This window comes from Kitasatospora brasiliensis (assembly GCF_032654805.1).
In the GTDB taxonomy this organism is placed as follows: Bacteria; Actinomycetota; Actinomycetes; order Streptomycetales; family Streptomycetaceae; genus Kitasatospora; species Kitasatospora brasiliensis.
In genome coordinates this window covers 339,794-395,000 of sequence record NZ_JAUOOW010000004.1, presented here as the reverse complement: position 1 = coordinate 395,000, position 55,207 = coordinate 339,794, and the positions used below count along the sequence as shown (strand labels likewise).

Annotated in this window: 47 protein-coding genes and 1 rRNA gene (2 of these 48 cut by a window edge); 16 read left to right on the top strand and 32 right to left on the bottom strand. The window is 74.4% G+C overall.

Features of this window, described 5'->3' with window-relative positions; all coding sequences use genetic code 11:
• A 16S ribosomal RNA gene (locus QWJ13_RS17895) occupies positions 1 to 204 on the bottom strand; it reaches 1,320 nt to the left of the window's first position.
• A gap of 1,122 nt (positions 205 to 1,326) precedes the next feature.
• Here QWJ13_RS17895 and QWJ13_RS17890 point away from each other — a divergent pair.
• Positions 1,327 to 3,408 (top strand): trehalose-6-phosphate synthase, encoded by a 2,082-nt coding sequence (locus QWJ13_RS17890; protein ID WP_316525584.1) that lies wholly within the window; start codon positions 1,327 to 1,329, stop codon positions 3,406 to 3,408.
• A gap of 191 nt (positions 3,409 to 3,599) precedes the next feature.
• Here the strand turns inward: QWJ13_RS17890 and QWJ13_RS17885 are convergent, their stop codons facing one another.
• Positions 3,600 to 3,743 carry a hypothetical protein gene (locus QWJ13_RS17885; RefSeq protein WP_316525582.1) on the bottom strand — a complete coding sequence of 48 codons (144 nt, stop codon included), beginning with the start codon at positions 3,741 to 3,743 and terminating at the stop codon, positions 3,600 to 3,602.
• An 88-nt stretch (positions 3,744 to 3,831) separates the two neighbouring features.
• Here QWJ13_RS17885 and QWJ13_RS17880 point away from each other — a divergent pair, with 88 nt between their 5' ends.
• The gene (locus QWJ13_RS17880) at positions 3,832 to 5,796 is read left to right on the top strand and encodes an NACHT domain-containing protein (protein WP_316525579.1); all 1,965 of its coding nucleotides are present in this window, start codon (positions 3,832 to 3,834) and stop codon (positions 5,794 to 5,796) included.
• 17 nt (positions 5,797 to 5,813) lie between these two features.
• The gene (locus QWJ13_RS17875; protein ID WP_316525577.1) at positions 5,814 to 6,041 is read left to right on the top strand and encodes a hypothetical protein; all 228 of its coding nucleotides are present in this window, start codon (positions 5,814 to 5,816) and stop codon (positions 6,039 to 6,041) included.
• Between the two features lie 4 nt (positions 6,042 to 6,045).
• Here QWJ13_RS17875 and QWJ13_RS17870 read toward each other — a convergent pair whose 3' ends face one another.
• From QWJ13_RS17870 to QWJ13_RS17850, 5 genes are all read right to left on the bottom strand, one after another.
• Positions 6,046 to 6,612 (bottom strand): hypothetical protein, encoded by a 567-nt coding sequence (locus QWJ13_RS17870; protein ID WP_316525576.1) that lies wholly within the window; start codon positions 6,610 to 6,612, stop codon positions 6,046 to 6,048.
• Positions 6,609 to 8,006, bottom strand: a complete 1,398-nt coding sequence (locus QWJ13_RS17865) for a hypothetical protein (RefSeq protein WP_316525574.1) — start codon at positions 8,004 to 8,006, stop codon at positions 6,609 to 6,611. The genes QWJ13_RS17870 and QWJ13_RS17865 overlap by 4 nt, the downstream gene beginning before the upstream one ends.
• Positions 8,003 to 8,812 (bottom strand): ABC transporter ATP-binding protein, encoded by an 810-nt coding sequence (locus QWJ13_RS17860; protein ID WP_316525573.1) that lies wholly within the window; start codon positions 8,810 to 8,812, stop codon positions 8,003 to 8,005. Before QWJ13_RS17860 ends, QWJ13_RS17865 begins: the two co-directional genes overlap by 4 nt.
• Positions 8,813 to 8,889: 77 nt before the next feature.
• Entirely contained in the window at positions 8,890 to 9,732 is an 843-nt protein-coding gene (locus QWJ13_RS17855) for a zf-HC2 domain-containing protein (protein WP_316525572.1), read from the bottom strand.
• Positions 9,729 to 10,289, bottom strand: a complete 561-nt coding sequence (locus QWJ13_RS17850; RefSeq protein WP_316525571.1) for an RNA polymerase sigma factor — start codon at positions 10,287 to 10,289, stop codon at positions 9,729 to 9,731. The genes QWJ13_RS17855 and QWJ13_RS17850 overlap by 4 nt, the downstream gene beginning before the upstream one ends.
• A 191-nt stretch (positions 10,290 to 10,480) precedes the next feature.
• Here QWJ13_RS17850 and QWJ13_RS17845 point away from each other — a divergent pair, with 191 nt between their 5' ends.
• Positions 10,481 to 11,830, top strand: a complete 1,350-nt coding sequence (locus tag QWJ13_RS17845; RefSeq protein WP_316525570.1) for a cytochrome P450 — start codon at positions 10,481 to 10,483, stop codon at positions 11,828 to 11,830.
• Here the strand turns inward: QWJ13_RS17845 and QWJ13_RS17840 are convergent.
• The gene (locus QWJ13_RS17840; RefSeq protein ID WP_316525569.1) at positions 11,827 to 13,107 is read right to left on the bottom strand and encodes an amidohydrolase; all 1,281 of its coding nucleotides are present in this window, start codon (positions 13,105 to 13,107) and stop codon (positions 11,827 to 11,829) included. The two genes, QWJ13_RS17845 and QWJ13_RS17840, sit on opposite strands and share 4 nt — an antisense overlap.
• A 190-nt stretch (positions 13,108 to 13,297) precedes the next feature.
• Between QWJ13_RS17840 and QWJ13_RS17835 the strand changes: the two genes are divergently transcribed.
• On the top strand, positions 13,298 to 13,471 hold the full coding sequence (locus QWJ13_RS17835) for a thiazolylpeptide-type bacteriocin (RefSeq protein ID WP_035858840.1): 174 nt from the start codon (positions 13,298 to 13,300) through the stop codon (positions 13,469 to 13,471).
• 69 nt (positions 13,472 to 13,540) lie between these two features.
• On the opposite strand, the gene QWJ13_RS17830 is transcribed toward QWJ13_RS17835, so the two are convergent.
• The 10 genes from QWJ13_RS17830 to QWJ13_RS17785 form a co-directional block, all read right to left on the bottom strand.
• Complete coding sequence (locus tag QWJ13_RS17830; protein WP_316525568.1) at positions 13,541 to 15,457, bottom strand: TOMM precursor leader peptide-binding protein; 1,917 nt, start codon at positions 15,455 to 15,457, stop codon at positions 13,541 to 13,543.
• Between the two features lie 94 nt (positions 15,458 to 15,551).
• The gene (locus tag QWJ13_RS17825) at positions 15,552 to 16,301 is read right to left on the bottom strand and encodes an ABC transporter permease (RefSeq protein ID WP_316525566.1); all 750 of its coding nucleotides are present in this window, start codon (positions 16,299 to 16,301) and stop codon (positions 15,552 to 15,554) included.
• Positions 16,298 to 17,221 (bottom strand): ABC transporter ATP-binding protein, encoded by a 924-nt coding sequence (locus QWJ13_RS17820; protein ID WP_316525565.1) that lies wholly within the window; start codon positions 17,219 to 17,221, stop codon positions 16,298 to 16,300. Before QWJ13_RS17820 ends, QWJ13_RS17825 begins: the two co-directional genes overlap by 4 nt.
• Positions 17,208 to 18,470, bottom strand: coding sequence for a zinc metalloprotease (locus QWJ13_RS17815; protein ID WP_316525563.1), 1,263 nt, complete (start codon positions 18,468 to 18,470; stop codon positions 17,208 to 17,210). Before QWJ13_RS17815 ends, QWJ13_RS17820 begins: the two co-directional genes overlap by 14 nt.
• Positions 18,467 to 19,513 (bottom strand): lantibiotic dehydratase C-terminal domain-containing protein, encoded by a 1,047-nt coding sequence (locus tag QWJ13_RS17810; protein ID WP_316525562.1) that lies wholly within the window; start codon positions 19,511 to 19,513, stop codon positions 18,467 to 18,469. Before QWJ13_RS17810 ends, QWJ13_RS17815 begins: the two co-directional genes overlap by 4 nt.
• Positions 19,506 to 22,271 (bottom strand): lantibiotic dehydratase, encoded by a 2,766-nt coding sequence (locus tag QWJ13_RS17805; protein WP_316525561.1) that lies wholly within the window; start codon positions 22,269 to 22,271, stop codon positions 19,506 to 19,508. Before QWJ13_RS17805 ends, QWJ13_RS17810 begins: the two co-directional genes overlap by 8 nt.
• A 15-nt stretch (positions 22,272 to 22,286) precedes the next feature.
• Positions 22,287 to 23,900, bottom strand: a complete 1,614-nt coding sequence (locus tag QWJ13_RS17800) for a nitroreductase family protein (RefSeq protein ID WP_316525560.1) — start codon at positions 23,898 to 23,900, stop codon at positions 22,287 to 22,289.
• 71 nt (positions 23,901 to 23,971) lie between these two features.
• Positions 23,972 to 25,933, bottom strand: coding sequence for a TOMM precursor leader peptide-binding protein (locus QWJ13_RS17795; RefSeq protein WP_432277545.1), 1,962 nt, complete (start codon positions 25,931 to 25,933; stop codon positions 23,972 to 23,974).
• Positions 25,926 to 28,133: a TOMM precursor leader peptide-binding protein gene (locus tag QWJ13_RS17790; protein ID WP_316525558.1), complete on the bottom strand. Its 2,208-nt coding sequence runs from the start codon at positions 28,131 to 28,133 to the stop codon at positions 25,926 to 25,928. The genes QWJ13_RS17795 and QWJ13_RS17790 overlap by 8 nt, the downstream gene beginning before the upstream one ends.
• 64 nt (positions 28,134 to 28,197) lie before the next feature.
• The gene (locus QWJ13_RS17785; protein WP_432277544.1) at positions 28,198 to 29,232 is read right to left on the bottom strand and encodes an AfsR/SARP family transcriptional regulator; all 1,035 of its coding nucleotides are present in this window, start codon (positions 29,230 to 29,232) and stop codon (positions 28,198 to 28,200) included.
• Between the two features lie 630 nt (positions 29,233 to 29,862).
• Between QWJ13_RS17785 and QWJ13_RS17780 the strand changes: the two genes are divergently transcribed.
• On the top strand, positions 29,863 to 30,990 hold the full coding sequence (locus tag QWJ13_RS17780) for an NADH:flavin oxidoreductase (RefSeq protein WP_316525557.1): 1,128 nt from the start codon (positions 29,863 to 29,865) through the stop codon (positions 30,988 to 30,990).
• Positions 30,991 to 31,035: 45 nt separating this feature from the next.
• Here QWJ13_RS17780 and QWJ13_RS17775 read toward each other — a convergent pair whose 3' ends face one another.
• Entirely contained in the window at positions 31,036 to 32,379 is a 1,344-nt protein-coding gene (locus tag QWJ13_RS17775) for a GH1 family beta-glucosidase (protein WP_316525556.1), read from the bottom strand.
• Between the two features lie 175 nt (positions 32,380 to 32,554).
• Between QWJ13_RS17775 and QWJ13_RS17770 the strand changes: the two genes are divergently transcribed.
• Both QWJ13_RS17770 and QWJ13_RS17765 read left to right on the top strand, forming a co-directional pair.
• Positions 32,555 to 33,076, top strand: a complete 522-nt coding sequence (locus QWJ13_RS17770) for a SigE family RNA polymerase sigma factor (RefSeq protein ID WP_316525555.1) — start codon at positions 32,555 to 32,557, stop codon at positions 33,074 to 33,076.
• Positions 33,066 to 34,109 carry a hypothetical protein gene (locus tag QWJ13_RS17765; RefSeq protein ID WP_316525554.1) on the top strand — a complete coding sequence of 348 codons (1,044 nt, stop codon included), beginning with the start codon at positions 33,066 to 33,068 and terminating at the stop codon, positions 34,107 to 34,109. The genes QWJ13_RS17770 and QWJ13_RS17765 overlap by 11 nt, the downstream gene beginning before the upstream one ends.
• Before the next feature lie 86 nt (positions 34,110 to 34,195).
• On the opposite strand, the gene QWJ13_RS17760 is transcribed toward QWJ13_RS17765, so the two are convergent.
• Complete coding sequence (locus QWJ13_RS17760; protein ID WP_316525553.1) at positions 34,196 to 35,461, bottom strand: MFS transporter; 1,266 nt, start codon at positions 35,459 to 35,461, stop codon at positions 34,196 to 34,198.
• Between the two features lie 105 nt (positions 35,462 to 35,566).
• Between QWJ13_RS17760 and QWJ13_RS17755 the strand changes: the two genes are divergently transcribed.
• Complete coding sequence (locus QWJ13_RS17755; protein WP_316525552.1) at positions 35,567 to 36,451, top strand: winged helix-turn-helix transcriptional regulator; 885 nt, start codon at positions 35,567 to 35,569, stop codon at positions 36,449 to 36,451.
• Positions 36,452 to 36,636: 185 nt separating this feature from the next.
• Positions 36,637 to 37,239, top strand: coding sequence for a hypothetical protein (locus QWJ13_RS17750; RefSeq protein WP_316525551.1), 603 nt, complete (start codon positions 36,637 to 36,639; stop codon positions 37,237 to 37,239).
• Positions 37,240 to 37,253: 14 nt separating this feature from the next.
• Here the strand turns inward: QWJ13_RS17750 and QWJ13_RS17745 are convergent, their stop codons facing one another.
• Both QWJ13_RS17745 and QWJ13_RS17740 read right to left on the bottom strand, forming a co-directional pair.
• Positions 37,254 to 38,126, bottom strand: coding sequence for an NAD-dependent protein deacetylase (locus tag QWJ13_RS17745; RefSeq protein ID WP_316525550.1), 873 nt, complete (start codon positions 38,124 to 38,126; stop codon positions 37,254 to 37,256).
• Positions 38,127 to 38,265: 139 nt separating this feature from the next.
• Positions 38,266 to 39,069, bottom strand: a complete 804-nt coding sequence (locus QWJ13_RS17740) for a methyltransferase domain-containing protein (RefSeq protein ID WP_316525549.1) — start codon at positions 39,067 to 39,069, stop codon at positions 38,266 to 38,268.
• A gap of 230 nt (positions 39,070 to 39,299) precedes the next feature.
• Here QWJ13_RS17740 and QWJ13_RS17735 point away from each other — a divergent pair, with 230 nt between their 5' ends.
• The gene (locus QWJ13_RS17735) at positions 39,300 to 39,989 is read left to right on the top strand and encodes a Tat pathway signal sequence domain protein (RefSeq protein WP_316525547.1); all 690 of its coding nucleotides are present in this window, start codon (positions 39,300 to 39,302) and stop codon (positions 39,987 to 39,989) included.
• 219 nt (positions 39,990 to 40,208) lie between these two features.
• Here the strand turns inward: QWJ13_RS17735 and QWJ13_RS17730 are convergent, their stop codons facing one another.
• The 8 genes from QWJ13_RS17730 to QWJ13_RS17695 form a co-directional block, all read right to left on the bottom strand.
• Complete coding sequence (locus QWJ13_RS17730; RefSeq protein WP_316525546.1) at positions 40,209 to 40,988, bottom strand: DUF8832 domain-containing protein; 780 nt, start codon at positions 40,986 to 40,988, stop codon at positions 40,209 to 40,211.
• A gap of 90 nt (positions 40,989 to 41,078) precedes the next feature.
• Positions 41,079 to 41,825, bottom strand: a complete 747-nt coding sequence (locus tag QWJ13_RS17725) for a methyltransferase domain-containing protein (protein WP_316525545.1) — start codon at positions 41,823 to 41,825, stop codon at positions 41,079 to 41,081.
• Positions 41,826 to 41,828: 3 nt separating this feature from the next.
• Positions 41,829 to 42,605: an SDR family oxidoreductase gene (locus tag QWJ13_RS17720; protein ID WP_316525544.1), complete on the bottom strand. Its 777-nt coding sequence runs from the start codon at positions 42,603 to 42,605 to the stop codon at positions 41,829 to 41,831.
• On the bottom strand, positions 42,602 to 43,465 hold the full coding sequence (locus QWJ13_RS17715) for a TauD/TfdA family dioxygenase (RefSeq protein WP_316525543.1): 864 nt from the start codon (positions 43,463 to 43,465) through the stop codon (positions 42,602 to 42,604). Before QWJ13_RS17715 ends, QWJ13_RS17720 begins: the two co-directional genes overlap by 4 nt.
• A 12-nt stretch (positions 43,466 to 43,477) precedes the next feature.
• Positions 43,478 to 44,734, bottom strand: coding sequence for an aspartate aminotransferase family protein (locus tag QWJ13_RS17710; protein WP_316526010.1), 1,257 nt, complete (start codon positions 44,732 to 44,734; stop codon positions 43,478 to 43,480).
• An 11-nt stretch (positions 44,735 to 44,745) separates the two neighbouring features.
• Positions 44,746 to 48,942 (bottom strand): SDR family oxidoreductase, encoded by a 4,197-nt coding sequence (locus QWJ13_RS17705; RefSeq protein ID WP_316525542.1) that lies wholly within the window; start codon positions 48,940 to 48,942, stop codon positions 44,746 to 44,748.
• Positions 48,939 to 49,508, bottom strand: a complete 570-nt coding sequence (locus tag QWJ13_RS17700) for a DUF6309 family protein (protein ID WP_316525541.1) — start codon at positions 49,506 to 49,508, stop codon at positions 48,939 to 48,941. The genes QWJ13_RS17705 and QWJ13_RS17700 overlap by 4 nt, the downstream gene beginning before the upstream one ends.
• An 11-nt stretch (positions 49,509 to 49,519) precedes the next feature.
• Entirely contained in the window at positions 49,520 to 50,365 is an 846-nt protein-coding gene (locus QWJ13_RS17695) for a phytanoyl-CoA dioxygenase family protein (protein WP_316525539.1), read from the bottom strand.
• A gap of 375 nt (positions 50,366 to 50,740) precedes the next feature.
• On the opposite strand from QWJ13_RS17695, the gene QWJ13_RS17690 reads away from it, so the two are divergent.
• The 3 genes from QWJ13_RS17690 (at position 50,741) to QWJ13_RS17680 (ending at position 52,445) form a co-directional block, all read left to right on the top strand.
• Positions 50,741 to 51,412 (top strand): TetR/AcrR family transcriptional regulator, encoded by a 672-nt coding sequence (locus QWJ13_RS17690; RefSeq protein WP_316525538.1) that lies wholly within the window; start codon positions 50,741 to 50,743, stop codon positions 51,410 to 51,412.
• Positions 51,413 to 51,538: 126 nt separating this feature from the next.
• Complete coding sequence (locus QWJ13_RS17685; RefSeq protein ID WP_316525537.1) at positions 51,539 to 51,733, top strand: DUF1918 domain-containing protein; 195 nt, start codon at positions 51,539 to 51,541, stop codon at positions 51,731 to 51,733.
• A gap of 49 nt (positions 51,734 to 51,782) precedes the next feature.
• Positions 51,783 to 52,445 (top strand): DedA family protein, encoded by a 663-nt coding sequence (locus QWJ13_RS17680; RefSeq protein ID WP_316525536.1) that lies wholly within the window; start codon positions 51,783 to 51,785, stop codon positions 52,443 to 52,445.
• Positions 52,446 to 52,473: 28 nt separating this feature from the next.
• Here the strand turns inward: QWJ13_RS17680 and QWJ13_RS17675 are convergent, their stop codons facing one another.
• Complete coding sequence (locus QWJ13_RS17675) at positions 52,474 to 53,214, bottom strand: PIG-L deacetylase family protein (protein ID WP_316525535.1); 741 nt, start codon at positions 53,212 to 53,214, stop codon at positions 52,474 to 52,476.
• Between the two features lie 205 nt (positions 53,215 to 53,419).
• On the opposite strand from QWJ13_RS17675, the gene QWJ13_RS17670 reads away from it, so the two are divergent.
• Both QWJ13_RS17670 and QWJ13_RS17665 read left to right on the top strand, forming a co-directional pair.
• Positions 53,420 to 54,439, top strand: coding sequence for an MDR family NADP-dependent oxidoreductase (locus QWJ13_RS17670; protein WP_316525534.1), 1,020 nt, complete (start codon positions 53,420 to 53,422; stop codon positions 54,437 to 54,439).
• A 16-nt stretch (positions 54,440 to 54,455) separates the two neighbouring features.
• Positions 54,456 to 54,842 carry a MerR family transcriptional regulator gene (locus QWJ13_RS17665; RefSeq protein ID WP_316525532.1) on the top strand — a complete coding sequence of 129 codons (387 nt, stop codon included), beginning with the start codon at positions 54,456 to 54,458 and terminating at the stop codon, positions 54,840 to 54,842.
• Positions 54,843 to 55,041: 199 nt separating this feature from the next.
• On the opposite strand, the gene QWJ13_RS17660 is transcribed toward QWJ13_RS17665, so the two are convergent.
• Positions 55,042 to 55,207, bottom strand: partial view of an MFS transporter gene (locus tag QWJ13_RS17660; protein ID WP_316525531.1) — the 3' end only. The gene runs 1,043 nt beyond the window's last position; 166 of the gene's 1,209 nt are visible here — the last part of the coding sequence; its start codon lies beyond the right edge, outside the window — the gene reads right to left on this strand; the stop codon is at positions 55,042 to 55,044.

The following is a 55,207-nucleotide window of genomic DNA, read 5'->3' as shown; positions in this document are numbered from 1 at the left end:
CTTTACACCAACCCCCATGCGGAGGAAGGTCATATCCGGTATTAGACCCCGTTTCCAGGGCTTGTCCCAGAGTGCAGGGCAGATTGCCCACGTGTTACTCACCCGTTCGCCACTGATCCACCCCGAAGGGCTTCACCGTTCGACTTGCATGTGTTAAGCACGCCGCCAGCGTTCGTCCTGAGCCAGGATCAAACTCTCCGTGAATGTTTACCGGTAATCCGGTCGACACCCGCGTTGAGCGGCACGGCAACCACCGGAATAGGGCGGCCCCGCGCACTGCGTCCTCGCTAGTGTTTTACTTCAAAAGGAATCTCCAACCCCAGGAAACCTGAGGCCGGGGATGTCAACATATCTGGCGTTGACTTTTGGCACGCTGTTGAGTTCTCAAGGAACGGACGCTTCCTTCGGACTGCCTTCCAGCAGGCCCTCCGGGCTTCGTTCTTTCGTGTTCCCAGCTTATCAGATGTTTTCCGCTCCGTTTTCCGGGGCTTTCACTTCCGACTTGCCGGTGTCTTTCAGCGCTTGGCGCCCTGTCCGACGTTTCAAACTCTAGCCGGTCATCGCTTCGAAAGGCGAATCCGGCCGCAATCCGATAAAACGACCATCGAGTCGTGGTGTTTCTGGTGGATTGGCCGCCCCGGGACCGTCCGCGCCATCACGTGTCCGGTGCTCCCAGTCGAGCGACTGGGAGACAGTACTCCTCCGCCGCGCCCGACACAAATGCCCAGCGTGACCCGGCCGCGCCCGGGAGCCGCTCACGGCTTCCCGTGGCCCTGGGCCGCCCTCCCCTACGTGAACAGCCGGTCGCCGCTGGTGGCCATGCGGTGGGTGGTGCTGCGCTTGGCCGAGCTTGCCCTCCAGGCTCTATCCCGGCCACTGTCAGCCGCTGCGCTTTGTCGCGCAGCCCGGCGACGCTACAGGTGCGGTTGGGCTCCTCGCCGCAGTACTTGGGGTCCTTGATGTCCAGGGTGTCGACCCGGTGCGCGATGGCGTAGATCGGATGACGCTGGTCGGCGGCCACCGCCGGGGTCGCGCCGAGTGCGGTGCTGCCGACGATCCCGCACAGCACCGCCGCCAGCGCCGGCAGCATCCGCGCGCCTGCGCCGTGCCTGAGGTGAGTGGTCAAGGGGAATCCCCCTTTCTTGTCGATGTACTGACAGTGCGATCCCGACCCATGGGCGACATCCGGGGGGAATCCCGGCACAGTGCGACTCGCCACCCGAGCCGTCACACCCCAGGAGGCTTTGCACGGAGAAGAGTTGATGAACCGTCACAGACTTCGGCGAACCCTTCACCACGGCGCGCCAGGGTGTTAGCGTCCCTCGGATGTCGAGGATTCTGGTCACCGATCTGGACGGCACCCTGCTCGGCGGCACCCGGGAGGAACGGCGGCGGTTGCGGAACGCCCTGGCCCGCCACCCCGACGTGACAACGGTCTTCGCCACCGGACGCGGGCTGGCCTCCGTCCGGGAGATCCTCCGCGATCCGATCGTCCCGCGGCCCCGGTGGATCATCGCCGATGTCGGCGCCACCGTCGTCGACGGCGCCGACTTCACCCCCGTGGACCCGGTGCAGGAGCAGCTGCGGACCGGCTGGCCGGGGCCGGACCGGGTGCGCGCCGCGCTGCGCCGCTTCCCAATGCTCGCCTACCAGCACGGCATCGCCCAGGACGGCCGCTGCTCCTACCACCTCGCCCCCGACGGGCTCACCGAGGAACTCACCGCCGCCGTCGAGGCCCTCGGCTGCACCTGGGTGTACTCGGCGGACCGCTACTTCGACGTCCTGCCGCCGGACGCCTCCAAGGGCAACGCCCTTCGCGCCCTGGCCGGGAAGCTGGGGTGGCAGCCCGACGAGATCCTGGTCGCCGGCGACTCCCTCAACGACCTTTCGCTGTTCCGGACCGGCGCGCACGCGGTGGTCGTCGCCGGAGCCGAGCCCGCGCTGCTCACCGCCCTCGCCGAGGACCCGCTCGTCCACCGCCCCGGCCGGGCGGGTGCGGCCGGCATCCACGCGGCGCTGCGGAACCTCGGCTGGCTGGCCCCCGGGCCTGACGGCGGCCCTGACCGCCGGTACTCCCTGGTGGTGGCCTACCACCGCCCACCGCTGCACTGGAACGGCGACAGCTGGCAGCCGCCCAGCAGCCCCAACGGCATTCTGCCCACCCTGACCAGCGCCTTCGCCGACGGTCTGCCGGGCATCTGGGTCGCCGCCCTGGTCGGCGGCGACCAGGCGGGCCCTCCTCCGCGCCCCGGTTCGCCGCCGCTGTCCCCCGTACCGCTGGACGCCGCCACCTGGCACGGCTACTTCCACCGCGCCTGCAAGGAGACCCTCTGGCCCGTCCTGATGTCCGACCCGGGCCGGTCGGTCTTCGACGGACGGGCCTGGGCCGACTACCGCACGGTCAACGCGCGCTTCGCCCACCACATCGGCGCCCAGGCCGCGCCCGGCGCCACCGTCTGGCTCCACGACTACAACCTCTGGCTGGTCCCCGGCCTGCTGCGCCGCATCAGGCCCGACCTCAGGACCGGACTGTTCCACCACACCCCCTTCCCGGCCCCGGAGGTCTTCGCCACCCTCCCGGTCGCCGCCGAACTGCGCGACTCGCTGGCACAGCTCGACTGGGCGGGCTTCCACATCGAGGAGTTCGCCGAGCACTTCCGCCGGGCCCTGGCAGGCCTGACCGATCCGCCGCGCACCGGGGTCCACCCGCTCGGGATCGACCGACCGGCGATCGAGGAACTCGCCCGCCGGCACGCACCGCGGCGCGTTCCGGGCGCCGGCCGGGTGGTGCTCTCGGTCGAGCGCCTCGACTACGCCAAAGCCCCGATCCAGAAGGTCGAGGCCGTCGACCTCCTGCTCGCCCGCCGCCCCGAGCTGCGCGGCCGGCTCACCTTCCGGCTGGTCTGCCCGCCGCCGGAGCCCGGCATCACCGCCTACGACACCACCCGCCGACGGCTCGAACGGCGCGTCGCCGAGGTCAACTCCCGGTGGGGGCGCGAATCTTGGCAGCCGGTCGACTACCTCCCCGGCAGCCTGTCCACCGCCGAGGTGGTCGACGCCTACCTGGCGGCGGAGGTCCTCTGGGTGACCTCCCTTCAGGACGGGATGAACCTCACCGCCAAGGAGTTCATCGCCGCCCGGGCCGCTCTCCCGCACCGCGACGCCGACCCGGGCGTCCTGGTGCTCTCCCGCCACGCCGGCGCCGCCGCCGAACTCGGCGAGGCCGCCCTGCTCACCGACCCGCACTCCCCCGAGGACCTCGCCGCCGTCCTGGCCCGCGCCCTCGATCTCTCTCCCGCCGAGCGCCAGGCCCGCATGGAGCGGCTCTCCGACCTGCTCGGCCGCGAACGGCCCGCCGACTGGGCCGCCCGGATCATCGACACCATCCGCGGCCGCCCGGTCGGCTGAGAGTGATCGACCGAACTATCGAGCCGCTGCCGCCCCCACTGGCAGCAGCGGCTCGATCCGCCCGGCAGGTCACCCAACCCACCATGACGGCCTCTCCCACACGGTCTGTCAACGAGCCGGCACGCGAAGGGACACGGCCTGAATTTCACGGAGTGGGCGACCGGGCCGAGTCGGGTCCGGATCGCCCGCCATCACCGGCGCGCGACCGCTTCCAGCAGCATCCGGAGCACCGTCCGCGCGGCCGTGCGACGGACCGGCCGGCGCGACCAGACGGCCGGCAGCACCACGCCGAGCACAAGGAGGATGAGCAGGGTGGCGACGAACAGCGGGAGCATGGGGCCCTCCGATAGCCGGGATTTCACGAACGGGGCCAATCTCACGGATCGCGCGTTCGCCGACGTTCGGATGAACAATGATGAACGCATGAGTGAGCCGCAGCCGCCCTCGGAGGAGGCCGTCGCACGCAGGGTCCTGACCTCGATGCTGCGCCAGGGGATGACACAAAAGCGGCTGACCGTCGAGCAGTTGGTGCGGCGCTCGGGCCTCGGCCGGACCACGGTCAGCCAGGCGCTGAACGACAACGCCAGCATCCCGACGGACCGCACGCTCCGCGAGCTGGCCCGGGTGCTGCACCTGGACGCGGAGCAACTCGTCGACGTCCGGCGGGCGTTCGTCCCAGGTCCGGCGCACAAGTCCGACCCCGATGCCGAGTTCACGGATCGCTATCGCACCTACCTGGCAAGGCGGCACAGCCGACTGGAGATCATCGGCCTGGACCTCAGCCACGACCGCTCCCGCTGGCCCCTGGACACCGCCTACCTCAGCCTCGAACTGGCCGGCGCCCCGGGGGCCTCCGGCCCCCAGGAGCAGGCCGACAGCGCGCCCACCGTCCGCGTCCAGCGAGCCGAGGACTCCCTCGCAGGCCTGGACCGGGTGCTGATCCGGGGGCTCGCCGGGAGCGGCAAGACCACCCTGCTGCAATGGCTCACGGTGAAGACGGCGAAGGGTCAATTACCAGTACAGTTACGCCAGTTGAGAAGGCATGTGCCGTTCCTGCTGCCCCTGCGGACCCTCGTCCGCCGACGGTCCCTGCCGACCCCGGCGGAGTTCCTCGACCACCTCGACTGCCCGTTGACCGCAGCCCAACCCGACGGCTGGGCCGACCGGTTGCTGTCCTCCGGACGCGGGATGGTGCTGCTCGACGGAGTGGACGAGGTGCCGCAGGACGATCGGAAGCGCACCTACCAGTGGCTCGACGAGCTGCTCGCCGTCTACCCGGACTCGTTCTTCGCCATGACCACGCGGCCGACCGCCATCCGGGAAGGGCGGTTCGCCCGTGACGGCTTCGCGGAGCTGACCGTCCGGCCGATGAGCAACCGCGATGTCGCCGTGTTCATCGACCGCTGGCACGAAGCCGCGCGGGACCAGGACGCCACCCCCGAGGAGGCCGCGCAGCTGGCCGGCCTGGCGGAGCGGCTCAAGGACACCGTACGCGCCCAGTCCAACCTCTCCCAGCTGGCCACCACTCCCCTGCTCTGCGCGCTCATCTGCGCGCTCCACCGCACCCGTCGGGGCCATCTGCCGCGCGGCCGCAAGGCCCTGTACGACGCCGCGCTGTCCATGCTGCTGATCCGCCGCGACGACGAGCGCGATGTCGTGGCGCCCGAGGGCATCACCCTGGACGACCAGCAGAGCGTCCACCTGCTCCAGCGCCTCGCGTACTGGATGATCCGCAACGGCCAGGCGGAGGCCGACCGGGCCGACGCCGAGCACGTGATCGCGGCTGCGTTCCCGGCGATGCCGGCGGTCGCCGAACAGGGGGGCGCAGCGGCGGTCCTGGACCACCTGATCGCCCGCACCGGTCTGCTCCGGCAGCCCACGGCGGAGACGATCGACTTCATCCACCGCACCTTCCAGGACTACCTGGGTGCGAAGGCCGCCGTGGAGGCAAACGACTTCGGGCTGCTGAGGCGCCACGCGGAGGACGACCAGTGGGAGGACGTGCTGCGGATGGCCGTGGCCCACGCCCGGCCGGACGAGGCCAGGCGGATCATCAACGACCTGGTCGAGCATGGTGACCAGACACCCCGACAGGAGGTCCGGCTCCATCTCCTCGCTGCCACCTGCCTGGAGCACGCCGTCCAGCTCGATCCGACGGTCAGGGCGGAGGTGGTGAAGCGGGTGGGCCGGCTCGTACCACCGCAGTCGTGGAAGCAGGCCACCCAGCTGGTGGACTGCGGTGCCATGGTCTTCGACCTGCTGCCCGGCCCGGAAGGGCTCAACGACGACGAACGGGCGTTCGTCGTCGGCACGGCGCTGGTCATCGGCGGTGAGCCGGCCATTCCGTTCCTGAAGCGCTCTCGTTCACGCCACCTCGCACGCCACTGAGTGGCTCGCTCCCCCGGGTGACGTCGGTCGCCCTGTACAGAGCCACCGCGGACATCGACCTCGCCTGTCTGCGGCGCACGTTTCCGGCCCTCAGGTGCCTGCACATCAGTTTCACCGGTCTGTTCGGCATCGTCGACCTCACTCCGCTGCGCGGAATGCCTGAGCTGACCATCGAGGTCCGGGGCGACTGTCACCTCGTCGGCACCGAGCACTTCCAGCCCGGCAGCGTCGAGCACCACCCGTGACCCGCTACCGCCGTGGTCCCGCCACGGCGTACGCCACCGTGCCGGTCGCCAACAGGGCCCAGGCGGTCACGGCAGCCGCCGTCGTCCCCGGAGGGAAGGCCATCCAGCCGACCACCTCCCCCAGGACGCCACTCGGAGTCGGGACCAGGAGGGTGACCGCGAGCCAGCCGGTCGGCAGGGTCCAGGCGAGCTGCGCTCCGCACAGGACCGCCCCGAGCGCGGCCAGGCCGGCCAGACCCGCGCTGTCCCGGACGACCACCTCGGTGGCGGCGAGCTCCACTCCCGCCGCCTGGACCGTCAGCAGCGCCGCACCGGCGAAGGCCCCGATCAACAGCACGTGCGCGGCCCGGCGCGGCGCCCACCGGATCGCGGCCGTCCGCTCCAGCGCTACATCCCAGCCGCCGAGCCCGACGGAGCCGGCCGCCACGTTCGCGGTGAGGACCAGGACCGCCATCCCCAGCTCCACCGGGCCCGGACCGTTGAGGGCCCAGAGCGTCAGCGCGACCAGCACCACCACGGCGGCCGAGGTGGGCACCTGCCGGGAACGGCTGTGCAGGATCAGCCACCTCATCGCGACGCCTCCCCGGTCAGTACCCGAAGCCGGACGTATCCGTCGCAGGAGAGGGCGGCGGCGCGCAGGTCGGCGATCCGCGCGTGCTGCTCGGCCGGCGGCAGCGCCGTCAGCTGCTCCCAGGCGGCATCGGCGTCCGCCCAGGTCTTGAGCGAGTAGGCGTCGCTGCCCTTCTCCTCCAGCGGTTGGAGCCGGGGGTCACCCAGGGCCCAGCTCACGGCGACGCTCTGGAGGGCTGTGTCGTCGCTCCCCCCGCCCTCCCGGTCGCTGTGCCCGTGGCAGTTCGGCGCCAGTCCCTGGGCGATCAGCGCGCGGGTCAGCGCCTCACCCGTTGCATGGTCGAACAGTCGCTCGTCGAAGTCGACCAGCAGCACGTCACCGGAGAGTCCGCGAGGGTCTCCGAGCGCGCGCAGCGTGGTGTCCTCCCGGACCGACCTCGGCGCCCGGTCGCCCAGGACCTCGTGCAGTACCCGCAGCGCCTCCTTGCTGCGCGACGCCAGCTCGGGCAGGCGTGCGGCGTTCGCCCGGGTCACGCACACCGGCCCGTCACAGGCCTGGGCGGTGGCCGCCCGGTCGACGACGTAGGTGTCGCGCGCGGCGGCGGGCAGGACCGGCAGGGCCAGGGCCGCGCCGGCCAGGACGGGGACCAGCGCCAGCAGCCGGGCCCGCCGGGTCACGGCCGCCATCAGCGCGAAGCCGGTGCCGAGCAGGCCGAGGAACCAGAGCGTCTGGCCGAGGTGTACGGAGCCGGAGAGGGTCAGCAGCATCTCCCGTGGCTCCGAAGTCGCCGGGGACAGCTGGGCGAGCCGGTTCGGCGCGCGGCTCGACGGCACTGCCCCGTCGCTGCTCATCCGCAGCAGGCTGGTCAGCATCAGGACGGTCACCACCAGGGCCGGCGGGGTGAACACGGACGGCAGGGTCCGCGCGACGCCCATCCCGAACACGGCGCCCGCGACGAGGGCCAGCGCCGCCACCAGCGAGATCGGCAGCCAGCCGAGCGGTGTGTAGGTGGTCCGGCCGAGGGCCACCAGGGCCGCGCCCACCAAGACGAGGAGGCCGAAGCCGGACGCCAGCGCGAGCGCCAGCGCGCCGGTGGGCAGCGCCGCGCGGCGCCAGGCCGGCAGCGGCGTGGTCGCCAGCAGCTCGGCCATCCGCGAGCGGGACTCGCGCAGCCCGTACACCGCTCCCAGGCCCACCACCAGCGGCCACCAGAAGGCCAGCAGGTAGCGGGTCCACAGGGCCATCGAGGTCCACTGGGCCGTCCACCCGGCGGTGCCCTTCCACCAGATCCCGTCGATCAGGCAGAAGACCGCCAGGCTGCCGACCAGCACGACGAGGCCGGCCCACGGGGCGACGGAGCGCCTCAGTTCGATGCGCAGGAGGCGTCCGGTCACCAGTTGCCTCCCCGCTGCCCGGAGTTGTGGAGCAGCGCCGAGTAGCCGCGCTCCAGCGGGCTGTCGCCGGGGTGCTCGGGGCCGCCCGCGGCGGCCAGGTCGTCCGGGGTGCCCTGGAAGACGAGGCGGCCGTCGGCGAAGAGCACCACGTCGGAGCAGGCGGCCGCGACGTCCTCGACCAGGTGGGTGGAGACGACCACGCAGGTGTCACGGCCCAGTTCCTGGAGCAGCTCGCGGAAGCGCAGCCGCTGGGCCGGGTCCAGGCCGGCCGTCGGCTCGTCCAGCAGCAGCACGGCCGGGTCGTTGACGATGGCCTGGGCGATGCCGGCCCGCCGCACCATGCCGCCGGACAGGGTCCGCATCCGGTGGTCGGCGCGGTCCGCGAGGCCCACCCGTTCCACCGCCCGCTGGACGGCCGCGGGGATGTCCGCCTTCGGGACCTCCTTCAACCAGGCCATGTACTCGACGAACTCGCGCACCGTGAACCGCTTGTAGTAGCCGAAGTCCTGCGGCAGGTAGCCGATCCGGCGGCGCAGGGCCCGGTGGTCGCCCATCCGGCCGACGGGGGCGCCGAGCAGTTCCAGTTCGCCCTCGGCGGGGCGCAGCACGGTCGCCAGTGCCCGGATCAGGGTGGTCTTCCCCGCGCCGTTGGGCCCCAGGAGGCCGTGGGCGCCGATGCCCAGGGAGAGGTCGAGTCCGTCGACGGCCATCTTCTTCCGTCCGACGCGCACTCTCAGGCCGGCGGCCCGGATCTCCCAGGCGTAGGTCTTGGGCGCGGTGTCGACCGCGCTCGTGGTGGGTGTCATGCGGTGGTCCCTTTCGAGGGTCGGTGGTGGTTCCACGGCGTCAGTGCCGCGTCCACGCGGGCGGTCCCGGCGCCGTGTCACAGCGTCGAGTACGCGTTCCTGCGGACGATCACGGCGCCGCTCGCGAGCACAAGGAGCAGCCCCCAGACGGGCAGCCGGTCCGGTTGGAGGGCGAACCGCAGGACGACGGGGACGTGGCCGGTGGCCCAGGCGGGCAGCACGACGGCGGCGACCCAGGCGGCCACCAGGGCGGCGGCGGCGCGGGTCACGCCGACCACGCTGCCCAGCGCGAGGGCGGTGGAGGTGAAGGCCAGGGAGGGCAGCAGCCACTGCGCGGCCGTCGTGGTCCCGGCCAGCCAGCCGCCCACCAGGAGCCCGGGCAGGACCACCAGGAGGGCCGCCGTGGTGCGTCTGAGGAGCAGCGGCAGGCCGGCCCGGGCGGTGGAGGCGGTCAGTTCGTGCGCCGGGTCCAGTCCTCGCGACCAGGACGCGGCGACGCCGCACAGCGGCAGCACGGGCGCGATGGCGGACGCCGGAGAGGCGTCGCCGGGGGAGCCCGGCGAGGCGACCGCGTCCAGCAGCAGCGCCAGCAGGGTGACGGCGAAGGTCATCGCCAGCCAGGGGGCCATGGCCGGCGTCAGCCAGGCCGCCGCCCACCTCGGGCGGTGTCGCCGCGCGGGCGCCCTGACGGCCGCGTCCAACCGCGGTTCCAGGTCGGCCCGGACGGTGTCGAGCAGCGCGGCGACGCCGGGTGCCTCGGTGGCCACGGCGGCCGCCAGCCGGCTCCGGCAGGGCGCGCACGTCTCCAGGTGGGCCTCCAGCGCCCACACCGTGTCCGCGGCCATCGCCGCGTCACCGCGCGCGTACTCGTCGATCAGCCGCGTCGACGCGTGTTCCCCGCTGATGGCTCGCTCCTTCATGCCAGCGCCTCCCGCATCGCGATCCGGGCCCGGCGGGCGCGGGTCTTGACCGTGCCTTCGGGCAGTCTGAGCAGGACGGCGGTCTCCCTCACGGAGAGCCCGTCGAGCACCGTGGCCTGGAGGACGTCCCGGAGTTCCGGCGCCAGTCGCCGCAGGGCGTCGCCGACGTCGCCGCCGACGGTCCCGGCGAGCGCCTCCTCCTCCGCCGCGGGCACCACCGTCCGCTCGGCGGCGGCGGCCGGGGGCTCGGCGTGGTGGGCGCGGCGTCGGAAGGCGTCGACGAGGCGGCGTGCCGCGATCGTCCACAGCCACCCGACGGCCGTGCCGCCGACCGCGCTCCCGGCGAACGCGCCGGCCGCGCGCCACACCGCCAGGTAGGTCTCCTGCATGACCTCGGCGACGATCTGCTCGTCGGCGCAGCGGCGGCGCAACCGCACCGCCAGCCAGGGCGACGTGCGCCGGTACAACTCGTCGAACGCCGCGCGGTCACCCCTGGCCACCAGCCGGAGGAGGCGCTCCTCGTCCAGCTCGTCCAGTGCTCTCCTGCGTGATCTCACACCAGCCAGACGCCGGTCACGGAGCGCGGGTTCTCGATCCGCCGTGACCTGCGTCACGGGCGGCGGAGGCGCGTCGCGACCGCTCCCGTGCGCCGTCGACTCCACCCGCACGCCCCCGGCGCAAGCGCTGCCCGTCCGGTGCACCGCACCGCAGACTGGCTGCCGACCCCCACCCCGGAGGAACGACGACGATGCCCACCGCCAGCCGCCCGCCGGCCCCTCCCGTCGCTCCCGGGCGGCTTCCGCTGATCGGCCATGGGCTCGAACTGTGGCGGCGCCCACTGGAGTTCCTGGACCGCCTCACCGCTTACCACCCGATCGTCGCCACCCACCTCGGCCCGAAGGCGAGTTATGTGCTGACCGGCCCGGAGCTGGTCCACCGGGTGCTGGTGACCGACGCGGCGAGCTTCGCCAAGGGCCGGTCCTTCGAGAAGCTCCGCCCCTACCTGGGGAACGGGCTGGCCACCTCCGAGGGCGCGTTCCACCTGCGCCAACGACGCCTGATGCAGCCGGCGTTCCACCACCGCCAGGTCGCCCGCTACGTCGACACCATGGCGCGCCTCGCCGCCGAGCGCGCCGACTCCTGGCAGCCCGGCGAGGTCGTCGACGTCACCCGGCAGATGCTGGACCTCTCGCTCTCCGTCGTCACCGCGACGCTGTTCTCCACCTCGCTCGACTCATCGGCCGCCGCCGAGATCCGCCGCGCCCTGCCCGTCGTCCTGCGCGGCATGTACACCCGGGTGCTGGACCCGACCGACCTGTGGCACCGGCTCCCCACCCGGGGCAACCGCCGTCTCGCCGACGCCCACGACCGGCTGCGCCGCGCCATCGACGAGCTCATCCGAGCCGAGCCGACCGACGGCACCGACAATCTGCTGTCCATGCTGCTGCGGGCCCGGGACGCCGACAGCGGCGAGGCGATGACCGGCCGCCAGCTCCACGACGAGCTCATCACCCTGCTGGTGGCCGGCACCGAGACGGCGGCGGGCGGGCTCGCCTGGCTCTTCCACGAGCTGGGCCGGCACCCGGACGTCGACCGGCGGCTCCACCAGGAGCTGCGTGACCGGGCGGCCGTCCCACTCACCCTCGACGGACTGCCCCGACTCGCCTACACCCGTCGCGTGGTCGACGAGGCGCTGCGGATGCGCAACCCCGGGGGCATCACGATCCGCCGCGCGATCACCGACGTCGAACTGGGCGGCCACCGCTTCCCGGAGGGCACCGAGTTCATCTTCAGCGCCCTGGTCCTGCACCGGAACCCGCGCTACTTCCCCGAGCCGCTGCGCTTCGACCCGGACCGCTGGCTGCCCGAGCGGCCCGCCGTCCCGCGCGGCGCGTTCGTTCCCTTCGGCGCCGGCAGCCACCTGTGCATCGGGGAGGCCTTCGCCCGCACCGAGATGATGACCGTGGCCGCCACCGTGGCGGGCCGCTGGCGGCTGGCGCCCGTCCCGGGCGTGCCGGTCCGGGGCGTCATGACCAGCACCAATCACCCCGACAACCTGCTCATGCGGGTGGAACCGCGGACGGAGCCGGCCCGCTAGCCACGGGCGAGGCAGGCGGTGGCCGCCGTGTACAGGGCGGCGATGCCGGTGCGCAGGGTCATGCCGACCTGGGGGCGGAACTCGGGCGAGTGGTTGGCGGGCAGGGCGGCGAGCTTCTGGGCCGCTCCGGTGCCGGGGGCCGCCGCCCACTGGTCGGGGCCGACCACGCCGAGCATCCAGTACGCCGTGCGGATGCCGGGCACCCCGTGCAGCTCGGCGCCCTCGGCCCCGAACAGCGGGAAGTCCTCGGTGGCCAGGGCCGGCGGCCAGTCGGCGACCCGCTGCGCGCCGAACAACCGGCGGTGCGTCTCCCGCAGCTGCTCGGCGAGCGCGGCGTCGGGGGTGTTGACGCCGGAGCGGGAGACCTCCTCGAACGCGGGCTCCCGGGGGCAGCCCGAGGCCGCCGCCTCGCCCCGGACGATCCGCCGTACGGCCGCCGTGGCCCGTTCCAGGGACTGTTCGGTGAAGCCCCGGACGGTCACCTGGAGGGTGGCCCGGTCGGGGACCACGTTGCCGAACTGGCCGCCGGCTTCCAGTGAACCCACGGTGACCACCAACTGCTCGGCCGGGGAGGTCTCCTGGGCGACGACCGACTGGAGCCGCAGCACCACCGCGGCGGCGGCCACCACCGGGTCGACGGCCAGGTGGGGCGCTCCGGCGTGCCCGCCGCGGCCGTGGATCACCACCCGCAGGGTGCGGCTGCCGGCCGTCACCGGGCCCCGGCCGTGGGCGACCATCCCGGCCGGCAGCGGCGCGGTGTGCTGGGCGAGGACGACCGAGGGCGGCTCGAAGCGCCGGTAGAGGCCGTCCGCCAGCATCGCCCGGGCGCCGGACAGGGTCTCCTCGGCCGGCTGGCCGACCACCAGGACGGTGCCGCGCCAGTCGGTGCGGGCCTCGGCCAGGGCGGCCGCGGCTCCGGCGGCGCAGGCCAGGTGGACGTCGTGGCCGCAGGCGTGCATCAGCGGGACCAGCCGTCCGTCGGCCGTCCTGCCGGTGGCGGTGCTGGCGTAGGGCAGGCCGGTGCGCTCGGCGACCGGGAGCGCGTCCAGCTCCGCGCGGAGCATCACCACCGGTCCGGGCCCGTTGCGCAGCACGGCGGCCACGCCGTGGCCGCCGATGCCCCTGGTCACCCGGTAGCCGGCCTCGGCCAGCCGGTCGGCGAAGCGGGCCGCGGTCCGTTCCTCGGCGCCGGAGAGCTCCGGGTGGCGGTGCAGGTCCAGGTAGAGCTCGGCGGCCCGGGCGAGGTCGCCGGGGGCAAGGGCGAAGGGGGTGGTCATCGGTCGGGGCTCCTCGGCGTCGGTGTCGGGTCGTCAGTGGGTTGTCAGTGCGGTGCGCCCGGTGCCGCCAGCGGCTGCCGGTAGAACTGACGCATGAGCGGCGGGTGTTCGTGTGAGCGCCGCCCGCTCCCGTCCCCCTTCGGTCCGGCCGCGCGGCCGGGTCGTCACCCTCACCGAAAGGAGAAGTGCCATGGCTGACACTTCGCTCGCCTCGCTCGCCGAGGAGATCCTGAACCTGGAGTCGGAGACCTTCGAGATCAGCGACTACTCGGACACCAGCGAGGTCATGCTGGGCTCGTCCACCAGCTGCTCCAGCACCAGCACCTGCTCCAGCACCACCAGCACCACCAGCTGCACCGCCTGATCCCGGGCAGCCACCGGTGGCCCTCCGTCCTCGCGCGGGCGGAGGGCCACCGGTCGTTTCCGCGGACCGTTACGGGAACGGGTGTGGCACCAGGCGCAGTTCTCCGTCGGCCAGGTCGGTGGCCCGCAGGCCGCCGCGGCGCGGCGCGGTGCGCAGCCTGGGCATACCCAGGGCGCGCTGGCGCGTCCAGCCGAAGTCGATCGGCAGCAGGCCTGGCACCAGGGTGCAGACCGTGCGCAGGCCGAGGCGCCGCTGCTCCGGTGAGGTCTGGTCGACCACGATCACGTCGTACCCGGCGTTCACCAACTCGTCGCGGCAGAACAGCAGGTCGTCCCGCAGGTCCGAGCCGCGCGGGCAGCGCTCGGCCCAGTCGGCGTAGAGCTCGGCGGCGGGCCGGGCGGGTGCGGACGGCTCCAGGTAGCTGCGCGCGTGGCGGGCCATCTGCGGCAGGCCGAACAGTGCGGCGTGGTCCGGGAGCCGCCGTACCAGGTCGAAGTCCTCTGCCATGGCGGCCAGTTCGGCCGGACGCTCGCGCACCTGGCCGGGCAGGTGCGGGATGTAGGTGAGGATCTCGGAGACGGCGGACTCCACGGTGTCCTCCGGGTCGAAGCCCGCGGCGGCCGCGAAGGCCAGGGTGCCGGGGCCGCCGTCGCGGCGCACCGCGAGCGCGGTCACCACCGGGACGGCCAGGTCCACCCGGTTGTCGAAGGCGTGCACGTCGTAGCCGAGCAGGGCGGCCCGGTCCAGCATCGCCCGCAGGGCCGGGCCGGTGCCGGTGGCCAGGTCGATCTCGGGCAGTGCCGCGTTGCCGTACCAGCCGAGCAGGAAGGCGTCCCGCTCGATCAGTTCGAGCAGGCCGAAGAGGATCGCCTCCTCCAGGCAGCTGCCGATGGCGCAGCCGTTGGAGCACTCGAAGACGAAGTTGTCGGCCGCCACTCCCGCGCTGTAGTGGCAGAGCCGGGCGGGAACGAGGACGGGCGTCTCGTCGCGCAGGGACCAGCCCTGGACCCAGGGGATCGGCCGGTCGGGGTCGAAGGGGTCGAGCATCGGGTCGTCGCGGTAGGTCCGGGGTTCGTACAGTCCGCAGGTGCGCGGGTCGAGCGCGGCGGGGCCCAGGTTGGTGTACGAGTCGGTCAGCATCGGTGCGCCGCTGCGGCGGTGGGTGCCGGCGTAGCGTTCCAGTCCTTCCAGGAAGGCCAGGGCGCGGCTGGCGCGGAAGGAGTTGGCCTGGCCGCTCCAGGTGACGTCGCTGAGTCCGGCATAGCCGCGCATGAAGACGCTGCCGGCCACCGGCGCGGTGGTCGGTGAGACGACGTCGGACCAGGTGCCCGCGCCGAGCACCCCGCAGACCGGGTTGGCGAGGGCCGTCTCGGGGAGGTCGTAGGAGTCCGCCGGGCGCAGCCGGCGGCGGTCGGGGTCCGGCTTGGGCCGGGAGACCAGCGGCAGCACCGGCTCGTCGTCGGGTACGGCGGCGCAGGTCGGGCAGAGCGGTTCGGCGAGCAGCGGCACGGTCTGCACCCGGAGGGTCTCCAGGTCGAGCCGGGAGACCTGGGACAGTGCGGTGGGCCGTCCGCCCGCCTCGGTGGTGAGCCGGTGCAGGTTCCAGACCGCGTCGACGGCGTGGTCCGGCAGCGGCGGCAGGCCGGGGCCGGCCAGGGTGCTCGCCCGGCCGGTCTCCAGGGCTTCGCGTTCGGTGCGGCTGCGCAGCCGCTGCCAGCGCATGGCCAGGCAGGTGCCGCAGGCCCGCGGGGTGTCCGGGTCGCCTCCCCAGGGGCCGATCAGGACGGTCTGCGCGGTGAGGTGGACGGTGGCCTCGGCCCGTCGGCGCGCCGCCTCGGCGGGTTCGGGGCGCAGCAGGTCGGTGCCGCCGAGCACGGCCACCCGGGGTGCGGGGGTCGCGCTGTCGGCGGCGCGCTCGGCGAGGCGGCGTTCCAGCCGGTCCCTGGCCGCCTCGAAGGAGGCCGCGGCGGTGGCGGGGGTGGTCATCTGGTGCCTCCGAGGAGACCCCGGCGCCGGGGCCGGGGAGGATACGGGCTGCCCGCGCGGCGGGTCAGGGGGGCGGTGGTTGCGGCGGGGGCGGTCAGCTGCGGTTGCTCCAGCGGAAGGTCTTCGCGGCGAGCAGCGCGAACAGCAGGGTGAAGCCGGCCAGGGCGGCGCAGTCCAGGAGCGGGTGGATGATGCCGCCGCGCCCGCCGATGGCGTCGGTGACGCCTTCGTCGAAGTAGCGCAGCGGCAGGGCGCGGGCGAGGCTCTGGAGCCAGCCGGGCATCAGGTCGATCGGGTAGAACGCGCCGGAGAGGAAGGCCATCGGGACCATCACGCAGTTGGCGACGGCGGCCACCGCCTCGGGAGTGTTGGCGAGGGTGCCGACGACCAGGCCGAGGGCGGCGAAGGCGGTGATGCCGAAGACCAGCACCGGCAGGGCGAGCGGCCAGGAGCCGGCGAGGTGCAGGCCGAAGGCGGCCAGGGCGACGGCGGTGAACAGCACGGCCTGGACGAGTCCGGTGCCGAGGGCGACGGCGTAGCGGGCGCCGAGCACGGTGGGCAGCGGGGTGGGGGTGCGCCAGATGAGCCGCAGCAGGTCGTCGCGGCGCCAGTGCATCAGGGTGAAGGCGACGCCGAACAGGGCGGCGTTGCCGATGCCCCAGGAGAGCACGCCGGGGGCGATGTAGTTGATGTACGACAGGCCGCCGTCTACGGACTGCCCCTGGAAGATCAGCCCGAAGACGACCAGGAAGACCAGCGGGAAGGCGAAGGTGAAGATCACCGAGGTGCGGTCGCGGATGTAGGCGAGGTAGCTGGCCCTGGTCACGGCGGTGTAGGCGTTCACGAGCGGTGCTCCGTTGCGGTCAGTTCCAGGTAGGCGTCTTCGAGGGTCGCCGTGCGGGTGGTGATCTCCTCCAGGTCGACCAGTTCGCCGAGGGCGACCAGCACCTGGTTGGCGGAGCGGGTGGAGATCACCAGCTCGCCGCCCTCGACGGTGACCTGGTCGACGCCGGCCAGGCGCCGCGCGTCCTCGGCGGCGATCCGGTACGCGGGGACGCGCAGCCGGGTGGGGGCGGCGAGCGACTTGATCAGGTGGCGGGGGCTGTCCACGGCGAGCACGGCGCCCCGGGCGATGATCGCCACCCGGTCGCACAGGGCCTCGGCCTCGTCCAGGTGGTGGGTGGTGTAGACGATGGTCCGGCCGTCGCCCTTCAGGGCGCGCAGGACCTCCCAGAGCGAGCGCCGGGCGGCCGGGTCGAGGGCGGCGGTGGGCTCGTCCAGGAAGATCAGCTCCGGCTCGTGGATGAGCGCGGTGGCCAGGGCCAGGCGTTGGCGCTGCCCGCCGGAGAGCTGGTCCACCCGGCGGTCGGCCTGCTCCCCGAGGTCCACCAGGTCCAGGGCGCGGACGGCGGCGGCCGACTCCAGGCGGTAGAGCGCGGCGACGGTGCGCAGGTGCTCCAGCGCGGTCAGCCGGGTGAAGAAGGCCGAGCTCTGGGTCTGGATGCCGAGGCGCCGCAGCAGGGCGGTGTTCCTTGGCCAGGGGCTCTCGCCGAGCACGGCGACGGTGCCGGCGTCGGGGGTCCGCAGGCCTTCGACGATCTCGACCAGGGTGGTCTTGCCCGCGCCGTTGGGGCCGAGGATGCCGAAGAACTCGCCTCTCTCCACGGTCAGGGAGACCCCGTCGAGTGCCTGGACCGTGCCGTAGCGCTTGCGCACGCCGGTCAGCGCCACCGCCGCGTCCGGACGGCTGTCACCTGTGCTCATCAGTGCTCTCTCTCCTTGCCGACATCTCGTCCCCCGCTCCATGCGCCCGCCTGGCGCGGTGGGCCCGCACCGCGCGGCCGCCCGCCCACAGCGCCAGGGCCGCCAATACCGCCAGGGCGGGCAGGCACCCGGCGAGCCGGCCGAACCGGGCCGCCAGCAGCAGGCCCAGGGCGGCGAGCAGCCCGGCGGCCAGTAGCGCGCAGCCGAGGGCGTACCCGCCGTAGACCAGCCGCAGTCGCACCGGGTAGCCGCGCAGCGCGCCGGCGTCGCGGCGCACCGCGGCCCGGGCCAGCAGGACGGTGAACCGGCGGCTCTCGGTGGCCAGTTGGAGGCAGTCCAGGGCGTAGCCGAGGGCCTTGTAGCCGTCCAGCGGCGGCAGCGGGAGCAGGTTGCCGAGGGCGACCGCGGTGCCGAGCAGCAGCAGTGCGCCCAGGAAGGGCCGGGCCTGGGCGTCGGCGGGCAGCAGCAGCCAGGCGGGGTAGAACGGCAGCAGGAAGACCAGGTTCATCACCGCCCCGGCCATCGCGGTGGCGATCTGCTCGCGGCGGCGGGCGAAGAACCGTACGTCCTCCACCTCGCAGTACAGATAGCTCATCGGCAGCACCCAGCGCAGGCCGATCTCGCCGACCCGGCCGCCGAAGGCCCGTCCGACCAGTCCGTGGGCCAGTTCGTGCAGGGCGAGGCTCGCCCACAGCAGGGTGCCGACCGCCAGCAGGGCGACGGGGTTCCCGCTGAGCCGTACGGTCTCGTCGGTGAGGGTGCCGAGGTCGGCGGCGACGCCGGCGAGCAGCGCCGCCACCAGGGTCAGCAGCGGCAGCAGGAAGCGGCGGCGGCGGGCGAAGCCGGTGGCCAGGTGCAGCCGGTCCAGCAGCGCGGGCGCGTCGGAGACCATCCGGACCCGGCCGGCCAGCACGGTCGAGCGGGCGGGTTCCTCGGCTCGCCGGGGCGCCGGGGCGGGGGCGTCCGCCAGCAGTCCGCGGGTGTAGAGCAGGCCCAGCATCTGCTGCCACTGCGGTTCGCCGAGCCGGGCCCGGAACCGTACGGCGTACTGCTCGCCGATCTCCGCGAGGGACCGGGTGCCGTCCAGCCGGGCGATGATGAAGTGCTCCTTCGCCCCGATCTCCAGCTGGCGTCCGCCGGCCGGGTCCCGGACCAGGTGGACTTCGGCGGCGCCGCGTCGCAGCGGTCGGGCGAAGCGCAGCTCGGGGCGGACCTTGGGCCGCAGGTCGAGGAGTGGGGATGCGCTCACGGCGCCGCCGAGGGCTGGGGCTCGCGCAGGGCGCGGGCCAGGATGTAGGAGAGGAAGGCCTCGTCGCGGACGGTGACCGAGAGCCGGTTGTTGGTCATGTGCGCGTAGGGGAACAGCAGCATCGGCAGGGCCTGCGCCGGGTCGGTGACGGTCAGGTCGCGTTCGCCGTCCCAGGAGCGGAAGACCAGTTCGCCGCGACGGGCCAGCTCGCCCGCCCGTTCGCGCAGCTCCAGGCAGTGTTCGGCCCAGCCGCGCAGCCGGCTCGGCAGCCGTTCGGGGGCCTGGTCCACGATCGCCGCGCGGATCGCCCGGAACCTGGTCGGCAGGGTGTCGCCCATGCCGGCGTAGGCGCGGTCGTAGCCTTGCCGGGCGGTGTAGTTGGTGCCCTCGAACGCGCCGTTCCAGAAGGCGTGGTAGCGGTCGAGGAAGACCAGGAGGTCCTCCTCCTCGGGCAGGAAGCAGGCCGACATGGTCATCATCAGCTGGGCGGCGAGGCCCAGCACCACCGTGCGCAGGTGCAGGTTCATGGTGCGGGTGGCCTCGATGACCAGGTCGCTGGAGTGCTGGAAGTGCCACTCGGCGAGGTCGATCCCGGCGGGGCCGCCGTACTTGCCGTACTCGGGCTCGTACGGTTCGCGGCTGAAGGTGTTGTTCTCGCGCAACCGCATCCGGCCGTCCGGGCCGAGCAGCCGCTCGCGTTCCTCCTCGCGGAACTCCAGCTCGAACATGGTGTTGTAGAGCTCGGCGAAGAAGCTGTCCTTGACCTGGTAGAGGGCGGGGCGGCGGCGCAGGAACTCGGCGACGGCCTCCTCGGCCCGCTGCCGCACCTGCTCGGCGGCCGACGCGGTGGCGGGGCGCAGCCGCAGTCGCAGGTGCGGGCCCTCCAGCCAGTAGTTGATGAAGAAGTACCCGTCGAGCAGGCCCTCTTCGGTCAGCTCCGCGACCAGCGGCCGGACGCACTGGAGCAGCAGCGGGCGGGGGCTGGCGGCGTAGAAGACGTGCAGCGCGAGCCAGTCTCCGGTCGGCGTCGGGCGGTCAGTCATGGTCGGGTTCTCCTTGCCGCTGCCCGGGCGCGGCGTGCTGCGCGCGGGGCACGATCTCCAGGGCCAGTTCGGCGACGTGGTGCCCGTGGGCGGAGCGCACGTGCAGGGCGTCCTCGCCCGGCAGCATCTCCTCCAGGACGAGCCGCCCGGGCCCGCCGGCCAGCAGGCCGTCCAGCGCCGTCAGGGAGAGCGGGCTGGCGAAGTCCACGTACTGCGGTTTGGCGGCGCCGAGGCGGGCGCCGGCGCCCTCGGGGTACGCCCGAGCGAAGGCCCGGACGGGCAGGGCGTGCCGGCGGCGCCAGCGCTGCCACTCCAGGAAGCGCTCCGACTCGCTCGCACCGGGCGGGAGTTGGGGCAGCGCGGCGGCGGTGGCGGTCCAGCTGCGCCGGTGCAGTACGAGGCTGCGGTAGCGGACCCTGGGGCGGTGGGTGACGCCGGAGGCCGCCGGGCCGGTCGGCACCCCGCGCCACAGCTCGGGAGTGACCCGCGAGGTCGGCGAGAACAGCAGCAGGCTGCGCGGGATCTCGGGCAGCACCATCGGGACGAGGTAGCCGAGGTAGACCGGGACGACCTCGGCGCCCAGCCGGCGTGAGCGCAGGACCAGCCGGTCGGCGTCCGGGTCGTGCTCGACGTACAGGTCGTCCAGGTGGATCCGGGCCGCGTCGGGTGCGGTGCTGGTCTCGCCCGGACAGACCAGCTCGTGGTCGGTCAGCCGGGCGTGCAGGTTGAGGTTGGTGGTGGCCGATCCGGCGGTGACCTCGGCGAGGACGGCCCCTTCGGGCCGCACCTCGCGCAGGGTGGTGCGCAGCGCGGCGGGCAGGCCGCCTTCCGGGCGGTCGAAGCAATGGGTGAAGCGGGTGAAGGGGAAGCAGAGGCCGCCGTACGAGTGGTTGAGCACCACCAGCGGGTCACCGGAGCGCCGAACCAGCTGGACGAAGTGGCTGTGCGGCGCGAAGTCGCTGTGGAGTTGGTCGAGTTCGGCGGCCACGGCGGCGATGTCGGCCTCGCCGAGGGTCAGCTCCTCGGCGCCCTCCGGCAGCCGCTCCGACAACCCGCGCATCCGGCGGGCGAGTTCGGCGCGGGCGCGGTCGAGGGCGGTGAGCTCGGGCAGGCCGAGCCAGTTCTCCTCCGGCGGGTAGCCGTGGTGTTCGGCCTCGGCGGGCTTGGCCGCGGTGAACTGGAGGTACTGGTTGAAGATGTCCTCGTGGAAGTCGTGCACCAGCTGCAACAGGTCGTCGCTGCGCCCGCCCCGGCCGTGGCGGGCGAGGAAGAAGCCCTTGAGGGTGAGCCGTTGGGCCAGGGCGAGGTCGAAGACCGGCAGGATCCGGGTGAGCCGCGCCAGCGGCTCGGCGGCCAGCTCGGCCCACAGCCGGGTATCGGCCGCCACCTCCCCCGCGGAGACGTCCTCGTAGAGCAGGGTCTGCGGGACGGCGGCCTGCTGGTCGCCCACGTCGCGCTGGATGGCGACGAGTTCTTCGCGGATCTCGGCCAGCAGCGCCCGCCGGGTCGGGACGTCGCCGCCGGGGTAGCGGTCGAGGGCGGCGATCGGCGCGGCGAGGCGGTCGGCGATCGCCTCGGCCCACGGGCGGTCGAGCGAGCGCAGGGCCTGCTGGAAGGCGCGCAGCGGGTCGCGGGTGTGCACATCGGTGGCGAGCAGGGGCAGTTGCAGGACGCCGACCTCCAGCAGGGCGGCGAGGTAGCGTTCGGCGTCCTCGGCCAGGTCGCCGGAGTCGGCGCCGAGTGCGGCCGCGAGTTCGCCGTAGCGGATCAGCGGCCGCTGCCGGAAGAGGTCCAGCAGGCGCTCCAGGACTCCGCTGAGGCGCAGGAAGAACAGCCGGTCCCGGGCCGCGTCGAAGCTCACCGGGGCGTTGTCGTCGCCGGCGGTCACCGAGCGGCGCACATAGCGGACCCGGTCCTCGGTCAGCTCCATGCCGGAGGCGGGGGCCACCGGCAGGTCGTGCCTGCGCTCGGGGTTGGCGGCGATGAGTTCGGCCAGCCGGGCGAGGACCACGACGTTCAGCCGGGGGTGGCTGCCGCGTTCGGCGCCCAGCGGCACCTCGGCCCGGCCCGTCGCGTCCGTGAAGACCCCCGCCGCCACCGGGGTGAAGGTGCTGAACGGGCTGGTCTTGCAGGCCGTCCGGTAGAGGTACGACAGCAGCGAGCGCTCCATCTTGCGGGTCCGCTTGTCCGGGACCGCGCTCGGCGCACCGAGGCCGCCCAGGCGCCCCTCCAGGGACGGCGAGGCGAGCAGCAGGCCGAGCCGCAGCTCGTCCAGGTCGGCGAGGCGGCGCAACTCGCCCCGGGTGCGGAGGAGTTCGCGCTCGAAGTCGGCGACTCCGGCGTCCCGCAGCTCGGCCAGGCGGCGCCGGGCGCGCAGCCACCGGTCGAGCAACTCGCCGGTCTCCGTGTCCAGTTGCCCGACCAGGTCGAGTGCCCCGGCGTCGGGCGTCCGGTTGTTGAACACCCCTCGGCGCAGCTCCAGCAGCCGTCGGCGCCCGGCGGCGTCGGGGGCGGCCTTGACGAGCGCCGAGAGCGGGTCGCTGAGCCGGGCGCCCAGGTCGGCGAGGCGCTCCTCCTCGGCCACCAGCTCCTCGGCCCAGTCGAAGGCCTCGGCCGATCGCAGGCCGTGCACGGCCTCGACGGGCAGCCCGCCGGCGCGCAGCATGAAGCGGGGCCCCAGCCCGAGGGTCCGGGTGCCGGGCGAGCCGCCGCCCCGGTCGGCGGACGACGGGGTCACCGGGGATTGCGTGGTGGTCAACGTTCCTCCGCCCGGTCAGGCGATCGCGTGGTCGAAGTCGGCCGGGCTGCGGTGCTCCTGCCCGACCATCATGATCAGCAGGGGTAGTTCCTCGCCGTCCGCGAGGCCCAGGTGCTCGGTGTAGGAGACGGAGTCGAAGCCGAGCGCCACCCCGCAGGCCAGCCCGGCCGCCGGGGCGACCGTGTAGAGGGCCTGGGAGCTCGCGCCCACGGCGGCGTTCACCAGTCGCAGGCCCCGGTCCCCGATGGCGTCGAGCACGGCCGGGGTGGGGGCGCTGACCACGATGACGGCGCCGGCCTGCTCCAGGTTGTAGTTGTCCAGGAAGTAGTTCCGCTGGAGGAACCAGCCCTGCGGGCCCGGCTTCACCGGCCGCAGCGTCCGGTCGGCCGGCTCATAGGCGTAGGCGCCGGCCGGTACGTCGGCGACGTGGTTGACGAACACGTGGAGCCGGGTCAGCGACGCCGTGCCGGGGCCTTCCGCGCAGCCCGGCAGCCGGCCCGGGGAGGCGGCCGCGGCGAGCGCGGTCGACAGCTGCGCGGCCGTCATCGCGGGCTGTCCGGTGAACCGTCCGAAGCTGCTGCGCCGGGCCCGCAGCGCCTCCCGGACGCCCAGGGCCGGTTCCTGCGGCGCGGGCAGCGGGATCGGCGCGCCGACCGGGCGGGCCGGCTCGGCCGCCGCCCGGACCCGGGCCCAGGCCGCTTCGAGCGCCGCGTCCAGGGCCCCGGCCGCCGGGCGGTCGGCGGCGCCGCCGAGGGTCGCCTCGTGGATGCGCCGGACGGTGTCGAAGGCGAGGACCGTCCGCGAGCGCTCCTGGTCGACGGCCCGGACCCGGGCCCCGGTGGGGGCGGCGGACAGCCGGGCGGCGCTCGTCGGGCGGGCCCAGCGCAGCGGGACGACGGCGAACACGCCCTCCTGCTCCGGCCGAAGCCCGAGCAGCCGGCCGAGCCGCTCCTCGTCGAACCAGAGCGCGGCACCGAGGTGCAGGCCGTGCGCGCCGGCCCAGATCCGCCAGGTCTCCAGCAGCGCCCCGACGTCCATGGTGACCACGTGGTAGGCGAAGCTGTTGTACTTGAAGGCGTTCTGCCAGAACTTGACCGTCAGCACCAGGAACTGGTCACAGTCCTCGGCGAAGCCGCCCAGCGCCGCCCGGACGTCGGCCGTCACATCGCCGGTCAGCAGCCGCCGCATCGCGTGGTGCGGCGTGGCGTAGTGGTGGACCCCGGGGGTGAGCGGACCGCTCGCCCCGCTGACCCAGTGGATGCCGATCGGGTACAGGCCGCCGCCCGAAGCGGTGCCCCGGGAGAAGTTGGCGTGAGGGTAGCGGGGCAGCGTGCCGAGGTCGGAGTTGGCCTGTACGGCGAGCCGCCGGCCGGTCAGTCCGTAGGAGTCCCGGAGCATCCCGCCGAGCAGCGGCAGGGTGAAGCCCTCCTCGCCGCGCGGTCCGAACAGGCCGCCGTGGACTCCTGCCGCCGGGTCGGGCGGGCAGTCGGGCAGTGGGAAGTGCGGGGCGGCGGGGAAGTACTTATCCTTCCTGGGCCGGTCGGCCCAGTCGGGCACGAAGTCGGCGGGCTCCATCGGGACCCGGCCCCGCCACAGCACCGCGGACGCGTACTCGCGGGCGTAGCCCATGGTCGTTCCTCTCTCGTACGTCTGGCGCGTCCCGGCGGTCGGTTGCCGCCGGCGCCCAGGCTGGGCGGGGCTCAGGGGAAGGGGTGCGGGGCGGGGTTGAGGTCCTCCGCCAGCAGGTCGTGCTCGCGCAGACCGGCCGCGCGCGGCGCGGTCCGCAGCCGGGGCATGGTCAGCGCCCGCTGGCGCCGCCAGCCGAAGTCGATCGGCAGCAGCCCGGGGACCAGCACCGAGGCGGTGTGCAGGCCCGAGGCGCGCTGCTCGGGCATGGTCTGGTCGACCACGACGACGTCGAAGCCGGCCGCGGCCACCGCGTCGACGCAGCGCCGCAGGTCCTCCCGGAGGTCGTCGGAGGGCGCGATCGACCCTTCGGCGAGCCGCCGCGGCGGGGCCGGTTCGCGCTCCTCCTCCAGCAGGAAGTCGGCGTACCGCGCCATCTCGGGCAGCCCGTACAGCAGCGGGTGGTCGTGCAGCACCCGCACCTGGTCGAAGTCCTCGGCCATCGCCCGCAGTCGGCGCTCCTCCCGGGCGGTACGGCTGCGCAGGTTGACCGCGTCGGTGGCGATCTCGCACAGGCCGGCCCAGAGCGCCGCCTCCGGGTCCAGGCTGGCGCCCGCCCCGAAGCAGAGCCGGCCCGGCCCGCCGTCGATCCGTTCCGCGACGGCGGTCACCACCGGGATCGGGAAGGTGATCCGGGTGTCGAAGAAGCGGGCCCGGTAGCCGTACATCTCCAGCCGGTCCACCATCGCCCGGGTCTGCGGCCTGGTGCTGCTCCGGCCGTCCAGCTCGGGCAGCGCGAGCCGGCCGTACCAGGCGAGCAGGAAGGCGTCCCGCTCGACGGCCTCCATCAGCCCGAAGTAGACCGCCTCCTCCAGGCAGCCGCCGGAGGCGCAGCCGTTGGAACTCTCCTGGACGAAGCGGTTCTCCAGCCCGCCGGGCGCGTGGTAGTACGCCAGGATCTCGGGCACCAGCAGCGGCCGGTCGTCGCGCAGCGACCAGCCCCAGACCCAGGGGATCGGCCGGCTCGGCGAGAACGGCCGCACCCCGGTCTCGCGGTGGAACTCCTCGGAGTAGAGGCCGCAGGCCCGGGGGTCGAGCGCCTGGTCGCCGAGGTCGTCGAAGGCCGCGACCACCGTGGTGCGCTTGCCGCGTGCCCGCATCCCGGCGAACCGCTCCAGCCCCTCCAGCAGGCCGACCTCGGTGCTGCCCCGGTACGTGGGGGTGTGGCCGCCCCAGAAGCACTCCCGCAGGTAGTCGCCGGAGCGCATGGTGAAGCAGCCGACCGTCGACGAGGTGGAGGCGGAGACCAGATCGGGGACCACCGAGGGGCCGAGCATCCCGGCCACCGGGTTGACGAACGCGGGCAGCGACAGCCCGTACTCCTCGACCGGGCGCAGCCGGAAGTCGTCGGACGAGCGCTTCGGCCGGCTCACCGGCTCGATCCGGGCGGCCTCGGCGCTGTCCTCGGTGCGGTGGTCGCACCGGGGGCACTCCGCGTCGGTGAGCAGCGGGAAGCCGCTGACGTGCAGCGTCTCCAGGTCGAGCAGGTGGACGGTGGGGTGGTTGTCCCGGCTCGTCCGGGGGCGCTGCGCGCGGGCCGCGAGCAGTGCGGCGAGCGCGTCGGTGAGGAACGGCACCGCCCACGGCGGGCTGCCCGCCGCCCTGGTGCCGGAGCCCAGTTCGAGCGCTTCGCGCAGCGGCCCGGAGCGGACGGCCTGCCAGCGCCGGGCAAGGCAGCGGGGGCAGGGCGAGGCGCCGTCGCGGTCGGTGGCGGGTGGGGCGTCCGGGCCGACGATGGCGTGGTGGCTGTAGAAGTGCACGGGCACCGGCCAGGCCCCGGCGTCTCCCTCGCCCGCCGTGAGTTCGTCGCGGGCGCCGAGCATCGCCAGTTCCACCGGCAGCACTTGACGATGCGTCAGCTCTTCGGCCAGGGCGTCGATGAACTCGCGCCAGGGCCCGGTGTACGCCGTGCTCACCGCCGGTGGGCCCAGGGGCGCTCCGGTGTCGAGCGGACGGCTCAGGACGTCCTCAGGCATCCGAGGTCCCGTGCGTGAGCAGCACCTTGACCACCTCGATCCGACCGGCCCGCAGGTCGGCCGGGCCGCACGGGGCCAGTAGCGCGTCCCGGCCGCCGGCCCGGAGCCGCTCCAGCACCTGGGCCCAGGCGAGCACGGTCTCCGCCTCCGCCTCGGCCTCTCCGGTGGGGATCAGCACGGCCGGGTCCAGTTCGCCGATCAGCGGGTCGCCGCCGTCGGCACCGCCCACGGCGGCCGGGTCGCGGTCGAGCTGCACCGCGCCGAGCAGGTCGCGGACGGCCTCCAGTACGGCGTCCCGCAGGCCCAGGCCGCTGCCGAGGGCCCAGCGGTAGCGGTCCGTGCCGGGGTCGACAGCCCTGACCAGCACCACCGGCAGCGGCTCGTCGGCGCCGCCGAGCCGCAGCAGCTCCGGTTCCACGCCGTGGTTGCGGGCCGAGCGGGCGAGGAAGGTGAGCTGCGTGTCCTGGTCGAGCAGCGCCGCCGGCACGGTGGCCGGGGCGAGCTGACCGCGCAGCGCCCGGCGCAGCGCGTCGTACCCGAGCGCCGTGCGCAGGCCGCGCGCGGCGGCCTCGGCGAGCGAGCCGCCGGCGCCGGTGCCGGCGGAGGTGGCCTCGAAGGCCCGGTCCCGGTTGTACGGGCCGAAGGTGCGCAGCGCGGCGGTGGGGACGAGCATCCGCTCGCCCGTCAGCAGGGAGGCCGCCGGGCTCCAGTCGCGGACGGTGTCCAGCGGCACGCCGCCGGCGGTGCCCAGCGACTCCGGTCGCACCCTGGGGAGTTCCATGACGTCCTGGCCCGCCGGGACGGGCGGGACGACGTGCTCGGCGTAGACCTCGGCGGCCCGGTACAGGGCGCGCAGCCGGGCTCCCGCCACGTGGTGCACGTCGGCGGCGGAGATGTCCCGCCGTCGGCCGGGGGCCAGGTCCAGGCTCACGGTGGCGACCTTCAGCGGGGTCTGCCGCCAGGCGTCGTCGGCGTAGCCGGCGAACACCCCGGCGTACGGGCCGACCAGGACGGCTCGGGCGTCCAGTTCGGCCAGGGCCGCCTCGGAGGCGTCCTGCTCGGTCGGCTGGTGCGCGTCGCCTTCGGCGCGCTCGGCGCTCTCGTCATCGAGCTTGAGGTCGGCGAGGTCCGGTGCGGTGTGGTCGGCGCAGCGCGGGCACCGGGGGTGCGGCAGCAGCGGCTCGCCGACGACGTCCAGCGAGTCCACGTCCTGCACCAGCAGCCGGCCGTCGGTCTCGGCCGGCAGCGCGCCGGTGGTGAGCCGGAAGACCTCGTAGCCGAGCAGGTTGCCGAGCATCGCGGCGAGCGGCCCGTGGGGCTCCCGGCCGGTGGGGGCCAGTGGCGCCAGGGGCGCGAGGCCGCTCCACAGTTCGGCCGCGTCGCCCGGCAGGCCGCTGGCGCCCAGGCGCAGGGCCGCGCACGCCCAGCAGCCGGTGCGGTCGGCGGACATCAGCGGGCCGATCACCGCGTTGGCGCCGATCGTCCAGGCGGGCAGCAGCAGCCGGCCGTCCGGGAGGCCGGCCTCCAGGAGTCGGCTGGTGCGCCGGGGCCCGGCCGGGCCGGTCACCAGGACGATGTCGTACCCGTCCAGCTCCGCCCATCCCAGGGCGGCGCCGGCCGGCAGGGTGGCGACCGTCACCGGGCAGCCGGCCTTGGCGAGCGCGGCGGCCTCCGACTCGATCTCGGCGAAGCCGGCCAGTTCGGCCAGGCCCGGCAGCACGCCGACCGTGGCACAGCCGTTGCGCACCAGGCTGAGCGCGCTCCACCGGGCGAGTTCGTCCTCGCCGAGGACGGCGACCCTGGTCTCCCGGAACCGGTGGAAGCGTTCCTCGGCCTCGCCCACGTAGTGGTCGATGTACTCGATCTGCGGACCGAAGCGGGCGATGACCTCGGGTGCGAGCGGCGAGGGCTCTTCGGGGGCCGGTCCGGCGTCGCGGGCGAAGCCGCGGGCGTAGAGGGTGCGGACCAGTTCGGTGAGCATGCTGCGGTGGTGCTCGCCGAACCCCTTGCTGATCTCGGCCGCCGTGTGGTGCCCGTTCAGGTGCGGCACGATCAGCGAGGCGAAGCGGTAGGCGTCCTTCGCGGTGAGGCTGAAGCCGCCGTGGGCGTTGTGGAACAGCACCCCCTCGGGGGTCTGGGTGTACAGCACGTCGCGGCGGATCCGTGGACGGCTGTCGGCGATCTCCTCGTACGGGGGCATGTCCCTCACACCTCAGTGGTACGCAACGGGGCGGCTGACTGCCGCGCGGATGGAACGGATCGGCTCAGGCGGTCGGCGGCGCCGGGCTGGGCCCTCCCGGGGCACGGGCCCAACTGCCCGCCGCCGCACGGGTGAAGGCGCGGAGCAGTTCGGTCACCCGGTACTGGCCGCACGGGCCCTCCTGGAGGAGCCCGGCCTGCACCAGGCCGGCGAGGACGACTTCTCCGGTGGCGGGCGCGGTCGTCGCGTCCGGCGCCGGGGGCTGGGCGGTGTCCACGTCTTCGGCCGGATGCCGCCCGGGTGCCCGGGCCGGCGGGGAGCCTGGCATCGTCGGCGGCTTGCCGCGCAGCACCGCGAGTTCGAGGCGTTGCAGCGCCGGTCCCGGGTCGACGCCGAGTTCGTCGTGCAGATGGTCGCGGACCCGACGGTACTCGGCGAGGGCGTCGGCGCGCCGACCGGTGCGGTACAGCGCCTCGATGAGCTGCTCCCAGAACCGCTCGTGGGACGGGTGCGACCGGGCCAACGGCCGGAGTTCGGCCAGGACTTCGCGACATCGCCCCAGCGCGAGTTCGATGTCGTAGACGCGCTCGACGGTCCGCAGCCACTCCTCCGCCAGTCGCGGCACCTCCTCGCGGTGCAGGACGTCGGAGTGCACATTGCCCAGCACCGGCGGCTGCCAGAGCCCCAATGCCGCACGCAGCAGGGCGAGTTCGGCCACCGGGTCGGTGGCGCGGTCGGCCCGCCCGAGCAGCTCGCGGAACTCCAGCAGGTCGAGGGTGTGCGCGTCGACCGCCATCCGGTAGCCGCCGGGCAGCGCCTCGATCGTGCTGCCGGAGATGCCGTACTTGGCGAAGAGCCGCCGCAGCCTCAGCACACAGGAGTGCAGCGCCGCCTTGGCCGTCGCCGGGATCTCCTCGCCCCAGATCGCCCGCTGGAGCGACTCCACCGGCACCACCGCGTTGGGGCGGGTCAGCAGGGCCGCCAACAGCGAGGCGGGTTTGGACGGTTGGAGCACCGCCGTCTCCCGGCGGTCCGCGATGGCGAGCAGTCCGAGCACGGTGAACCTGGCTCCGCCGTCCTGTCCGACCTCCGCCGCCATGCCCACCTCGCCCCCTGTCGACCATCGCGTCCGGGCACGCCGAAGGCGTGCGCCGCCGAAGAATTGACTCGATACGAACCAGCCCCGCGATGACGCGGGACGCGTGCTCGGCGCGCCCATCCGCCGGGGGCCGCCCGTTTTGACAGGGCCAGACCGTATGGGCTGAAGATCAGTCGAGTCAATGCTCTTGCTCCGCTTTCAGCAAGATTTCATGACTCGCCGGTAACCATCCTCGCAAGACGGGCGCACCTGACCGCGAACGGACCGGGACAACGGTCGTCCGCATACGAACGCCATGCTCGGGCAGCGCCCGCGACGAGCGGTACGAGAGCAGCGGAAGGACCCCGACCGGTCCTGCACGGCCCGGCCCGGTCGCACGATGCGACGGGCGGGTGAGGGGGCCGCACACGAGGGGTCGCCGCCTTCGGCGATGACAGCCCATGATGGCGTGCGGTCAACCGTTGCGCCAGACCCGTGCACCCTCCGATCCGCGCGGACGCGAGCCGGCGCGCCGTGGCGCGGATCACAGCAGGCCCCACACGGGCGATGAAATGCGGGGGCCGCCGAGGTGGTTGCTACAGGCAACCGTCTCCGTCCCGGTGCACGCCACCGCTACCCGCAAGGACTCCCATGACCGGCACCGTGCCCTCCGCCTCCCGCGCGGCCGAGATCCTGTCCCGGCCCGTCACGATCAACGGGCTGACCGTGCCCAACCGCATCGCGATGGCCCCGATGACGCGCAGGTTCTCCCCGGGCGGCGTGCCCGGCGAGGACGTGCGCTCCTACTACGCCCGCCGCGCCGCCGCGGGCGTCGGCCTGATCGTCACCGAGGGAACGTACGTCGGCCACGAGTCCGCCGGCCAGGCCGACGACATCCCGCGCTTCCACGGCGAGGAGCAGCTGGCCGGCTGGGCCCGCGTCGCCGAGGACGTCCACGCGGCGGGCGGCACCATCGTGCCGCAGCTCTGGCACATCGGCATGGTCCGCAAGCAGGGGGACCCGCCGTTCGCCGACGCCCCCGCCATCGGCCCGTCCGGCATCCGGCTGGACGGCACCGAGGGGACGGGGCGGGCGATGACCCGGGCCGACCTCGACGCCGTCATCGGCGCGTTCGCCGAGGCCGCCGCGGCCGCCGAGCGGATCGGCTTCGACGGCGTCGAACTGCACGGCGCCCACGGCTACCTGCTCGACCAGTTCCTGTGGGCCGGCACCAACCGCCGCACCGACGCCTACGGCGGCGACCCGGTCGCCCGGACGAAGTTCACCGCCGAGCTCGTCGCCGCGGTGCGCGAGGCCGTCTCCGCGGAGTTCCCGGTGATCTTCCGCTACTCGCAGTGGAAGTCGGAGAACTACGACGCCCGCCTCGCCGAGACCCCCGAGGAGCTGGAGGCGATCCTCGCCCCGCTGGCCGAGGCCGGCGTCGACGCCTTCCACGCCTCGACCCGCCGCTACTGGGTCCCCGAGTTCGACGGCTCGGACCTCAACCTGGCCGGCTGGACCAAGAAGCTGACCGGCCGCCCCGCCATCACCGTCGGCTCGGTCGGCCTCGACGGCGACTTCGTCCACGCCTTCAGGGGCGAGGGCGCCCCCGTCCAGGGCATCGACGACCTGCTCGACCGCCTGGAGCGCGACGAGTTCGACCTGGTCGCCGTCGGCCGCGCCCTGCTCCAGGACCCGCAGTGGGCCGCCAAGGTCCTCGCCGGCCGCTTCGCCGACCTCCACCCCTACGACGCCGCGGCGGTCCGCACCCTGAGCTGACCCCGCCCCACCGTCAGGCCCCGGCAACGCCGGGGCCTGACTCCCCTACCTCGCGAACCGCGCCCGGTGGGCGGCGATCAGGTCGCGGTACCAGGCGTAGGAGGCCCTCGGGGTGCGCTGCTGGGTGGCGAAGTCGACGTGGACGAGGCCGAAGCGCTGGCTGAACAGCCCCTCCGCCCATTCGAAGTTGTCGAGGAGGGACCAGGTGTAGTAGCCGCGGACGTCGATGCCCTCGGCGATGGCCTGGGCGAGGGCGTCGAGATGGGCGGACATGAAGTCGATGCGGGGCTGGTCGGGGGTGGTGGACTCGGGGACGGAGCAGCCGTTCTCGGTGATGGTGACGGGCGGCAGGGCCTTGCCGTAGGTGTCGCGGAGTCCGAGGAGGAGTTGGCGCAGGGCGTCGGGGACGACGGGCCAGCCGAAGGCGGTGTGGGGGACGTCGGGGATGTCGACCAGGTCGAAGGGCAGGCCCGGGGCGGTGGGGGCGGCGACGCGGGTGGGGTTGTAGAAGTTGAGGCCGAGGCCGTCCAGGCCGGGGGTGTGGATGAGGTCGAGGTCGCCCGGGTGGACGGCGCCGAAGATGTCGTCGGGGACACCGAGGACGGAGAGGTCGGGGTAGCGCCCGAGGAGGACCGGGTCGGTGAACAGGCGGTTGTGGAGGGTGTCGTAGGCCTGGGCGGCGGCGATGTCGGCGGCGGCGCCGGAGGCCGGCCGGACCGGGGTGAGGTTGTTGGAGAGCATCGCCGCCAGGCCGCGGTCGTGGAGGACGGCGGCGGCCAGGCCGTGGCCGAGGAGCTGGTGATGGGCGGCCGGGAGGGCCTCGAACATCAGGGTGCGGCCGGGGGCGTGGGTGCCCGTGGCGTAGCCGAAGACGGTGTGGACGAAGGGCTCGTTGAGGGTGATCCAGGTGGGGACGCGGTCGCCGAGCAGGTCGGCCATCACGGCGGCGTACTCGGCGAAGCGGTAGGCGGTGTCGCGGTGGAGCCAGCCGCCGCCGTCCTCCAGGGCCTGCGGGAGGTCCCAGTGGAAGAGGGTGGGGAGCGGGGTGATGCCCGCCGCCAGCAAGGCGTCCACCAGACGGTCGTAGAAGGCCAGTCCGGCGGGGTTGACGGGGCCCGCGCCGGTGGGCAGGACCCGGGGCCAGGCGATGGAGAAGCGGTAGCCGTCGAGGCCGAGCCCGCGCATCAGCTCGATGTCCTCGGGGTAGCGGTGGTAGTGGTCGCAGGCCACCGCGCCGGTGTGGCCGTCGCGGACGGCGCCGGGCCGGGCGGCGAAGACGTCCCAGACGGAGGGGCCTCGGCCGTCCTCCCCGACGGCCCCCTCGATCTGGTAGGCGGCGGTGGCGGCGCCCCAGCGGAAGTCCTCCGGCAGGTCGAAGCGGTCCGGCATGTGCGGCCTCCTGACAGAAACGTGAGGAGAACTCATGTTACCGACGCGGCGGCGAAGCACCAGAGGCCGTCCGTCGGCGGGGCCGTGAGCCCGCACGCCCCCCATGGGACAAAAGTCTCTCCATCAGATGACATCCGTTGTCATCCGTTTCCGATCGCCGGTGCGTCCTGGGGGTATGAAGCGCGAATCGATCCGCCCGGCGGGCTCCGGATCCGACCCGTTCGACGAGTTCGTCGCGGCCAGGTACCAGCCCCTGCTGCGGGGGGCGTACTTGATCACCGGGAACGTCCATGACGCTCGGGACCTGTTGCACGACGCCCTGGCGCAGGTGTACCCGAGACGGGCCATGATCCGGGACGCGGAGGCGAGCGAGGGGTACGTCCGCCGCACGATGGTCCGCACCCACGTCTCGCGGTGGCGCCGGACCAGGCGTGAGGTGCTCACCTCCGCGCTGCCGGACGGGCCCGCCGCCCAGGACGCCGAACGGGACGACGAGCTGGCGACCGCGCTGTCCGGGCTGCCTCGGCGCCAGCGGGCGGCCGTGGTGCTGCGCTACTACCTGGACCTGCCGGTCGCGCAGGTGGCGGAGGAACTGGGGTGCTCGGTGCCCACGGTGAAGACCCACCTGGCGCGCGGCATCAAGGCGCTTCGACAGGAACTGGAACCGGTGAGGGAGTTGGTGAGCCGTGAACGCTGAGGACAGGTTCGAGGAGGAGCTGGTCACTCGGCTCGGAACGCACGCGGCGGGGGTCGGCGGCACCCCGCCACTGGCCGAACTGCACGAGGCCGGGCAGCGCCGGGCCCGCCGGCAGACGGGTGTGCGGATGGTGACGGCGACGGCCGTGGTGGTCGCCGGAGTGGGGGTGCTGACGCAGCTCGGCGGCGGTATCGGGCCCGGGCGTACCGGGCCCGCCGGGATGGGCGCCGGCATCGTGAGCCCGATGCCCAGCCCGGCGATCCAGGGGCATCCGGCCGTGATGCTGAACTGCCTGGGCGGGCCCACGTCGATGCGGACACCCGGCTGGCACCAGCACCGGACCGAGCTGCCCACGTCGCCGTCGCCGTCGGACCGGCTGACGCCGTGGGCCCCGTACCCCGGTCCCACGGACTCGGGATCGCCGACGACCGGGCCTTCGTCGTCCGTCGATCCGTCGTCCGTCAATCCGTCGTCGGGGTACCCGTCACAGGGCTACTCCTCGTCGCGCTCCACGTCACCGGGCGCGCCGTCCGACCTGCCGTCCTCCGCCTTCCCCTCGACGTCCGAATCGCCGTCCGCCGGGCCCGGGTCCACGGGCAGCGGCACGCTCTCGCCCTCGGCGGGCGATCCGGCGACGCTCGGTGCGGGGTGGGCCGGTCAGCAGATCGAGTCCCTGGGAATGGACGGCTACCCCGACCACTACTTCGGCACCTGCCGCGACAGCACCACGAACACGCTCTTCGTGATGCGCGTCCCCGGCAGCGGGCTGGACGCCGAGGTGGCCCGCATGGCGGCCGGCTGGCCCCTGGTGAAGGTGACGTTCGCCGACGCGGTGGGCTCCCGCACCCAGCTCCTGGCGTTCCTGAAGCGGATCGGCGCGGACACCGAGCAATGGCGGGCCAAGGGCGTGGAGATCGAGGGGCTGACCCTCGCCATCGACGGCACCGGCGTGGTGGTCGACACCCCGCAGTGGCAGTCCGCGGGGGCGGACATCAAGGCGAAGTACGGCCCCTGGGTGGCCGAGGTCCGCTGACCGAAGCGCTCGGCCCCACCATGCTCACGCGGCATCGAGGAGTCGGGCGCGCGGCCAGGCTGGGTCGGGGCCACCGGGCTTGGCCGCTACGCCAGTTCGCGCACCCGGCGGATCGGACCGGCCGCCAGGATCGCCGGGCTCGCCAGGCTGCACACCGCCAGCAGGAGCAGTGCCGTGCGCGGACCCCAGGCCGTGGAGGCGGCGCCGGCCAGCAGCGCGCCGACCGGGATGGCGCCCCAGGAGACGAACCGTACGGTGGCCATCACCCTGGGGAGCAGCTCGGGCGGGGTGTGGGTCTGCCGGTGGGTGCGGGTGACGATGCTGGTGACCACGACGCCCGCCGAGAAGCCCGCGTTGCCGACCGCGAAGACCACCGCCGCCCAGCCGGAGCCGGCCGCCGGGAGCAGGAAGGTGAAGAGCGCGGCGACCAGCGCCGACCAGCGCAGGGCGCCGCCGCTGCCGATCCGGGAGACCACCCGGGGGGTGAGGGCGGCGCCGAGCAGGCTGCCCAGGCCGCCGGTGGCCATCAGGGCGCCGACGGCGGCGGGCGGGGCGTCGAGGGTGGTGACCAGGAACACCGGGGTGAGGGTCATCAGCCCGCCGGCCACGAAGTTGACGGCGGTGGCGTCGGCGGCGCACGGCCCGATCACCGGGTGCCGGGTGACGAAGTGCCAGCCCTCGCGGATCTGCTCGCGCATCCCGGCGCCGCCCGGGCCGCCGGTCGGCCGCGGTGCGCGCGGCAGGCTGCGCAGCAGCGCGGCCGAGACCAGGTAGCTGACCGCGTCCAGCACCATCGCGGCGGCGCCGCCCACGAGTTGGACCAGTACCCCGCCGAGCGAGGGGCCGGCCAGTTCGGTCGCGGCGCTGCTGCCGGAGAGCAGGCTGTTGCGGGCGGTCAGCTGGTCCTTGGGCACGATCGACGGCAGGAAGGTGGAGTTGCCGACGTCGAAGACCACGCTCGCCAGGCCGACCAGCAGCGCGACCACGACCAAGTGCGGCAGGCCGAGCACGCCGAGGGCGGCCGCCACCGGCACCGAGGCGACGGCCAGGCCGCGCAGCAGGTCCATCACCACCTGGGTGCCGCGCAGCGGGAGCCGGTGGACCAGGACGCCGGCCGGCAGGCCGACCAGCAGCCAGGCCAGGTAGCCGGCGCCGGTGATCAGGCCGACCTGCCAGGCGGTGGCGTGCAGGGTGACCACGGCGATCAGCGGCAGGGCGACGGTGGTCACCTGGTCGCCGAGGCGGCTGACCAGCGATCCGCTCCAGTAGCGCCAGAACACCCCCGCCCCGGTCACCCGTATTCGGTCCCCCGCCCCGCGCTCCGTCGCGGCTGCCGCTTCTCGCGTCGTCACATCCACTTCCGGTCCCACCCCTTCTGTCGCGAGCGCCCCACCCGTCCGCCCTCCCTGTCCGACGGCAAGTGGGTTCCATTTTGGAACTCACTATAATCGGCAGTCATGCGGCACACCGAAGCGGCGGACCCCGACTGCGCGATCTCCCAGGCCCTGGCCGTGGTCGGCGACGCCTGGACACTGCTCCTGATCAGGGACATCGCCGGCGGCACCCACCAGTTCGACGCCCTGTGCACCGGACTGGGCATCAGCCGCCGGGTCCTCACCGAACGCCTCAAGGCGCTGGTCGCCGACGACGTCCTGGAGAAGCGGCTCTACCACCCGCACCCGCCGCGCTACGAGTACCACCTCACCGAACGCGGACGCGGCCTGCTGCCCCTGCTGGTCGCCCTCCAGGACTGGGGCGGCCGGTACGTCCTGGGCGACGGCTCGCTCTCCGGGACCAGCACCGCCGACTCCGCCGAGACCCGCCGGGTGCACGGCCTGACCGGGCGCCGCCTGCCGGATCTGGAACTCACCAGCACCACAAGCGAGTCGACCGACCCCGTGGTGGCCGGTGCCGACTGGACGGTGCTCTACTGCTACCCCGGCGCGTACGCCCCCGGCGGCCTGGACTACCCGCCCGGGTGGGGAGAGATCCCCGGCGCGGGCGGCTGCACCCTGGAGTCCAGCACCTACCGCGACCGGATGGCCGAGTTCACCGCCCGCGACGCCCGGGTCCACGGCATCAGCACCCAACGCCCGGACCAGCTGGCCGCGTTCGCCGAGCACGCCCGCATCCCCTTCCCACTGCTCTCCGACGCCGACCTCCAGCTGGCCGCCGCGCTGCGCCTGCCCACCTTCCGGGCGGCGGGCGTCGACCGGCTCAAGCGCCTCACCCTCGTCCTGGACGCCACCCGTACCATCCGGGGAGTCCTCTACCCGGTGATCGACCCGGCAGGCTCGGTGGAGGACGCGATTGGCCTGATCGACCGCCTTGCGCGGGGCTGACGACGGCCCCGACCTGCCCCGATCGGCAGCTCGCCGAAGATTGTGACGTGACCCTGTCTAGTTCGTTCCCGTCCCGGTGTGGTGGGATGAGCCCTCACGGGGTGGTGAAACGCTGACGGGGGTGTGCGGTGGCGCGAAGTGGTTGGCTGCGGGGGCTTGACGGGGACGCGGCAACTCTGACGGCCGTGGGGCTGGTACGGCTGGGGGCGCAGGAGTGGCTGGGCAGGGAGGCCGGGGCACCAGCCTGGCTGGGCGGGCTGCGGGCCGCTTCCTTCGCCGACGTCTGGCTGGCGTTCGGCGACGCGCCGGCGTCCGGGCTGCGGGTGCCCGCACCCGCGGTGCTGCGGGGCGTCGCGCTCCGGGCCGCGGAACTGGTCCTGCGGTCCTGCGGGGAGGACGGGCCGGCGGCGCTGGGGTGGCTGGGGCAGCGCGCGGCGGAGGCCCGTGAACAGGCGCAGCGGGACGGCACCTCGCACCCGGCCGAGCCCTGCGCGCTGACCCTGGTGTGGCACGGGGTCCAGGCGCTGGCCGCCGGGGACGGGACGGGCGAGAACCGCCGCATCGACGAGCGCGGCGAGGCCTACGTACGGGAGCGGCACCACCGCCAGGACACCCTGGCCCTGGTGCTGTGCTGCACCCGGATCGCCGCGGCGGCGCTGGTGGAGCAGTGCGAGGGCGATCCGGAGCGGGTGGACGCCTGGCTGGAGCAGGCCGCGGCCCGCTCGATGCCGCGCGACGGCCGGGCGCCACTGTGGGTGCCCGGACGGCCCTGGCAACCGGCCGGCTGAACGAGCCGGGCGGGTCAGGGCGCGTCGAGCAGCCGGGCGACCTCCGTCATGGCCGTCCCCAGCGGCAGGTCGAGCCGCAGCGCGGCGAGTTCGTCACCGCGGGTCGGCCCCTGGTTGACGATCGCCACCGGCAGCCCCGCCCGGGCGGCCCGGCGGACGAAGCGCAGCCCGGAGAGCACCGCGAGCGAGGAGCCCAGGACGACCAGCGAGCTCGCCCCGTCGACCAGTTCGTAGCAGCGCTCGACCCTGGGCACCGGGACGTTCTCGCCGAAGAAGACCACGTCGGGCTTGAGCACTCCGCCGCAGTCCGCACAGGCGGCGACCCGGAAGCCGTCCACCAGCGGCTGCGGCAGCCGTGCGTCGCCGTCCGGCCGCAGCTCCGCGCCGGACCGGCGGAAGCCCCGGTTGAGGTCCTCCAGCCGCCGGTCGAGCTCGGCCCGGGTGCTGGTGCGGCGGCAGCCGAGGCAGACCACCCGGCGCAGCCCGCCGTGCAGCTCGACGGCCTCCCGGGTGCCGGCCGCGTGGTGCAGCCCGTCCACGTTCTGGGTGATGACCGCCGTGATGTGCCCGGCCCGGCGCAGCCGTTCCACCGCCCGGTGCCCGGCGTTGGGCCGGGCACCGGCGATCGCGGGCCAGCCGCTGTGGCTGCGGGCCCAGTAGCGGCGCCGGGCGTCGGCGCTTCCGGTGAACTCCTGGTACGTCATCGGGGTGCCGCTGCGGTGCCGACCTGTGGCGCCGCGGTAGTCGGGGATTCCGGACTCGGTGGACAGGCCCGCCCCGCTGAGCACCACCGCGCCACGCCGGTCCAGCAGCCGTACCAGGGCTTCCAGCTGCTGCCCTGGCGGGACGACCGGGCCGGGGCCGCCTGGGTGTTCGAACGCGTCCATACCGTCGAGGTTAGATCGACGGCCCCCGGGCGGCTGCCCGGTGTCACGACCGATCGGTGTCACGACCGACCGGCCTTACGGGCGACCGGCCTTACGGGCGACCGGTGTCACGACCGACCGCCCCTACGGGCGACCGGGCTCACGGGCGACGCGCCCAGGCGGAGATCATCGGGGCGGTCGCCAGGTCGAGCCGGCCGGAGGCGACGTTGGCCAGGTGGCGCTCGATCTCCTCCTCCGTCGCGAGCCCCTCGCCCACCAGCAGCCGCCGGATCTGCCGGACCGTGGCGTCCTCCAGCACGGCGCAGGCCGGGGAGGTGATCGGGAAGTACGCGTCGGCCTGGACGTCGACCAGGCCCGCCTCACGCAGCGCCCTGGGCAGCGTCCGCCCGTACCGGAGGTCGGCGCCGCGCCCGGCCATCAGGGTGCGGAAGCCGGAGCGCAGCCGGTTGGCGAGGCGCTCGTCGGGGCCGGCTTCGTCCGGGCAGAGCAGCGGTTGCAGCGCCGGGTCGGCGTCCTCCAGGAGCAGCCAGCCGCCGGGGCGCAGCGCCTGCACCATCCGGCGCAGGGCCTCGGCGCGGTCGGCGACGTGCACCAGGACGAGCCGGGCGTGCACCAGGTCGAAGCCGCCGGGCGGCGGCGGGTCGCCCGCCACGTCGTGGCGCAGCACCTCGATCACGCCGCCGGCGGCGGGGGCGGTCCAGGAGACGTCGATGTCGGTGGCGACCACCGTGCCGGTCGGGCCGACGCGCTCGGCGAGTCCGAGCGGCACGGAGGGGCCGCCCGCGCCGACCTCCCAGCAGCGCATCCCGGGGCCGATCCCGAGGGCGTCGACGTGCCGGAAGGTCACCGGGTCGAACAGCTCGGCGAGGGCGCCGAACCGGATGCCCGCCTCGGTCTGCCGGTTGTCCAGGAGGTAGCCGTGGTCGTTGTCGTGCTCAGCCATGCGGGAGATTCTCGCAGCCGCACCTCCCGGCGCCGCACCGGCTCCCCCAGGGCCGCATCCGGCCCGCCTTGCTGACGAAAAGTCAGCAAGTTCGGTCCATCGCCTTGACGGCGCCTGGTCAGCCCTGGAACGTATGGAGCCCGGAAACGCCGCGCGCTCCCCCGGCCCCCAACCGCCCGGGAGCCGCCAGAGGTCGTCTTCTCGCCCCTCACCGAGAAAGAGGCTCTTCCATGCGCTTCAGCCGCCACCTCGCCGTCACCGCCGCCGTCTGCGCCGCCACCGGGCTCGCGCTGGCCGCCGTCCCCGCCACCGCCGCACCGGCACCCCTCGCCGCGGGCCCGGTGCTCACCACCGGAAGCCTGGGCGGCCCGGCCGTCGCCGCGGGCGACGCGCTCGCCGCACCGCTCGCCGCCGGCACCAAGGCCACCTTCTACTCGACCTCGACCAGCACCACCGGCGTCACCTGCGCCACCTCGCAGTTCTCGGCCACGGCACAGAGCAACCCGGCCGCGCCGGGCAGCGCCACCGCGTCGCTGACCGGGATGACCTTCGGGTCGTGCACCTCCAACGTCACCGGCGTCACCTCGGTGCGCAGCCTGACGGTCGGCAACCTGCCGTACGTCGTCACCGTCTCCGACGCCCCCGGCCTGCCGGTCACCCTCAGCGGCGGGTCCGCCGGGACGATCCAGGCCTCCGCGGTGCTGAACACCCTGCTCGGCACCATCACCTGCACCTACCAGCTGAGCGGCGCGTTCACCGGCAACGCCGACAACACCGCGCACAGCCTGGCCTTCAACACCGAGCACTTCGTCAAGAGCACCGGCTCGACGCTCTGTCCGGGCGAGGGGTACTTCTCGGCGACGTTCGGCCCGGTCACCGACACCAGCCAGGCGGGCAGCCCGGCGGTCTACGTCAACTGACCGCCGCCCGCACGCCGCCGGGGCGGGTACGGCGCACGTCGCCGTACCCGCCCCGGCGCCTTGTCCCCGGACAACGCGAGCACCGGCCGCTACACTCCCCCGGCCGGTGGCGAAGGGGTTCGAGGCGCGGGAGGTGTGGCGGTTGCCCGCCTCCGACCGGCAGGCCGGCAAGCGGGCCCTGTGGTGGACGGCCGGGGCGTCGAGCGGCGCGGCGCGGCCTCAGTCGCCGGCGACGGCGGTGAACTCGGCGGTGTGCACCCGGTCGCCGTGCTTGAAGTCCAGGTAGAGCCGGTACGGGCCGGCGGTCGGGGCGACGGCGTGGAAGGTGATGTCAGGGCCGGGCTCGGTGGTGCCGTCGCCGGGCTCGCCGTTGGGGTGGACGTGCAGGTAGGCGAGGTCCGCGGCGCGCAGGGCCACCAGGTGGCCGTAGGCGGCGAGGTAGGGCTGGAGGTCGGCCACCGGGGCACCGTCGCGGGTGACGGTGAAGGTGAGCGGCGCGCCCTGGCCCGCGACCAGTTCCCCGGCCAGGGTGACGGTGTAGCCGTCGACCTCGGCGGTGGCGGCCGGCTCGGGCAGCGGCCGGGCGGTGGACTCGCCGGGGATGGCGAGGTCCACGCCGAGGGTGAGCGGGTCGGCGCCGGCGGCCTTGAAGTCGGCGTACGCGTGGTAGTCGGCGGGGCCGTCGAACGGGGTCGCCACCCGCCAGGTGCCGTCGGCACCCAGCTCGGGGTGGACGTGGCGGTAGCCGGAGAGGTCGCGGCGCACCACGATCAGGTGCAGCAGCGCCTCGTGCTGCGGCTCGTACGCGGTGACGGGCTTGCCGTCGGCGTCGGTGATGCGGAAGGTGAACTCCCCGGTGAGGCCGACGGTCTCCGGCACCAGGGTGAAGCCCTGATCGGAGGCCGCCAGCCCCTGGGGAGCGCCGTGGTGCGCGTGGTGCGCGTGCTCCGTGTGGTGCGTCCCGTGCTCGTGGTGCTCATGGTGCTGATGCGTCGTCATGCCGACAACCCTGGCCCTCCGGGGGCCTGTTGTCCACGGGAATACCCACCACTCCACATACCCCCCACGGGCATTCCGGACAGTGCGGGATCAGCCACCCGCCTCCCGGTGCCGCCACCGCACCGGGTCCGCGGCTCCCGCCGCCCCCGGCGCGGTCCGGGCCGGGGCCCGGTAGCCCGCGGTGGAGAGCACCAGCATCTCGTTCTCCCCGGGCCGCAACTCGTAGGCCACCCGCTCCACCCGGCTCGGAGCCCCGAGGGCGGCCAGTTCCGCGCGCAGCCGGTCCAGCCCCTGGTAGCGCTCTCCGGTGTCGTGCAGCACCAGAGGGAAGATCCGCACCTCGCGCCGCGCGACCCGGGCGAGCTCCAGCAGGGCCGCCCGGTGGAACTCCCCGTCGAGCCGGCTGCCGTACGAGAACAGCAGGTGCGAGCTGAGCACCAGGTCGAACGAGTCGTCGGCGAAGGGGAGTTCCGGCAGCGAGCCGGCCAGGTAGCGCTCCGGGCGGGCGGCGATATCGGCCCGGAAGGCGCGGGCGTTGGCGGTCCACTGGCGGATCAGGTCGTCCGCGTCGGCGTACCAGGACCAGACGTAGCCCTCGGTCTCCTTCGCCAGCAGCTCGCGCTTGAAGGCGGTCTCCCGCTCCACCAGCGGGCCCAGTTCCTCGCGGTGCTCGGCGTACTGGCGGTCGACGGCGACGGCATCGACGCCGCGCCGCCCGGCCTCCGCCACGAAGCTCGCCGCGCCGGCCGGGCAGTCCAGGATGCGCTGCTCCAGGTCCTGGTCCCCCAGCGCGAACATCGCCCGGTAGTCCGCGAAGGAACGTGCACTGACCAGCAAGGCTCAACCTCTCCCGATGAACGGCATGGTGGTCGGCAGCACCACCAGGGACTGGATGGTGGTGTCCGGCGGCTGCGAGGCCATCAGCACCAGCGCCTCGGTGAAGCGCTCCACCGGGATGGTCGCCTCGACGGCCATCGTCCGGTCGGCCTGCATCGCGGCCGGCTGCGGGCCGCCGTCCACCGGGGTGACGTTGCCGACGTCGATCTGCCCGCAGGAGATGCCGTACGGCCGGCCGTCCAGGGCGAGCACCTTGGTGAGGCCGAGGACGGCGTGCTTGGCGGCCGTGTACGCGATGGAGTTCGGGCGCGGCGCATAGGCCGAGGGCGCGCCGTTGTTGATGATCCGCCCACCCTGCGGGGTCTGGGCGCTCATCACCCGGAAGGCCTCGCGGGCGCAGAGGAAACCGCCGGTGACGATGGTGTCCAGCACCCGGTTCCAGTCCTCGAACGGGGTCTCGGTGATCGGCCGGCGCGGGGCGGCGGCGCCCGCGTTGTTGAACAGCAGGTCCAGCCGCCCGTACCGGTCGACGGTGGCATCGAAGAGCCGGGCGACCTCCTCCGGGCTGCGGATGTCGGTCGGGACGGGCAGTACCCGTTCGGCCTCGGGCCCGGCCAGGGCCGCGGTCTCCTCCAACGCGTCCTTGCGGCGCCCTGCCACGACCACCGTCCAGCCGGCCGCCAGCAGGGCCAGCGCCGAGGCCCGGCCCAGGCCGCTGCCCCCGCCGGTGACGATCGCCACCCGCCCGTGCGGCGCGGCCGCGCCTCCGTCTCCCCTCACGGCGTCCACTCCTCCCCCTCGTTGAGCCAGATCCGCAGCATCCGCCGGGAGTAGGGCCCGGGTTCGTCGACGTACGGGGAACGCCCGTGCAGCACCCGGCTGTTGCGGATGATCAGCAGGTCCCCGGGGCCCATCGGCAGCCCGAAGGCGATCTCCGGCCGGTAGAGCACCTCGTCCAGTACGCCCAGCGCCTCCCACTGGCGATCCGTCAGTTCCGGCCCGCCGCGGTCGGGGGATGAGCGGACGGTGCGGGTCTGGTAGTAGCAGCCGATCGTCCCGTCCTTGCGGTCGTAGAGGATCGGGGTGACCACCACCTGGGGGCCGGACCGGCCGGTGCGGTCGAAGGTCCAGTCCTCGCGGAGCGTGCGCAGCGCGTCCGGCCGCTCCCGCTCGATCAGGTCGTGCACGTGCCGGGCGCTCGCCAGTTTGGTCAACCCGCCTCCGTCGAAGGCGGGTTGGAGGCAGAGCAGGACCAGAAGGTCACAGGTGTCGCAGTGGAAGCCGAGTTCGGTGTTGCCGTCGCCGTCCTGGTCGCGCAGCACCGCGGTGAGGTCGCCGCGCCCGTTCTGCGGGACGATCCGCCCGAAGTCCCCCAGCAGGAAGGAGAGCACCTCGGTGATCTCCTGCTCCGGGTGGGACGGGTCCACCAGGCCGCTCACATGGGTGATGCCGACCGAGCCGGCCGCGTCCCGGACGAACTCCCGCAGCCGGGAGCGCACCTCCTCGGCCTCGCCCCACGTCCCGGCCCGCGCGTCGGCCCAGAGCAGCCGCCGCTCCCGTTCCCCCAGCGGGAGCGACCAGAGCTCCCGTCGGGCCTCCAACTCCAGGCTGCTCCAGCCGATTTCGGTCACCGCATCCATGCCCTCTCCTCCCTACCGGCAGCCGGCCGAGACGGCCTTCGCCCACAGCTCCAGGCCCTCGTCGATCTGTTCGGCCGTGACGACCAGCGCGGGGATCATCCGGACCACGTTGACATGGATGCCGCACAGCAACAGCAGCAGCCCGTGCTCGGCCGCCGCCTGCTGGACGCGCCGGGCCGTCTCCGGGTCCGGGGTGCCGTCCGGGCGGCAGAACTCGCCGGCCGCCATCAGCCCGAGCCCGCGGACGTCGGCGATCCCGGGCGCCCCGGCGGCGACCGCCCGCAGTCCGGCCAGCAGCCGGGCCCCCTGTTCGGCCGCGTTCTCGACCAGCCGCTCCTCCCGCAGCACCTCCAGGGTCGCCAGCGCGGCGGCGCAGGCCACCGGGTTGCCGCCGTACGTGCCGCCCTGCGAACCGGGCCAGGCGCGGCCCATCAGCTCGGCGGGCGCGGCGATCGCGGACAGCGGGAAGCCGCTGGCCAGGCCCTTGGCGGTGATCAGCACATCGGGCACCACCCCCGCCTCGTACTCGTGGGCCCAGAACCGGCCGGTGCGGCCGAAGCCGCTCTGCACCTCGTCCATCACCAGCAGGATGCCATGGCGGTCGGCCCGCTCGCGCAGCCCGGCCAGGAAGCCGGGCGGGGCCGGCACGTAGCCGCCCTCGCCGAGCACCGGCTCGACGAACATCGCGGCCGTCTCGGCGGGCGCGGAGACGGTGGCGAGCACCTCGTCCAGTCCGCGCAGGGCGTGCGCCACGGCCTCCTCCTCGGACAGGCCGAGCCGGAAGGCGGCCGGGAAGGGCGCCACCGCGACGCCGGGCATCATCGGTCCGACGCCCGCCCGGAACCGGATGCCGGCCGTGGTGAGCGAGGCCGCGCCCATGGTCCGGCCGTGGAAGGAGCCCTCGAAGACGATCACGTTCTGCCGTCCGGTCGCCTGCCGGGCGAGCCGCAGCGCGGCCTCCACCGCCTCGGTGCCGGCGGTGGCGAAGAACAGCGTGTCCAGGCCGGATGGCAGGACTTCGCCCAACCGCTCGGCGAGGGTGAGGAGTTGGTCGTGCAGCACGGTGGTGTACTGCCCGTGGATCAGCCGGCCGGCCTGTTCCCGGACGGCCTCGACCACCCGCGGGTGGCAGTGACCGGTGCTGGTCACCCCCACGCCGGAGGTGAAGTCGAGGTACCGACGGCCGTCGGCGTCGTAGAGGTGGAGGCCTTCGCCGCGGACGGCGACGACCGGGGTGGCCTGCTTGAGCACCGGGGAGAGCTGGGACACGGGGCCTGCCTTCACGGGTTGGTCCTGCCTTCACGGGTGAGTGGGTTCGGGCCGACGGGCGGCAGGTAGCCGGCCTCGGCGGCCCAGGTGAGCGCGGCCGACCACCACTGCGGGGTCGGCGCCGCGAAGCGCACGCCCAGCCGGTCGAGCACCGCGGTGGTGTACGTGCTGTCCACCAGGACCCGGCGCTCCTCCTGGGCCGCCCAGGCCGCGGCCACCCTGGCTTCCGTCGGGTGGCGGCGCTCGGCCCGGGCGAGGGCGGCCGCGAAGCCCTCCTCGTCGGTGAGCCGCACGCGGTGGCCGTGCCCGGCCAGCCACCCCACCAGCTCGTCGTGCGGGACGGCGTGCGGGGACTCCACGTGGTACGCGCCGGGCGCGGCGTACGGGTCGAGGGCGATCGCGGCGATCCCGGCGGCCACCGTGTCCACGTGGGAGAACGCGAACGCGGTGTCCGGCCGGCTCGGCGCGGCGCCGGCCAGCAGGTAGCCGCGGATCAGCTGGTAGATCCGGTTGTCGCCGGCGTTGGCCTGGAACGCGCCGGTGCGGCTGTGCGCCGCGATGTGGCCGCTGCGGTGCAGGTAGCCGGCGCGGCCACCGGCGGCCCATGCCCGGACGGCCTGCTCGGCCCGGTACTTGGTCCGCTCGTACGGGGTGCGGAAGTGCTGGCCGATCTCCAGGTCCGCCTCGCTGAAGCGGCGCGGCGGGCCGTCCACGCCGCCCGAGACGGCGAGCGTGGAGACGTGGTGGAGCCGGGCGTCCGGGGCGTGCTCCCCGACCCAGTCGAGCAGTCGGCGCACCGCCGTGTGGTTGGTGCGCTCCAGCTCGTCCGGCGAGGCCACCAGCCGGACGTCCGCCGCCGCGTGCACCACCAGGTGGGCGCCCCGGGCGAGGTCCAGTCCGGCCGGGGAGAGGCCGAGGCCGTCCCGGTCGATGTCCCCGGCGAGCGCCCTGGCCGGACGGAGCCCGGCGCCGCGGCCGAGCCGTCGCAGCGCCTCGGCGTCGTCGGCGGCCCGTACCAGGCAGGTGACCTCGGCGCCGCGCCGACGGAACGCTTCCAGCAGGTGGCGGCCGAGGTAGCCGGTGGCGCCGGTGAGCAGCACCCGGGCGGGTTCGCGCACGCTCGCCCGGGCCATCGGGGCGACGCCGGAGTGCAGCAGCTGGCCCGAGGTGGACAGCGGTGCCCGGACCGGCGGTGCGGCCTCCGGCGCCCCGGCCTCGGCCGCCACGGTCCGGGCGAACCGGCCGGTGATCCGCTCGGCGGCCTCATCGGACAGCTCGGGCCGGCCGTACACCAGGTCGGCCACCAGCCGCCGCTCCACCACCCGCGCGGTGAGCCGCAGTTCGTACAGCGGGTCGCCCCCGGCGCAGCGGGCCACCCCGGCCTGCTCGGCGGCGACGGTCCAGTCCAGCGCGGGCTCCTCGGGCAGCCGGAAGGTGCCGAGGAAGTTGAAGCCGACGGCGGGCCGCTCCCCGGGTGCGTCCATCGGCCGGACGGGCGCCTCGCGCAGCCGCCGCGCCACGGTGTCCGGGGTGGCCCCGGCGTCCAGCTCGATGTGCTTGGCGGCGGTGAACCAGCCGACGGTGTCCAGGAATTCGCCCGGGTCGCCGACCGCGTCCCGGCCGTGGGTCTCGACTTCCACCGCGAGCCGGGGGCGGCCGCTGCCGCCGGTGACGGTGGCGATGGTGGTGACGGCTTCGGCGAAGGCGGCGAGCAGGACGGCCTCCAGCCCGGCCCCGGCGCCGTGTCGGGCGATCAGCCGGGCGGTGGGCTCCGGGTCGAGCGTCCAGCTGAGCGCGGCGGGGTGCTGGACGGCCGCGTCCTCGACGGCGGCTTCTGCGACGTCCGGTGTGGACGCGGGCTCCGCCGCCGCCCAGGCGTAGAAGTCCGCCGTCGGCGGCAGGTCGGCGGGCTTGTGGTCGAGCACCGCCCGGTACGCCTGCGCCAGGTCGTCCAGCAGGATCCGCCAGGACAGCCCGTCGACCACCAGGTGGTGCGCGATCAGCGCGAGCCGGTCGTCGGTGCCGGGCGGGCCGGAGAACAGGTGGACGCGCAGCAGCCGGCCGGCCGACGGGTCGAGGCTGCGGTGGAGTTCGGTGCAGACCCCGGCGACGGCGTCGGCGATCTCCTCGGCCGCGCACGGGATCCGGGAGTAGGAGACCGGGTCGAGACCGGCCACCGGCCGGGGCTCCCCGCAGCCCTCCGGGGAGATCGGGCGGCGCAGCGCCGGGTGGCGCTCCAGCACGGCCGCGACGGCCGCCGAGAGCGCCTGCGGCTCGACGGCGGTGCGGCAGCGCAGCAGCACCGACTGGTTCCAGTGCCGCACGTCCCGCAATGACCGCCGACGGTACAACCACCGTTGTGCCGGGGCGAGTTGCCCTCCCTCGGGGGCGCCCGCCGCGGCCGGGACGACGGGCGCGGCCGGGACGGCGGCCGCCGCCAGGCCCTCGGCCGTCGGGTGCCGGTAGAAGTCCTCGTAGGCGACCCGCAGGCCGGAGCGCCGCAGGAAGGCGATGGTGCGCATGGCGAGGATGGAGTCCCCGCCGAGTCCCAGCACGTCGGCGCGCGGCCCGACCGCGGGCAGGCCGAGCGCGCCCGCCCAGAACCGGGCGATCTCCCCGGCCAGGCCGCTGCCGGCGGTGCCGCTCGACTCGGCTCGGGCCTCGACCAGTTCGGCCGCCAGCTCGGCCAGCCGCTGCCGGTCGAGCTTGCCGTTCGGCCCTACCGGGAAGTGCGGCAGCACCAGGATCGGCTGCGGCACGGAGTAGCCGGGCAGCCGGTCCCGCAGGTGAGCGACGAGCCCCTCAAGCCCGCCGGATGACCCTCCGGGGGGCCCGCCGAAGCCGTCCACCAGCCGGACCACGCCGACCAGTTGGTTGCCGAGCGAGCCCTCCCGCAGCAGCGCCGCCGAGCGGGCGACCCCCGGGTAGCCGTCCATGGCCCGCTCGACCTCGGCGAGGTCCACCCGGTAGCCGCGGACCTTCACCTGGCGGTCCACCCGGCCCAGGAAGACCAGGTTCCCGTCCGCCCGCCGTCGGCACAAGTCGCCGGTACGGTACATGAGGTGGCCGTCGTGTCGGACGAAGCCGCGGGCGGTCTCGGCCGGCCGGCCGAAGTACCCGGCGGTCACGCCCCGGCCGCCGATGAGCAGTTCACCCACCGTGCCGTCCGGCACCGCCCGGCCCGCGCCGTCCACCACGGTCAGCAGCACCTCGCCGATCCCGCTGCCGATCGGCACGGTCGGCTCCTCGGCGGGCAGGTGGCGCGCCGAGGTGGCCAGGAGGCAGGTGGCGCCGACGGTGGTCTCGGTCGGGCCGTAGTGGTTGGCCAGCCGCCGGGTGGTGCCGCCGTCGAGCAGGGCGGCGGCGAGCGGGCGCGGCAGCGGCTCGCCGCCGAGCAGCACGGTGTGCAGCGGCGCGGAGTCGGCCGGGCGGCCCTCCAGCAGGGCGGTCAGGTGTGAGGGGGTGGTCTTCAGCACGTCCACCCGGGCGCGGCGCAGGGAGGCCCAGAAGGCCTCCGGGTCGCGCACCTCGTGGTCCGGGACGAGGTGCACCGCGCCGCCGGTGGCCAGGGCGAGCAGCCAGGCGGTGTGGCCGAGGTCGGCGGCCAGGGTGGTGACGTGCGCGGCGCACGGCGCGTCCGCCTCGGTGAGGCCGAGCCGCCCGGCCAGCGCCCTGGCGTAGTGCACGGCGTTGGCGTGGGTGACGGCCACCGCCTTGGGCTCGCCGCTCGACCCGGAGGTGAAGGAGAGGTAGGCGAGGTCCTCGCCCCGCACCTCGGACCGCACCGGCGGCAGGTCGGGCAGCGCCGCGAGGTCGACCGGCTCGCCGCCGAGCCCGTCCTCGGTGGCCAGCACCCGGGCCACCCGCACGGCGGCCAGCCGCCGGGCCAGGTCGGCGGCCGACCAGTCCGGGTCGGCCAGCACGGCCGCGGCGCCCGAGCGCAGCACCCCGTACAGCAGCACCAGCATCCGGGCGTCCCGGGGCCCGACCAGGGCGACCCGGTCGCCCCGGCCGGTGCCGGCGGCGGCCAGCCGGGCGGCGATCCGGTCGGCCGCGGCGTCGACCGTGCGGTAGTCGAAGGTGCGCACCCCGTCGCCGAGGGCGGGCCGCTCGGGGTGGGCCCGGGCGAGGTGTGCGAGCAGTTCGGGCAGCGAACCGGCGTCGTTGAGACTGGACGCCGACCGGACGTGCCGCGTCGCGGAGGTCACGCCGAACCGCCCCTCCTCCGGCCCGCCCGGGCGGGCCCGGCGCCCACCTCCGGGTCTCCCGCCAGGTAGCCGTCCAGCCGCGCCCCTTCGGGCAGTCGTCCGCTCAACTCCCAAGCGAGCATGCGGTGCAGGCCGTCGACATGGATCAGGCCGGACCGCACCTCCAGGTCTCCGTAGTCGGAGTGGTCGATCGGGGCGGTGCTCAGGAAGACGGGGGTGAACGGGGCCTGCCCGAGCAGCCGCAGCTTCGCCGCGCAGACCGGGTTGGCGGCGCCCCAGGCGGCCCCGCCGACCCGGATCCGCTCGGCCGCCTCGGCCACCGTCAGCCCGGAGCGCGGCACCAGTTCGAGCGCGCCGCCCTCGCTGAGGTGCCAGGGCAGCACGACGCCCAGCACGTCCGCCCGGGACAGCCGGATCCGCCACCAGCCGCCGGGGATCCGGTCGGCGCGTTCGAGGCTCTCCTCGCCGTACATGTTGCTGTTCGCCTCGTGGGCCCGCTCCAGCGGGTGGTCCCGCAGGTAGGCGTCGTGCACCTCGGGGTAGGCGACGGCGGTGACGATCTCCACGGCAGTGCTCCTCAGACGGTTCCGGTGTACTCGGTGCGAGCGGCGTCGGCGTACCCGACGCCCTCGGCACCGGCGTACTCGGTGAAGTGCCGCTCCGCGAACAGCTCGGGCCACTGGCCGTCGGCCAGGTCCAGTTCGCGGGCCCGGGCGAGCATCTGCCGCCAGTACGGCTTCACCGGGCGCCAGCGCGCGCCCACCTGGCAGTAGGAGGCGTCGACGAAGTAGCGGGGCCGGCCCGGCCCTTCGGGCGCCGGCCTGCGGGTGTGGAACAGCGCCGAGTTGAGCAGCACCGTCGAGCCGGGCGGCAGCCGGTCGATCACCACCTCGCCGGGCAGTCGCGCGGTGCCGCGGTGGGCGAAGGCGGTCTTGTCGGCGGCGCGCAGGTGGGAGCCGGGCAGTACGGCCAGGCAGCCGACCTTCTCGTCCAGTCCGCCGAGGTAGTGCAGCGTGTGGACCATCAGCAGCGACGGGTCGCGGCGGTCGTTGGGCTCGCAGTCGTGGTGCCAGGCCTTGCCCGGCACCCCCGGGTCCTGGCGGTCGCTGTGCAGGTGGTGGAAGACGAAGTCCGGCCCGATCAGCCGGGCCAGGGCCCGCATCAGCGGGGGGTGGGTGAGGAGTTCGCCGTGGGCGGGCAGTTCCAGTTCCAGGAGCGGGGGCGGCCCGTGGCGTAACGGATCGGTGCACGCGGCGATCGACCGGGCGCGCAGGCCCTCGTCGACCCACCGGTCGACCTCGGGGGCGAGCCGTTCGCGCAGCGCTTCCGGCAGCAGACCGGGCAGGACGAGGTACCCGGACTCCAGGAACTGACGGCGGTGCTCGGTGTCGAGGGCCTCACGCCCTCCGGGAAACAGCGTCACCGAACCGATCCCCTCCTTCCGTTCGGCGGTGGGCACACTGGGGCTTGGCGCCACGGGCGGTGGCACGGGCATGGAGGTGCACGGGGGTCATCCAGACCTCGGGTGGCGGCGGAGCGTCCGTCACAGGCGCCGCGGCCGCCACGGCTGAATCGCGATCACCACGAAGAGGCGTGCGTTGATCACGCAAGGTAGTCCGCCTCAGGAGTATGAACCTGTCCTCGCGTCCACGACAAGGCCCTGCCAACCCGTGGACACCTTCCCGCCACCGTGCCGTTCAGCTCCGGCCACCACTGGACTCCCGCCCCACCGGGCACTCCGGGCGGCTCCCGCCCCGGTGATTCGCCGCAGGAACAGCGGATGCGGCACAGTGAGGTCATGAGCGCGGGAACCAGGAGCGACCGAACGGCCGGGCCGGGCAGGCGCCGCCCCGTCCAGCAGCGCAGCCAGGAGCGGTACGGCCGCATCCTGGACGCCTGTGCCGGACTGCTGGACGAGGTCGGGGCGACCGCTCTCACCACCAAGGAGGTCGCCCAGCGCGCCCGGGTGCCGATCGGCACCCTGTACCAGTTCTTCGCCGGCAAGGAGGACCTGCTGGCCGCGCTCGCCACCCGCAACCTCGACCACTACCTCCAGCGCCTGGACGCCCGGCTGGCCTCCGCCGCACCGGTCGGGCCCGCCCTGTTCACCGACCTCGCGGTGGAGGAGTTCGTGGCGATGAAGCGCTCGGTGCCGGGCTTCGGCCAACTGGACTTCGGCCTGGCCGGCGGCCCCGTCGTGCCCAGGGGCGTCCGGGACGACCGGCACCTGCTGGACGCGGGCGTGGACAACAACACGGCCGTCGCCCTGCGGCTCCAGACGCTCGGCGGCGAACTGTTCCGCGCGGGCGACCCGGCAGCCGTCACGCTGACCCTTCGGGTGGCCCTGGAGGCGGCGGACGCGGTGCTCAAACTGGCCTTCCGGGAGGCCCCGGACGGCGATCCGGCGCTGATCGCCGAGTGCAAGCGGTTGATGCGCGGCTACCTCGCGCAACAGCCGCCCGCCCACTGACACCCGCCCCCCTGCCCCGCGCGTCCCGCCCGGCCGAGCCGTTGCGCGCCCGGCGCGCCCGCAGCACAGTGGATAGCGGGATCGGCCGTGAAGGCGGCCGGTACGCACGACCCGAGGGAGCAGACCATGCACGCAGCGGTAGGCGACCAGCTCCACATCCACAGCAGGTCGGTGGGCATGGTGGACCAGAAGGGCGAGATCGTCGAGGTGCGCGGCGCCGACGGCCAGCCGCCGTACGTGGTCCGCTTCGAGGACGGCCACGAAGGCCTGATCTACCCCGGCCCCGACTGCAACATCGAACACCGCCTGGCGGAACGCTGACCGACGCCCCCGCCGCCCCGCGTCGACGACGCGCGCGGTGGTGAGGGCGGTGTCCGCCCCCACGACCCCGCTGCCCGGGGCGCTCGCCGGGCTCGCGCCACTGCTGGACCACTACGGGTACCTGGCGGTGGCGCTGCTCGTGCTGCTGGACAACTGCGGCATCCCGGTACCCGGGCAGACCATCCTGGTGCTGGCCTCGGTGTACGCCGGCACCGGGCACCTGGACTTCGCCGCGGTGCTGCTGATCGCGGCCGTCGCCGCCGCGCTCGGCAACAGCCTCGGCTACCTGATCGGCCACTCCGGCGGGCGCGCCTTCGTCCACCGCTGGGGCCGCTACGTGCTGCTCACCCCGGCCCGGATGGAGCGCGCGGACGGCTTCTTCGCCCGGCACGGCGGCAAGGTCGTCACCGTCGCCCGGTTCGTGGACGGGCTGCGCCAGTACAACGGGATCATCGCCGGGACGACCGAGATGCCCTGGCGCCGGTTCCTGCCGTACAACCTGCTCGGCGCGGTGCTGTGGACGGCGGTCTGGGGCACCTTCGGCTTCGTCGCCGGGGCCAACATCGGCACCGTCTACCACACGGCGCTGCGCTACCAGGGCTGGTTCGCGGTCGGACTGGGGGTGCTGGTGGCGGCCTTCCTGCTCCGGCAGGTGCTGCGCTACCGGCGCCGGCGCCGCGAGGGCACCGACGCCTCCGAAGACGGCCCCTGACGAAGAGGGCCCCTGACGAAGGCGGGCCCTAACGCAGCGGGAACACCTCGAACGGCACCGCGAAGCGCGTCCCCAGCCGGCTGCCCGCGCCGCGGCCGAAGCCCTCCAGGAACTCCCGCGGCTCCCCCATCTCCCCGCCCAGCCCGGCCAGGTACGCCTTGTGCTCCTCCAGCGAGGCGACGCCCCGGTCGAAGTGCTCGGTGGTGTCCACCGCGTGCCCGGCCTCCGGCGAGGCCACCGCCCAGATCTGCCGCACGCCGTTCCACGGCTCGTGGCCCTCGGCGAGCAGCTCGCGGAACACCCAGCGGTTCCCCGCGTCCCGGACGCCGTCCAGGGTCGCCCGGCCGACCGCGATGTGGTCGGCCTGGTTGAGGAACACCCCGCCGTAGGTGTCCCGGAAGTTGCTGGTGATCACGATGTCCGGCCGGTGCCTGCGCACCGCCCGCGCGATGTCCCGGCGCAGCGGCAGCCCGTACTCCAGCACGCCGTCCGGGTGGCCGAGGAACTCCACGGTGTCGACGCCGACCACCCGGGCGGAGGCGATCTGCTCGGCCTCGCGCAGCGGGCCGCACTCGGCCGGGTCCAGCGAGTCGATGCCCGCCTCGCCGCTGGTGACCATCACGTAGACGACCTTCTTGCCCTGGGAGGTCCAGCGGGCGACGGCCGCGGCCCCGCCGTACTCCATGTCGTCGGGGTGGGCGACGACCGCCAGCGCGGTCTGCCAGTCCTCGTCCAGCGGCTCGTAGGGCTGGGGGGCCTGCTCGGTCATGCTGCTCGTCCTCTCGGTGATCCGCTCATACGTTCTCTTATCGGACATCCACGCCGTTGTGACTCTAGAAGAGCCGTCTCCCCACGCCCCGTCGGACACCGCCGCATCCAGGCGGCTTGCCCCTGACGCATGCGTCAGGGGTTAGCGTCCCGGCGTCCCGCGGCGGCGCCGACCGCCGCACTCCCCCGTTCCGAGGAGCGCCGCCATGGCCCTGCCCGCCACCACCCGCGTCGTCCGGCTGACCGCCACCCCCGAGGGGCTGCCCGCCGCCGAGGACTTCACCGTGGCCGAGGAGCCGCTCCCGGCGCCCGGCCCCGGGGAAGTGCTAATCCGCAACCGGGCCTTCCTGGTCTTCCCCGCACTGCGCACCCTGATCGGCGGCGGAGGTTCCGGCCTGCCGCTGCCCCGCCTCGCCCCGGGCGACGCGCTGTTCGGTCCGGCCCTCGGCGAGGTGCTGGCCGCACCCGAGGGCAGCCCGCTGCGCCCGGGCGACCTGGTCACCCACCTGGACGGCTGGCGGGAGCACGCGCTCGGCGAGGCCGCGCGGTTCACGCCCGTCCCCTTCGACTTCCCGGACCCGCTCGCCCTGCTCTCCGCCGCCTCGGCCGGTTACGGCGGGCTGACCCGCTCCGCCGGGGTGCGCCCGGGCGACGTGGTGCTGGTGACCGGCGCGGCCGGCGCGGTCGGCAGCCTGGCCGGGCAGCTCGCCCGGCTGCTCGGCGCCGCCCGGGTGATCGGCACCACCCGCTCGCCCGCCAAGGCGAAGCGGCTGACCGCCGAACTCGGTTACGACGCGGTGCTGGTGCCCGGCGAGCGCCCGTTCGCCGAGCAGCTGGCCGAGGCCGCGCCGGACGGCGTCGACGTCGTCCTGGACCTGGTCGGCGGCGAGCAGCTGACCGCCGCCGTGGACGCGGCCCGGCGCGGCGCCCGGTTCGCCCTGGTCGGCGCACTGGCCGGCCAGCTCGACCCGGAGCGCCCGGGCGGCGACGCCCCGACCGTGATCGACGCGTTCCGGGTCGTCACCCTCGGCCTGAGCCTGCGCGGCTTCACCGTGCTCGACCACCCCGACCTGGAGGCCGAGTGGCGCGAGCGCCTGGCCGGCTGGCTGCGCGCCGGGGAGCTCACCTTCCCCCGGACCGCGGTGGCGGGCATCGACCGGGCCGCCGAAGCGTTGACCAAGCTGTTCACCGGGGACACCTTCGGGGCGACCATCGTGGAAATCTGACGACCGAGGAGCGGGCATGCGGATCGGGGACGCGGCAGCGGCGGCGGGCACCACACCCAGGGCACTGCGCTTCTACGAGCAGCGCGGCCTGCTCGACCCGCCCGCCCGCTCCGCCTCCGGCCAGCGCGAGTACGGACCGGCCGAGGTGGCCCGGGTCCGGGTGATCCGCCAACTCCTCGCCGTGGGGCTGACGGTGGACGACCTGGCCAGCCGCGCCCACCGGCTCGACCTGCTGGCCGAGGACCCGCCGGTCCGCTGCTCCGCCTCCCCCGGCCCCGACACCTACGCCCCGATCGTCCACGCCCGCCTGGCCACCCTGAACGCCGAGATCGCCCGTCTCACCGCTCTGCGCGACAAGCTCGCCCACCACATCGCCACCGGCGGCGCCGAGGTGCCGGGCTGAGCCCCCGACAGCGGACTCGCCCGGGACCTCGCGACGGGAGCGCGCGAGGGTATCGGGGGCGGATCACGGCGCGTCGGGGCGAGCTGGGGGGTCGGCGGGAGCGGCGGCGGGCTCCCCGGCTGAGCCCCCGACAGCGGACTCGCCCGGGACCTCGCGACGGGAGCGCGCGAGGTACCGGGCGAGGGTACTGGGGGGCCTGTCAGGCCGCGTCGGGGGCGAGCCGGGGGTCGGCCGGTGCGGCGGCGGGCTGCTGGGCGGGCCAGTGGATGCGGGTGGCGCACAGCGAGACCACGGCGGCGGAGGCGGCGACGGCGACCATGCCCCAGAGCAGGCTGGTGGCGCCGGCGATGAAGCCGATCACCGCG

Bases quoted from the DNA above. Each gene is read 5' to 3' on its own strand.
- QWJ13_RS17890 (WP_316525584.1), top strand. From the start codon at position 1,327: ATGTCGAGGATTCTGGTCACCGATCTGGACGGCACCCTGCTCGGCGGC.
- QWJ13_RS17885 (WP_316525582.1), bottom strand. From the start codon at position 3,743: ATGCTCCCGCTGTTCGTCGCCACCCTGCTCATCCTCCTTGTGCTCGGC.
- QWJ13_RS17880 (WP_316525579.1), top strand. From the start codon at position 3,832: ATGAGTGAGCCGCAGCCGCCCTCGGAGGAGGCCGTCGCACGCAGGGTC.
- QWJ13_RS17870 (WP_316525576.1), bottom strand. From the start codon at position 6,612: ATGAGGTGGCTGATCCTGCACAGCCGTTCCCGGCAGGTGCCCACCTCG.
- QWJ13_RS17860 (WP_316525573.1), bottom strand. From the start codon at position 8,812: ATGACACCCACCACGAGCGCGGTCGACACCGCGCCCAAGACCTACGCC.
- QWJ13_RS17855 (WP_316525572.1), bottom strand. From the start codon at position 9,732: ATGAAGGAGCGAGCCATCAGCGGGGAACACGCGTCGACGCGGCTGATC.
- QWJ13_RS17845 (WP_316525570.1), top strand. From the start codon at position 10,481: ATGCCCACCGCCAGCCGCCCGCCGGCCCCTCCCGTCGCTCCCGGGCGG.
- QWJ13_RS17840 (WP_316525569.1), bottom strand. From the start codon at position 13,107: ATGACCACCCCCTTCGCCCTTGCCCCCGGCGACCTCGCCCGGGCCGCC.
- QWJ13_RS17835 (WP_035858840.1), top strand. From the start codon at position 13,298: ATGGCTGACACTTCGCTCGCCTCGCTCGCCGAGGAGATCCTGAACCTG.
- QWJ13_RS17830 (WP_316525568.1), bottom strand. From the start codon at position 15,457: ATGACCACCCCCGCCACCGCCGCGGCCTCCTTCGAGGCGGCCAGGGAC.
- QWJ13_RS17820 (WP_316525565.1), bottom strand. From the start codon at position 17,221: ATGAGCACAGGTGACAGCCGTCCGGACGCGGCGGTGGCGCTGACCGGC.
- QWJ13_RS17810 (WP_316525562.1), bottom strand. From the start codon at position 19,513: ATGACTGACCGCCCGACGCCGACCGGAGACTGGCTCGCGCTGCACGTC.
- QWJ13_RS17800 (WP_316525560.1), bottom strand. From the start codon at position 23,900: ATGGGCTACGCCCGCGAGTACGCGTCCGCGGTGCTGTGGCGGGGCCGG.
- QWJ13_RS17795 (WP_432277545.1), bottom strand. From the start codon at position 25,933: ATGCCTGAGGACGTCCTGAGCCGTCCGCTCGACACCGGAGCGCCCCTG.
- QWJ13_RS17790 (WP_316525558.1), bottom strand. From the start codon at position 28,133: ATGCCCCCGTACGAGGAGATCGCCGACAGCCGTCCACGGATCCGCCGC.
- QWJ13_RS17785 (WP_432277544.1), bottom strand. From the start codon at position 29,232: ATGGCGGCGGAGGTCGGACAGGACGGCGGAGCCAGGTTCACCGTGCTC.
- QWJ13_RS17780 (WP_316525557.1), top strand. From the start codon at position 29,863: ATGACCGGCACCGTGCCCTCCGCCTCCCGCGCGGCCGAGATCCTGTCC.
- QWJ13_RS17775 (WP_316525556.1), bottom strand. From the start codon at position 32,379: ATGCCGGACCGCTTCGACCTGCCGGAGGACTTCCGCTGGGGCGCCGCC.
- QWJ13_RS17770 (WP_316525555.1), top strand. From the start codon at position 32,555: ATGAAGCGCGAATCGATCCGCCCGGCGGGCTCCGGATCCGACCCGTTC.
- QWJ13_RS17755 (WP_316525552.1), top strand. From the start codon at position 35,567: ATGCGGCACACCGAAGCGGCGGACCCCGACTGCGCGATCTCCCAGGCC.
- QWJ13_RS17745 (WP_316525550.1), bottom strand. From the start codon at position 38,126: ATGGACGCGTTCGAACACCCAGGCGGCCCCGGCCCGGTCGTCCCGCCA.
- QWJ13_RS17740 (WP_316525549.1), bottom strand. From the start codon at position 39,069: ATGGCTGAGCACGACAACGACCACGGCTACCTCCTGGACAACCGGCAG.
- QWJ13_RS17735 (WP_316525547.1), top strand. From the start codon at position 39,300: ATGCGCTTCAGCCGCCACCTCGCCGTCACCGCCGCCGTCTGCGCCGCC.
- QWJ13_RS17730 (WP_316525546.1), bottom strand. From the start codon at position 40,988: ATGACGACGCATCAGCACCATGAGCACCACGAGCACGGGACGCACCAC.
- QWJ13_RS17715 (WP_316525543.1), bottom strand. From the start codon at position 43,465: ATGGATGCGGTGACCGAAATCGGCTGGAGCAGCCTGGAGTTGGAGGCC.
- QWJ13_RS17690 (WP_316525538.1), top strand. From the start codon at position 50,741: ATGAGCGCGGGAACCAGGAGCGACCGAACGGCCGGGCCGGGCAGGCGC.
- QWJ13_RS17685 (WP_316525537.1), top strand. From the start codon at position 51,539: ATGCACGCAGCGGTAGGCGACCAGCTCCACATCCACAGCAGGTCGGTG.
- QWJ13_RS17675 (WP_316525535.1), bottom strand. From the start codon at position 53,214: ATGACCGAGCAGGCCCCCCAGCCCTACGAGCCGCTGGACGAGGACTGG.
- QWJ13_RS17670 (WP_316525534.1), top strand. From the start codon at position 53,420: ATGGCCCTGCCCGCCACCACCCGCGTCGTCCGGCTGACCGCCACCCCC.
- QWJ13_RS17665 (WP_316525532.1), top strand. From the start codon at position 54,456: ATGCGGATCGGGGACGCGGCAGCGGCGGCGGGCACCACACCCAGGGCA.